Origin of the sequence: Microbispora sp. GKU 823 (assembly GCF_002027145.1) — a bacterium.
GTDB classification, from domain to species: domain Bacteria; phylum Actinomycetota; class Actinomycetes; order Streptosporangiales; family Streptosporangiaceae; genus Microbispora; species Microbispora siamensis.
In genome coordinates, this window is the sequence record NZ_MWJN01000017.1 from 1 (window position 1) to 57,671 (window position 57,671).

General features: G+C 72.3%; 41 protein-coding genes and 11 pseudogenes (1 of these 52 running past the window's edge). 23 read left to right on the plus strand and 29 right to left on the minus strand.

Going from position 1 to position 57,671, the window contains the following annotated elements; all coding sequences use genetic code 11:
* Positions 1-772: 772 nt before the first annotated feature.
* The 4 genes and pseudogenes from B1L11_RS53875 to B1L11_RS11715 all read right to left on the minus strand — a co-directional run bounded on the left by B1L11_RS53875 (position 773) and on the right by B1L11_RS11715 (position 4,343).
* Positions 773-1,278 (minus strand): annotated as a pseudogene (locus tag B1L11_RS53875) (ATP-binding cassette domain-containing protein).
* Between the two features lie 360 nt (positions 1,279-1,638).
* Positions 1,639-2,490, minus strand: a pseudogene (locus tag B1L11_RS11705) (ABC transporter transmembrane domain-containing protein); the annotation flags it as partial.
* The gene (locus B1L11_RS11710; RefSeq protein WP_079314500.1) at positions 2,396-3,142 is read right to left on the minus strand and encodes a cytochrome d ubiquinol oxidase subunit II; all 747 of its coding nucleotides are present in this window, start codon (positions 3,140-3,142) and stop codon (positions 2,396-2,398) included. The gene B1L11_RS11710 and the pseudogene B1L11_RS11705, both read right to left, overlap by 95 nt.
* A gap of 13 nt (positions 3,143-3,155) precedes the next feature.
* Positions 3,156-4,343 (minus strand): cytochrome ubiquinol oxidase subunit I, encoded by a 1,188-nt coding sequence (locus tag B1L11_RS11715; RefSeq protein WP_079314501.1) that lies wholly within the window; start codon positions 4,341-4,343, stop codon positions 3,156-3,158.
* A gap of 84 nt (positions 4,344-4,427) precedes the next feature.
* On the opposite strand from B1L11_RS11715, the gene B1L11_RS11720 reads away from it, so the two are divergent.
* Positions 4,428-4,751: a helix-turn-helix transcriptional regulator gene (locus B1L11_RS11720; protein ID WP_076436494.1), complete on the plus strand. Its 324-nt coding sequence runs from the start codon at positions 4,428-4,430 to the stop codon at positions 4,749-4,751.
* On the opposite strand, the gene B1L11_RS11725 is transcribed toward B1L11_RS11720, so the two are convergent.
* Positions 4,711-5,442: a permease prefix domain 1-containing protein gene (locus B1L11_RS11725; RefSeq protein WP_079314502.1), complete on the minus strand. Its 732-nt coding sequence runs from the start codon at positions 5,440-5,442 to the stop codon at positions 4,711-4,713. The genes B1L11_RS11720 and B1L11_RS11725 overlap by 41 nt on opposite strands.
* A gap of 358 nt (positions 5,443-5,800) precedes the next feature.
* On the opposite strand from B1L11_RS11725, the gene B1L11_RS11730 reads away from it, so the two are divergent.
* From B1L11_RS11730 to B1L11_RS11740, 3 genes are all read left to right on the plus strand, one after another.
* Complete coding sequence (locus B1L11_RS11730) at positions 5,801-6,271, plus strand: universal stress protein (protein ID WP_079314503.1); 471 nt, start codon at positions 5,801-5,803, stop codon at positions 6,269-6,271.
* An 80-nt stretch (positions 6,272-6,351) separates the two neighbouring features.
* Complete coding sequence (locus B1L11_RS11735) at positions 6,352-7,233, plus strand: universal stress protein (RefSeq protein ID WP_079314504.1); 882 nt, start codon at positions 6,352-6,354, stop codon at positions 7,231-7,233.
* A gap of 339 nt (positions 7,234-7,572) precedes the next feature.
* Complete coding sequence (locus B1L11_RS11740) at positions 7,573-9,876, plus strand: ExeM/NucH family extracellular endonuclease (RefSeq protein ID WP_143737197.1); 2,304 nt, start codon at positions 7,573-7,575, stop codon at positions 9,874-9,876.
* A 48-nt stretch (positions 9,877-9,924) separates the two neighbouring features.
* On the opposite strand, the gene ctaD is transcribed toward B1L11_RS11740, so the two are convergent.
* Positions 9,925-11,610, minus strand: coding sequence for a cytochrome c oxidase subunit I (gene ctaD, locus B1L11_RS11745; protein ID WP_079314505.1), 1,686 nt, complete (start codon positions 11,608-11,610; stop codon positions 9,925-9,927).
* A 121-nt stretch (positions 11,611-11,731) separates the two neighbouring features.
* Here ctaD and B1L11_RS11750 point away from each other — a divergent pair, with 121 nt between their 5' ends.
* The gene (locus B1L11_RS11750) at positions 11,732-12,097 is read left to right on the plus strand and encodes a co-chaperone YbbN (protein ID WP_079314506.1); all 366 of its coding nucleotides are present in this window, start codon (positions 11,732-11,734) and stop codon (positions 12,095-12,097) included.
* A 97-nt stretch (positions 12,098-12,194) separates the two neighbouring features.
* Here B1L11_RS11750 and B1L11_RS11755 read toward each other — a convergent pair whose 3' ends face one another.
* Positions 12,195-13,532 (minus strand): class II 3-deoxy-7-phosphoheptulonate synthase, encoded by a 1,338-nt coding sequence (locus tag B1L11_RS11755; protein ID WP_372974666.1) that lies wholly within the window; start codon positions 13,530-13,532, stop codon positions 12,195-12,197.
* Between the two features lie 44 nt (positions 13,533-13,576).
* Entirely contained in the window at positions 13,577-14,824 is a 1,248-nt protein-coding gene (locus tag B1L11_RS11760) for an FAD-dependent oxidoreductase (protein WP_079314507.1), read from the minus strand.
* Positions 14,825-14,943: 119 nt separating this feature from the next.
* Between B1L11_RS11760 and B1L11_RS46720 the strand changes: the two genes are divergently transcribed.
* Positions 14,944-15,111, plus strand: coding sequence for a hypothetical protein (locus tag B1L11_RS46720; RefSeq protein WP_161627906.1), 168 nt, complete (start codon positions 14,944-14,946; stop codon positions 15,109-15,111).
* Between the two features lie 34 nt (positions 15,112-15,145).
* Here B1L11_RS46720 and B1L11_RS11765 read toward each other — a convergent pair whose 3' ends face one another.
* The 6 genes from B1L11_RS11765 to B1L11_RS11795 all read right to left on the minus strand — a co-directional run bounded on the left by B1L11_RS11765 (position 15,146) and on the right by B1L11_RS11795 (position 22,210).
* Positions 15,146-16,174, minus strand: coding sequence for a phosphotransferase family protein (locus tag B1L11_RS11765; RefSeq protein WP_079314508.1), 1,029 nt, complete (start codon positions 16,172-16,174; stop codon positions 15,146-15,148).
* Positions 16,175-17,071: an aldose 1-epimerase family protein gene (locus B1L11_RS11770; RefSeq protein WP_256862437.1), complete on the minus strand. Its 897-nt coding sequence runs from the start codon at positions 17,069-17,071 to the stop codon at positions 16,175-16,177.
* Positions 17,072-17,675: 604 nt separating this feature from the next.
* Positions 17,676-18,998 (minus strand): GH1 family beta-glucosidase, encoded by a 1,323-nt coding sequence (locus tag B1L11_RS11775; RefSeq protein ID WP_218671053.1) that lies wholly within the window; start codon positions 18,996-18,998, stop codon positions 17,676-17,678.
* A gap of 4 nt (positions 18,999-19,002) precedes the next feature.
* Complete coding sequence (locus tag B1L11_RS45095) at positions 19,003-19,680, minus strand: 2-oxo acid dehydrogenase subunit E2 (protein ID WP_143737203.1); 678 nt, start codon at positions 19,678-19,680, stop codon at positions 19,003-19,005.
* Positions 19,596-21,215 (minus strand): biotin/lipoyl-containing protein, encoded by a 1,620-nt coding sequence (locus B1L11_RS50395; RefSeq protein WP_256862438.1) that lies wholly within the window; start codon positions 21,213-21,215, stop codon positions 19,596-19,598. Before B1L11_RS50395 ends, B1L11_RS45095 begins: the two co-directional genes overlap by 85 nt.
* Positions 21,212-22,210 carry a thiamine pyrophosphate-dependent dehydrogenase E1 component subunit alpha gene (locus tag B1L11_RS11795; RefSeq protein WP_256862439.1) on the minus strand — a complete coding sequence of 333 codons (999 nt, stop codon included), beginning with the start codon at positions 22,208-22,210 and terminating at the stop codon, positions 21,212-21,214. The genes B1L11_RS50395 and B1L11_RS11795 overlap by 4 nt, the downstream gene beginning before the upstream one ends.
* 496 nt (positions 22,211-22,706) lie before the next feature.
* Between B1L11_RS11795 and B1L11_RS50400 the strand changes: the two genes are divergently transcribed.
* The 14 genes and pseudogenes from B1L11_RS50400 (at position 22,707) to B1L11_RS11840 (ending at position 40,200) form a co-directional block, all read left to right on the plus strand.
* Positions 22,707-23,102 carry a condensation domain-containing protein gene (locus tag B1L11_RS50400; protein WP_256862440.1) on the plus strand — a complete coding sequence of 132 codons (396 nt, stop codon included), beginning with the start codon at positions 22,707-22,709 and terminating at the stop codon, positions 23,100-23,102.
* Positions 23,087-25,780, plus strand: a pseudogene (locus B1L11_RS50405) (amino acid adenylation domain-containing protein); the annotation flags it as partial. The gene B1L11_RS50400 and the pseudogene B1L11_RS50405, both read left to right, overlap by 16 nt.
* 205 nt (positions 25,781-25,985) lie before the next feature.
* Positions 25,986-26,600, plus strand: a pseudogene (locus tag B1L11_RS50410) (thioesterase domain-containing protein); the annotation flags it as partial.
* Positions 26,601-26,609: 9 nt separating this feature from the next.
* The gene (locus B1L11_RS50415; protein WP_256862454.1) at positions 26,610-28,280 is read left to right on the plus strand and encodes an MFS transporter; all 1,671 of its coding nucleotides are present in this window, start codon (positions 26,610-26,612) and stop codon (positions 28,278-28,280) included.
* Positions 28,281-28,475: 195 nt separating this feature from the next.
* A pseudogene (locus B1L11_RS50420) lies at positions 28,476-28,583 on the plus strand (hypothetical protein); the annotation flags it as partial.
* Positions 28,584-28,702: 119 nt separating this feature from the next.
* Complete coding sequence (locus B1L11_RS11805) at positions 28,703-29,860, plus strand: class I adenylate-forming enzyme family protein (protein WP_256862441.1); 1,158 nt, start codon at positions 28,703-28,705, stop codon at positions 29,858-29,860.
* A 1-nt stretch (position 29,861) separates the two neighbouring features.
* Positions 29,862-31,118 (plus strand): annotated as a pseudogene (locus B1L11_RS11810) (condensation domain-containing protein); the annotation flags it as partial.
* A 157-nt stretch (positions 31,119-31,275) separates the two neighbouring features.
* A complete protein-coding gene (locus tag B1L11_RS54735) occupies positions 31,276-31,458 on the plus strand; it encodes a phosphopantetheine-binding protein (RefSeq protein WP_372974667.1) in 183 nt (60 codons plus the stop codon).
* 232 nt (positions 31,459-31,690) lie between these two features.
* Positions 31,691-33,472: a condensation domain-containing protein gene (locus B1L11_RS11815; protein WP_179155093.1), complete on the plus strand. Its 1,782-nt coding sequence runs from the start codon at positions 31,691-31,693 to the stop codon at positions 33,470-33,472.
* A 16-nt stretch (positions 33,473-33,488) separates the two neighbouring features.
* Positions 33,489-33,704, plus strand: coding sequence for an MbtH family protein (locus B1L11_RS11820; protein WP_372974668.1), 216 nt, complete (start codon positions 33,489-33,491; stop codon positions 33,702-33,704).
* Positions 33,701-35,152 carry a condensation domain-containing protein gene (locus tag B1L11_RS11825; RefSeq protein ID WP_179155094.1) on the plus strand — a complete coding sequence of 484 codons (1,452 nt, stop codon included), beginning with the start codon at positions 33,701-33,703 and terminating at the stop codon, positions 35,150-35,152. The genes B1L11_RS11820 and B1L11_RS11825 overlap by 4 nt, the downstream gene beginning before the upstream one ends.
* A gap of 2 nt (positions 35,153-35,154) precedes the next feature.
* Positions 35,155-37,086 (plus strand): non-ribosomal peptide synthetase, encoded by a 1,932-nt coding sequence (locus B1L11_RS11830; RefSeq protein WP_179155095.1) that lies wholly within the window; start codon positions 35,155-35,157, stop codon positions 37,084-37,086.
* A pseudogene (locus B1L11_RS50425) lies at positions 37,083-38,360 on the plus strand (condensation domain-containing protein); the annotation flags it as partial. The gene B1L11_RS11830 and the pseudogene B1L11_RS50425, both read left to right, overlap by 4 nt.
* A gap of 28 nt (positions 38,361-38,388) precedes the next feature.
* Positions 38,389-40,200 carry a non-ribosomal peptide synthetase gene (locus B1L11_RS11840; protein ID WP_143737199.1) on the plus strand — a complete coding sequence of 604 codons (1,812 nt, stop codon included), beginning with the start codon at positions 38,389-38,391 and terminating at the stop codon, positions 40,198-40,200.
* Positions 40,201-40,268: 68 nt separating this feature from the next.
* Here B1L11_RS11840 and B1L11_RS11845 read toward each other — a convergent pair whose 3' ends face one another.
* The gene (locus tag B1L11_RS11845) at positions 40,269-41,180 is read right to left on the minus strand and encodes an SDR family oxidoreductase (RefSeq protein ID WP_079314520.1); all 912 of its coding nucleotides are present in this window, start codon (positions 41,178-41,180) and stop codon (positions 40,269-40,271) included.
* Positions 41,181-41,302: 122 nt separating this feature from the next.
* On the opposite strand from B1L11_RS11845, the gene B1L11_RS11850 reads away from it, so the two are divergent.
* Positions 41,303-41,893 (plus strand): TetR family transcriptional regulator, encoded by a 591-nt coding sequence (locus tag B1L11_RS11850; RefSeq protein ID WP_079314521.1) that lies wholly within the window; start codon positions 41,303-41,305, stop codon positions 41,891-41,893.
* A 91-nt stretch (positions 41,894-41,984) separates the two neighbouring features.
* Here B1L11_RS11850 and B1L11_RS11855 read toward each other — a convergent pair.
* The 8 genes and pseudogenes from B1L11_RS11855 to B1L11_RS11885 all read right to left on the minus strand — a co-directional run bounded on the left by B1L11_RS11855 (position 41,985) and on the right by B1L11_RS11885 (position 50,629).
* Positions 41,985-43,003: pseudogene (locus tag B1L11_RS11855) on the minus strand (LacI family DNA-binding transcriptional regulator).
* Positions 43,004-43,031: 28 nt separating this feature from the next.
* Positions 43,032-44,424: pseudogene (locus B1L11_RS11860) on the minus strand (GH1 family beta-glucosidase).
* Between the two features lie 41 nt (positions 44,425-44,465).
* A complete protein-coding gene (locus tag B1L11_RS11865; protein WP_256862442.1) occupies positions 44,466-45,359 on the minus strand; it encodes a carbohydrate ABC transporter permease in 894 nt (297 codons plus the stop codon).
* Complete coding sequence (locus B1L11_RS11870; protein ID WP_079314522.1) at positions 45,356-46,330, minus strand: carbohydrate ABC transporter permease; 975 nt, start codon at positions 46,328-46,330, stop codon at positions 45,356-45,358. Before B1L11_RS11870 ends, B1L11_RS11865 begins: the two co-directional genes overlap by 4 nt.
* A gap of 84 nt (positions 46,331-46,414) precedes the next feature.
* Positions 46,415-47,761, minus strand: a complete 1,347-nt coding sequence (locus B1L11_RS11875; protein WP_079314523.1) for an ABC transporter substrate-binding protein — start codon at positions 47,759-47,761, stop codon at positions 46,415-46,417.
* A 365-nt stretch (positions 47,762-48,126) separates the two neighbouring features.
* Positions 48,127-48,909 carry a sulfatase-like hydrolase/transferase gene (locus B1L11_RS50430; protein WP_306291637.1) on the minus strand — a complete coding sequence of 261 codons (783 nt, stop codon included), beginning with the start codon at positions 48,907-48,909 and terminating at the stop codon, positions 48,127-48,129.
* Positions 48,807-49,718 (minus strand): sulfatase-like hydrolase/transferase, encoded by a 912-nt coding sequence (locus B1L11_RS50435; protein WP_256862443.1) that lies wholly within the window; start codon positions 49,716-49,718, stop codon positions 48,807-48,809. Before B1L11_RS50435 ends, B1L11_RS50430 begins: the two co-directional genes overlap by 103 nt.
* Before the next feature lie 92 nt (positions 49,719-49,810).
* Positions 49,811-50,629, minus strand: a complete 819-nt coding sequence (locus tag B1L11_RS11885; protein ID WP_143737200.1) for an aldo/keto reductase — start codon at positions 50,627-50,629, stop codon at positions 49,811-49,813.
* 99 nt (positions 50,630-50,728) lie between these two features.
* Here B1L11_RS11885 and B1L11_RS11890 point away from each other — a divergent pair, with 99 nt between their 5' ends.
* Entirely contained in the window at positions 50,729-51,760 is a 1,032-nt protein-coding gene (locus B1L11_RS11890) for a hypothetical protein (RefSeq protein WP_256862444.1), read from the plus strand.
* Complete coding sequence (locus B1L11_RS11895) at positions 51,757-53,046, plus strand: DUF6716 putative glycosyltransferase (RefSeq protein WP_079314526.1); 1,290 nt, start codon at positions 51,757-51,759, stop codon at positions 53,044-53,046. Before B1L11_RS11890 ends, B1L11_RS11895 begins: the two co-directional genes overlap by 4 nt.
* Before the next feature lie 93 nt (positions 53,047-53,139).
* On the opposite strand, the gene B1L11_RS50440 is transcribed toward B1L11_RS11895, so the two are convergent.
* The 6 genes and pseudogenes from B1L11_RS50440 to B1L11_RS11920 form a co-directional block, all read right to left on the minus strand.
* Positions 53,140-53,655 (minus strand): polysialyltransferase family glycosyltransferase, encoded by a 516-nt coding sequence (locus B1L11_RS50440; protein ID WP_306291638.1) that lies wholly within the window; start codon positions 53,653-53,655, stop codon positions 53,140-53,142.
* A gap of 160 nt (positions 53,656-53,815) precedes the next feature.
* Positions 53,816-54,235: pseudogene (locus B1L11_RS54740) on the minus strand (hypothetical protein); the annotation flags it as partial.
* Positions 54,236-54,272: 37 nt separating this feature from the next.
* Positions 54,273-55,223 (minus strand): glycosyltransferase, encoded by a 951-nt coding sequence (locus tag B1L11_RS11905; protein ID WP_079314527.1) that lies wholly within the window; start codon positions 55,221-55,223, stop codon positions 54,273-54,275.
* Positions 55,220-56,188: an N-acetylneuraminate synthase family protein gene (locus B1L11_RS50450; protein WP_256862457.1), complete on the minus strand. Its 969-nt coding sequence runs from the start codon at positions 56,186-56,188 to the stop codon at positions 55,220-55,222. The genes B1L11_RS11905 and B1L11_RS50450 overlap by 4 nt, the downstream gene beginning before the upstream one ends.
* Positions 56,189-56,273: 85 nt before the next feature.
* A pseudogene (locus B1L11_RS50455) lies at positions 56,274-57,305 on the minus strand (cytidylyltransferase domain-containing protein); the annotation flags it as partial.
* 91 nt (positions 57,306-57,396) lie between these two features.
* Positions 57,397-57,671, minus strand: the final stretch of a protein-coding gene (locus B1L11_RS11920; protein ID WP_079314528.1) for a cell wall metabolism sensor histidine kinase WalK. The gene runs 1,144 nt beyond the window's last position; 275 of the gene's 1,419 nt are visible here — the last part of the coding sequence; its start codon lies beyond the right edge, outside the window; its stop codon occupies positions 57,397-57,399.

Below are 57,671 nucleotides of genomic sequence, written 5' to 3' on the forward strand. Positions count from 1 at the left end.
GCGCGCCGTACGCCGCGAGGTCGGCCGCGCCGTGGACCAGGTCGGCCACCCGGGCGGCCAGGTCGGCGCGGGCCGGGGCGATCCGCGCCGACCAGCGCCGGGCGGCGGCGGCTCCCCGCGGGCAGCAGCACCCCGGCGACGAGCAGGCCGGCGGCGAGCACGAACGCGGCGGCGGGCAGCAGGAAGCCCGCGATGACGACGGCGGCGACGCCGGTGATCAGCGCGGCGGCGGCCGGCAGCAGGCAGCGGACGAGCAGGTCCTGCACGGCGTCGGTGTCGTCCACCATGCGGCTGAGCAGGTCGGCGCCGCGCTGGGGCAGCGGCCCTGCCGGGATCAGCGCCCGGTAGAGACGCTCGCGGGTGCCCGCCTGGGCGCGCAGCGCGACGTCGTGCCCGGCCAGGCGCTCGCCGTACCGGAACACGCCGCGGGTGGTGGCGAACGCCCGCACGGCCACGATCGCGACCGACAGCGCCGCCAGGGGCGGCTGCTCGGCGGCCCGCGTGATCAGCCAGGCGGCCGACGCGATGAGCGCGACCCCCGCGAGGTCGGCCGCCGCCCCGGCGAGCGCGGCGAGCACGAGCCGCCGTCCCATGCCGGTGCCGGTGACCACCGACAGCGGCGAGGCCACTGTGGCCGTCTCCGTGGCCGTCTTCGTGGTCGCCTCCGCGCGGCTCATCGGGCCTCCCCGCCCTGTATGGAGATCGGGGGGGCGGGAACCGGGGGGGACGAGGGCGCCGCCGTCGAGGCGGACGACCCGGTCGGCCAGGTCGATCATCGCCGGGCGGTGCGCGACGATGATCGCCGTACGGCCCTCCGCCAGCCTGCGCGTGGCCGCCACGATCGCCGCCTCGCTCCTGCCGTCGAGCCGCGCCGTGGGCTCGTCCAGCAGCAGCACCCGGGCGGCGGGGCGGCAGAAGGCCCTGGCCAGGCGACCCGCTGACGCTGGCCCGCCGACAGGTTCGCGCCGCGCTCGCCGAGCGGGGTGTCGTACCCCTGCGGCAGGGCGGCGGCGAACTCCGCCACCTGCGCCGCCTCCGCGGCGGCCCTGACCTCCTCAGGACCGGCCGCCGAACCGAGCGCGATGTTGTCGGCCACCGACGTCGCGAACAGGTGCGGGCGTTGTGGCACGAAGGCGAGCCGCCGCCGCCACTCGTCGAGGTCGAGGCCGGCCAGATCGGTCCCGTCCACCAGCACCCGCCCCTCCGACGGGTCACGAACCCGAGCAGCAGGTGCAGCAGCGTGCTCTTGCCCGCGCCGCTCGGGCCGACGATCGCCAGCCGCTCGCCCGGCTCGATGACCAGCGAGACGCGGTCGAGCGCGGTCTCCTCGCGGCCCGGGTAGCGCACGGTGACGTCCTCCAGCCGGATCTCCGGCGGTCCGCCGGCCGGCGCGGGCCGCCCCGCGCCGGCTGCCTTTCCCGTGCCCGTGGCGGCTCCGGCCGGTGCGGTCGCCTGCCCGGCCTCCTGCGGCGGGTTGATGACCGCGAACGCCTCGTCGGCGGCGGCGACGCCCTCCATGGCGGCGTGGAAGCGGGTGCCCATCGCGCGCAGCGGCAGGTACGCCTCCGGGGCGAGCAGCAGCACGAGCAGCGCCGTACGCAGGTCGAGCGAGCCCGACAGCAGCCGCAGCCCCACGGGCACCGCCACCAGCGCCAGCGACAGCGACGCCACGAGTTCGAGCACCAGCGACGACAGGAACGCCACCCGCAGCGTGCGCATCGTCGCGGCGCGGTGGGCCTCGGCGACCTCGCGGATCACCGACGCCTGGTAGCGGGCCCGGCCGAAGGCCCGCAGCGTGGGCAGGCCGCGCACGACGTCGAGGAAGTGGCCGCCGAGGCGGGCCAGCGCGCGCCACTGCCGTTCCGTCACGGTCTTGGTGGTCCACCCGACCAGCGCCCCGAAGATCGGGATCAGCGGCAGCGTGAGCACCACGATCACGGCGGTGGCCAGGTCGGCCACGAAGAGCCGGACCACGACCGCGACCGGCACGATCCCGGCCACGGCGACCGACGGCAGGTAGCCCGTCAGGTAGGGGTCGAGCGCGTCCAGCCCCCGGCCCGCGAGCGTCACCAGCTCACCCGACCGGTACGCCGGCCCGAGACCCTCCACCCGGCCGAGGAGCAGCCGCCGCAGCGCCGACTTGAGCGCGGTGGCCGCGCGGCCCGCGAGCACTCCCTGCGCCCATCCGAGCAGCCCGCGGCAGGCGACGACGAGCGCCAGGGGGAGCAGCGCGGCGATCGCGAACCGGCCGGACAGCACCCCGGCCAGCAGTTCCGCCTGCACGAGCACGAGCAGCCCGGCCACCACCGCCGCCGCCAGGGAGCAGGCGAGATGGATGCGGACGCTCCGCTCCGCGCGGGCCAGCCGGAGGAGATCCTTGTGCAACGGTCCCCAATCAGAAGAACGTCGGCAGCGCGCCCCTGGAGAAGGTGCGCCACACCCATACTTGCGCGCCCACGAGGATCGGGGCGACCGGGACCACCATGACACTGAGCACAGTCAGTGTCTGATCCGGGGCGGCGTTGCCGAGCATGTGGGCAGCCGCGGCCGCCATGACCAGGACCGCGGGCGCGGCGGCGGCGCAGGCCGACAGCAGCAGCGCCCGCCCGCTCCTGCCCGGGCCGTCCTGCAGGCGCCACGCTCCGAACGTGCGGCCGTGCCAGGCGAGCAGCGCGAGCAGCGCCACACCTCCCGCGATGCCCGCCGCGTCGAGGGGCGAGGCGGGCAGGCCGCGCGCGACGGCCACGAGGATCGCGCCCCAGGAGAGCGCCAGCCCCGCAGAACCCGCGCAGAGCGCGCCGTCCCACACCAGACGCCAGGCGGCGCCGCCGGACCTGCGGCGGAACCACAGCCCCGCGTCGCGCACGATCCACGCCAGCAGCAGGGCGACGACGAGGGGGTACAGGCGGCTCAGCGCCTGGCCCTCCAGCACGGGGAACGCGCCGAACAGCACGCCGGCGAGCGCGACCAGCCACACCTCGTTGGCGAGCACGAACGGGGCCATCGCGCCGACGAGGCGGTCGCGGGCGGCGGGGGAGCGGCCGAGCACGGGCAGCAGCACGCCGAGGCCGATGTCGAAGCCCTCCAGGGCGAAGTAGCCGGCCAGCAGGACGGCGAACGTGAGGAACCAGAAGATGTCCATGGGAGCGTGTCCTCTAGAGCGAGTGGGCGGGGACGGGCTCGGCGGTGACGGGAAGGTCCGCGGCGCCGAGCGCGACCTGTCCCGGGCCACGCCGTACGGCACGGGCGATGAGGACGTAGTCGACGAGGGCGAGCAGCCCGAGCACGCCCGCGAAACCCGCGAAGGAGGCGGTGATGTCCGCGCGGGTCAGCCCGGGGGTGAGGGCGTCGGCCACGGAGAGCTTGCCGTACACCAGCCAGGGCTGGCGGCCGACCTCGCGGACGATCCAGCCGGCGATCGCCGCGACGAACGGCAGCGGGGTCATGACCATGAGGAGGGGGTGCAGCCAGCGCCAGCGGGCCAGCAGGTCGCGGATGAGCAGCGGCGCCAGCACGAACATCACGGCGAACTGGACGAGCTGCCCGATCGTGATCATGAGTCCGAGCGCGGTGCCGGGGATCACGCCGTGGAACTTGTCCGGCTGGACGGAGCCGACCGGCCCGAACTGGGCGTAGCCGAACCCGACGGTGAACAGCGACCCGATGAAGGCGGTCAGCACGCCGATGCGCAGGGAGCGGGTGAAGAACTCCCGCTCGGGGGTGCGCCGGAACAGGTGGTAGGCGCTGGCGCCCATCACGACGAACCCGCCGGTCCACAGCCCGGCGCTCAGCACGTGGGGGAGCGCGAAGACGAGGGTCGGATTGGTGAACAGCGCGCCGAAGTCGCGCAGCACGAGCCGCCCGCCCATCTCGGCCGAGCCCGCCGGGTTCTGCAGGAAGGAGTTGGCGACCATGATGAACAGCGCCGAGGCGTACGCCGTCAGCGTCACCAGCCAGATGCACGCCACGTGGAGCCCGCGCGGCAGCCGGTGCCAGCCGAAGATCCACAGGCCCAGGAACGTGGACTCCAGGAAGAAGGCCAGCAGCGTCTCCATGGCCAGCGGCGCGCCGAACACGTCGCCCGCGTAGTGCGAAAGGCCGCTCCAGCTCAGCCCGAACTGGAACTCCATCACGAGCCCGGTGACGATGCCGAGCGCGTAGTTGATCACGTAGATCTGCCCCCAGAAGCGGGTCATCCGCTCGTGCAGGGGGTTCCCGCCGATGGCGTACCGGGTGTGCATGATCGCCACCAGCGGGGCCAGCCCGAGCGTGAGCACGACGAACAGGAAGTGGAGGCTTCCGGTCACGGCGAACTGCAGCCGGGCGAGGCCGACGATGTCCATTGATTTCTCCATGCGTAGGCTGTCTACATATAGACAGCCTACATATAGACTTGGCCGTGTGAAGAACCGGGATAGGCTGCGGGCGTGAACGCCGATGCGCTCCGGGGCCATATGGACGCCCTGCTGCTCTCCGTGCTGGAGCGCGAGCCGCTGCACGGCTACGCGATCATCGAGGCGCTGCGCGAGCGCAGCGGCGGCGCACTCGACGTGCCGACGGGCACGGTCTACCCCGCGCTGCGCAGGCTGGAGCGGGCCGGGCTGCTCGCCGGCGAGTGGGCCTCCGACGGGGGGCGCAAACGGCGGACCTACCGCCTCACCGACGCCGGGCGCAAGGCGCTGGCGGGGGAGCGGTCGGCCTGGCGGTCGTTCACGACCGCCATAGGGAGCGTTCTCGACCCGCTGCGCTGAGATCCGCTGTACTGAGCGCGGAGACCGCCCTGGTGCAACGCAGGCAGTGCGCGGCGCTGTACAGCTGCCACACGCTGAGCGCGTAGCTGACCGCGGACACGGCCAGCCCGGGGAGGTAGGCGCTGAACCCCACAGGGCCGTGGGCGGCCGCCGCCAGCGTCAGCCCCATCGCCCCGATCAGCGGCGTCTGGATCCAGACGAACAACCCCAGCCACCGGGTGAGCCGCGCGGGCCGGCGGACGCGCCGCGCCCCTCGGCCGAACGCGAGCAGCGCGACGCCGCCCATCACGCCCACGCTGAGCTGGAGCAGATCCACAGTCCTGGCCAACAGCCCGAACCACACCGGTTTGATCTCGTCGACATGCGGGCTCTCGGGGAAGATTCGCCAGATCACCGCCCACATGAACGCGATGAGCGGCACGCTGAGGAACAGCAGCGCGGCCGTGCGGCGACCCTGGCTCACCGTCAGCTCCCCCTGGAAGCCCGGCGCGACCTCGGGCACCGTCCCGAAGTCGGCGACCGCCAGCCGCTCGGCCTCGGCCCGGGGGACCCCCTCGCTCTCGTACGCCTCGGCCGCGTCGAGCAGGCTGTCGCGCGCCTCGGCCAGCAGGTCGCGCTTGGCGCCGCCCGGGCCCCGCAGCGCATGGCGCATCGACGCGACGTACTCGTCGATCGGACCCGCGTTCCCCATCGTCCCTCCCCGGTCTGCGGCAAGCGTACGGCCGGGGCACCCGGAGGCGCATCAGGGTGATCCCTGACCTGGGCCCAAGGTCCCCGTGTGGCCCGAGCCGTGGAGCGGGCAACGAGACGGTCAGCGGGCGCCTCCGGATCGGCAAAGGGGGGGAGCGGCACCGCTCCGGTTCGCAGATACCCTGTCCTCAGATGAGGCCCGGCCCCCAAAACATGGCCCTGTCCCTTTTGGGGCGCGAGGGACCAGGGGTTTTTCTGGGTACAGGGATGCTCATGGGCGGTGTCTTCTGACCGTTTCGCCGCGGCAACACCCTGTTAACCCTGGTCGGCGAGACTGAGAGCGGAGAGCGAGGCGGAACGTGAACCAGCCGAAGATCGTGGTGGGCATCAACGGGTCGATGGCGTCGCAGGCCGCACTGCGGTGGGCCGCCGCCGAGGGTTCGCTGCGCGGTGCGCGGGTCGAGGCGGTGTACGCCTGGGAGTGGACGGGCGGGCTGCACGCCCACTACGCGCCGATCGCGAGCCGCACCTCACGTGAGGACGAGCACAGGACCGCTCTCGACGTCGCCGCCCAGGCCGTCGCCGAACTCGGCGAGCGCCACGTCGAGCCGGTTGTCGTCGAGGGTCCGCCGGCCCAGGTGCTGCTGCGCGCGACCGATGGCGCGGACCTGCTGGTGCTGGGCGCGCACGAGGCCGAGTCCGAGCCGTACCCCGTGCTCAACCCGGTCGTCTCCGCCTGCCTGCTGCGGGCCAGGTGCCCGGTCGTCGTCGTGCTGCCGGGCATGGAGCACGACCGCCGTCCCGGAGTGCTCGCCGGCAGCCGGGCCTGATCCCGCCGGGGCCGGATGTCCCTCCGGTCTCGGGACTTTCCGCCCTGCCGGACCGTGCGGCCCGGGCGGAGCATGAGGGCATGGAACCCAACAGCCCGGCCGGTGGCCCAGCCACCAACCCGGGCATCGTCGTCGGGTACGACGGGTCCGACTTCGCCATGCAGGCGCTCGACTGGGCGATGGACGAGGCCGAGTTCCGGGACTCGCCCATCACCGTCTGCCACGCCTGGCAGTCGCCGTACGGCGCGGGCGAGGAGGAGGCGCGCAAGTCCCTGCACCACGCGGCCGAGCACGTGCTGTGGCACGGCGCCGAGTGCGCCCGGCAGTGCACCAGCGGCGTCCGGGTGCGGGAGGACCTGTTCGAGGGGCCGGCCTCCGACCGGCTCGTCGCGCTGTCGGAGACGGCCGACCTGGTCGTCGTGGGATCGCGCGGCCTGAGCGGGGCGGCCCGCCGGGTGATGGGTTCGGTCGCGGGGCACGTCGCGACGCACGCGCTCTGCCCGGTGATCGTGGTCCGCGGCACGGGGTCGCTGCCGCACCGCAGGCACCCCGGCCCCATCGTCGTGGGCGTCGGCGGCGGCGACGACCACGTCCTCGCCTTCGCCTTCCGCGAGGCCGCCCTGCGCGCGCTGCCGCTGATCGCGGTGCACGCCTGGCGCTACCCGGCCGCCGCCTGGAGCGCGGGCATGGCGCCCATGGTGATGTCCGACGTCCCAGGCAGGGAGGCCGTCGAGGCCCTGGAAGCCGCCGTGAGGCCCTGGCGTGCGCGATACCCCGACGTGCACACCCTGCTCCAGTCCGGCGAGGGGCCAGTGCTCGACGTGCTGGCCGACGCCTCTCCCGGTGCGACCATGCTGGTCGTCGGCGCGACCCGCGCCAGGGGGATGCTCGGCAGGCTCGGCTCTGTCACCCGGCCGCTGATCGACGCGGTCACCTGTCCGGTGGCAGTCGTCCACTGCTGACCGGGGGATCCGGAGAGGACCGTCCGGATGGGACCGATCCATCCCGAACCGCGACGCGCAAGGGCAGCACGCCTACGGATACGACGTCAGGCAATCGGCAAATCCATACAAGCTTGTGTTAAAGACACTTATTGGTCCTGGTGTCGCGGTGGTCTACCCCTAAAGTCCGGGACATGCGTGCTCTATCCCGGGCCTTTCCCGATGACCACCACGGTGGCCGCGACACGAGACGTGGCGCGAGACGCGGCGCCCGCGCGGTCGCCGCGCTCGCGGCCGCCGGTCTCCTGACCGCCGGCGTCACGGTCGCGTCGCCGCGCCGCCTCGGCCGAGCCGGGCGCCGTGGTGATCAGCCAGGTGTACGGAGGCGGCGGCAACTCCGGCGCCCCCTACACCAACGACTACGTCGAGCTGTTCAACCGCGGCACCGCCGCGATCTCGCTGGACGGCTGGTCCCTCCAGTACACCAGTGCCACCGGGACCGGCCAGTTCGGCTCCCAGAAGCAGAACCTGTCGGGCTCGCTCGCCCCCGGCCAGTATCACCTCGTCCAGCTTTCCGCCGGATCGACGCCGAGCGGTACGCTGCCGTCCGCCGACACCGTCGGCAACCTCAGCCTGAGCGCCACGGCCGGCAAGGTCGTCCTGGTCCGCTCGACCGAGGGCCTCGCCTGCAACGGCGGCTCCTCGCCCTGCACGCCCGAGCAGACCGCGCAGATCGCCGACCTCGTCGGGTACGGCACGGCCAACTACTTCGAGGGCTCGGCGGCGGCCCCGGGCCTGAGCAACTCCACCGCCGCGGTGCGCGCGGGCGGCGGCTGCGCGGACACCGACGACAACGCCGCGGACTTCGCCGCGGGCACGCCCGCGCCGCGCAACACCGCGACGCCCCCGGCTCCCTGCGGCGTCGCCTCGCCGTCGCCGTCCACCTCGCCATCCGCCTCGCCGAGCGCCTCACCGTCCGCGTCGCCCTCGGTGTCGCCCTCCGCCTCGCCGTCGCCCACGCCCAGCACGGTCCCGTGCGACGTGCCGCCGAACCGGCAGATCGCCGAGGTCCAGGGCAGCGGCGCCGCCTCCCCGCTCGTGGGGCAGACCGTCCGGGTCGAGGGAATCGTGACCGGCGACTTCCAGGAGACCGGCCAGCAGAGCGGCTTCTACTTCCAGGACCCGACGCCCGACGCCGACCCGGCCACCTCCGACGGCCTGTTCGCGTTCGCCCGGGCGTCGTTCAAGGACGTCAAGGTCGGTGACCGGGTGCTCGTCACCGGCCGGGTCACCGAGTTCAACGGGCTCACCGAGCTGTCCCCGGTCACGGCCGTGGACGTCTGCGGCACCGGGACGATCACGCCGAAGGCCTACGACCTGCCGCGGGCCGACGGCGCCACCTTCGAGCCGTACGAGAACGTGCTCGTGACCTTCCCCGAGCCGCTGACCGTGACCGACCACTACAACCTCGGCCGGTTCGGCGAGGTGACGGTCGCCGCCGGCGGCCGGCTGTTCCAGCCGACCGACCGTGACGGTGTGAGCCCCGCGCTGGACGCCCGCAGGTCGCTGCTCGTCGACGACGGCTCCAACACCGAGAACCCGGCCACCATCCCGTACACGACGCCGCAGGTCGTCCGCCTCGGCGACACCGCCGTGGGCGTCACCGGCGTGCTGAGCTACGGCTTCGGGGCCTACCGGCTGGAGCCGACCAAGCAGATCACCTTCCTGCGGACCAACCCCCGGCTGCCGGCGCCTCTGCCGGTCGGCGGGAACGTCCGCGTCGCGAGCCTCAACACGCTCAACTGGTTCACGACGCTCGACTCGCGCGGCGCCGACACCGCGGAGGAGCAGCAGCGGCAGCTCAAGAAGATCGTCGCCACGCTCAAGGGCCTCGACGCCGACGTCGTCGGGCTCATGGAGGTCGAGAACAACGGCCAGACCGCCGTCAACGCGCTGGTCGACGCCCTGAACGCGGAGGTGGGCGCGGGCACGTACGCCGCCCTGACCCACCCCTACCCGGGCAGCGACGCCATCCACGTCGCCGCGATCTACAAGCCGGCGAAGCTGACCCCCGTCGGGGAGACGCGGTCCTCGACCGATCCCGTCTTCCGCCGGCCGCCGCTGATCCAGACCTTCCGCCGGGTGGGCGGCGGTCAGCCGTTCACGCTGCTCGTCAACCACTTCAAGTCGAAGGGCTGTGACGAGGAGGCCACCGGCGGCGACGCCGACCAGGGCGACGGGCAGAGCTGCTACAACGCCGAGCGCGTACGGCAGGCCAAGGCCGTGCTGGGCCTCATCGACTCGATGGACCTGCCGAACCCGCTGGTGATCGGCGACCTCAACGCGTACGGCGAGGAGGATCCGATCCACACCCTGGAGGCCGGCGGCCTGACCAGCCTGTCCAAGCGGTTCGTCCCCGCGGCGCAGCGCTACAGCTACCTGTTCAACGGGCTGTCGGGCGAGCTCGACCACGCGATGGCCGGCAAGCAGCTCGTCAAGCGGGTGACCGGGGCGACCATCTGGCACGTCAACGCCGACGAGCCGCGCATCCTCGACTACAACCTGGAGTTCAACCCGCCGAGCCTGTACCGGCCCGACGCGTTCCGCTCCTCCGACCACGACCCGCTGCTGATCGGGCTGAACCTGCCCGGCGGCAAGGGCTGACGATCCGCACGCGAAGGGGCCCCCGGCGACGGGGGCCCCTATCGCAGGTCAGGCGTTGGGATCGACGAAGTCCCGCTTGGTCTCCGGCGGCTCGCCCGGCTTGCCGCCGAGACGCGGGTAGCGCAGGTCGAAGGCGGGCCGCTCGGACCGGATCGGCGGGATCGACACGAAGTTGTGGCGCGGCGGCGGGCAGGACGTCGCCCACTCCAGCGAGTTGGAGTGCCCCCACGGGTCGTTCACCGTCACCTTCTCCCCGTGCCGTACGGTCCACCAGATGTTGTAGAGGAACGGCAGGGTGGACAGCCCGAGCAGGAACGCGCCGATGCTCGACATCTGGTGCATCCAGGTGAAGCCGTCGCTGGCCGCGTAGTCGCCGTACCGCCGCGGCATGCCCTGCGCGCCGAGCCAGTGCTGGATGAGGAACGTCATGTGGAACCCGATGAACAGCATCCAGAAGTGGATCTTTCCGAGCGGCTCGTTCAGCATCCTCCCGGTCAGCTTGGGCCACCAGAAGTAGAAGCCCGCGAACATGGCGAAGACCACCGTGCCGAACACCACGTAGTGGAAGTGGGCGACCACGAAGTAGGTGTCGGTCACGTGGAAGTCCAGCGGCGGCGACGCCAGGATCACCCCGGTCAGGCCGCCGAGCAGGAACGTCACGAGGAATCCCACGGACCACAGCATCGGCGTCTCGAACGTGAGATGGCCCCGCCACATCGTGCCGGTCCAGTTGAAGAACTTCACCCCCGTGGGCACGGCGATCAGGAACGTCATCAGCGAGAAGAACGGCAGCAGCACGTTCCCGGTGGCGAACATGTGGTGCGCCCACACGGTGACCGACAGCGCGGTGATCGCGATCGTCGCGCCGACCATCCCGACGTACCCGAACAGCGGCTTGCGGCTGAAGACCGGGATCACCTCGGTGACGATGCCGAAGAACGGCAGCGCGATGATGTAGACCTCCGGATGGCCGAAGAACCAGAACAGGTGCTGCCAGAGGAGCGGCCCGCCGGTCTGGGGGTCGTAGATGTGGGCGCCCAGCTTGCGGTCGATCTCCAGTGCCAGCAGCGCGGCGGCGAGCACCGGGAAGGCGATCAGCACGAGGATCGAGGTGAAGAACACGTTCCACGTGAAGATCGGCATCCGGAACATCGTCATGCCCGGGGCGCGCATGCACATGATCGTCGTGATGAAGTTGACCGAGCCGAGGATGGTCCCGAGGCCGGACAGGGCCAGGCCCATGATCCACAGATCCCCGCCGAGCTGCGGGGTGAACGGCGCGGCCGACAGCGGAGTGTAGCCCGTCCAGCCGAACGTCGGCGCCCCGCCCGCGAAGTACGACCCGACGACCATCAGGCCGCCGAAGAGGAACAGCCAGTAGCTCGCCATGTTCAGCCTGGGGAACGCCACGTCCGGAGCGCCGATCTGCAGCGGCATGATCGCGTTGGCGAACCCGGCGAACAACGGCGTCGCGAAGAACAGCAGCATGATGGTGCCGTGCAGCGTGAACAGCTGGTTGTACTGCTGCAACGTGACGAACTGCATGCCGGGCTCGAAGAGCTCCGCCCGGATGACCATCGCCTGCAGGCCGCCGACCAGGAAGAAGAAGAACGTGGCGACGAAGTAGAGGTTGCCGATCACCTTGTGGTCCGTGCTCGACAGCCATGAGGCGATCCGGGCGCCCGGGCCCTTCGGGGCCGCCAAGTCGGTTGGCCGTACGGCATGAGTCGTCATCCGGGGCTCCTTCTAGGTCAAGGAGGTCTCCTGCCCAATCACACGAGGCTCATCACGAAATGGAATGCTGGGATTGTCCGGCTGGTTATGCCCGCTGAAGACCGAGCGAAAGGAGTCGCCCGTGGCGACCATCGAGGTAACCGAGAAGAACTTCAACGACATCGCCGACAACGGCATCGTACTGCTCGATTTCTGGGCCTCCTGGTGCGGCCCCTGCCGGTCCTTCGCGCCGATTTTCGAGAAGGCGTCCGAGGAGCACAAGGACATCACCTTCGGCAAGATCGACACCGAGGCGCAGCCCGCCCTGTCGGAGGGCTTCGAGATCACCGCGATCCCGACGATCATGGCGATCCGCGACGGCATCGTGGTGTTCGCCCAGCCGGGCGCCCTTCCCGCGCCCGCGCTCGACGACCTGATCCGGCAGTTGCGCGCGCTCGACATGGACGCCATCCGCGCCCAGATCGAGGCGGAGGCCAAGAACAGCTGAGGCGTCGGGCTGTGCCCGCAAACGGAAACCGCCGTCACCCCGTCCGAGTGATCGGAGGGCGACGGCGGATTCAGACGGCCCGATCAGGCGATGCAGATCAGCTCGACCGGTACAGCTCCGCGACGCGGAAGGCGAGGTCGAGCGACTGACCGCGGTTGAGGCGGGGGTCGCACGCGGTCTCGTACCGCAGCGCCAGGTCCTCCTCCACGATCGCGTGCCCGCCGCCCACGCACTCGGTCACGTCGTCGCCGGTGAACTCGATGTGGATGCCGCCGGGGTGGGTGCCGAGCGCGTGGTGCACCTCGAAGAACCCCGCGACCTCGTCCAGCACGTCGTCGAGGCGGCGGGTCTTGTGGCCGCTCGGCGCCTCGAAGGTGTTGCCGTGCATCGGGTCGCACACCCAGGCCACCGTGGCGCCGCTCGCGTTGACCTTGTCCACCAGCGTCGGCAGCGCGTCGCGAACCTTGCCCGCGCCCATCCGCGTGATGAAGGTGAGCCGCCCGGGCTCGTTGTCCGGGTTGAGCTTGTCGATCAGCGCGATGGCCTCTTCCGGCGTGGTCGTCGGGCCGAGCTTCACGCCGATCGGGTTGCGGATGCGGCTGAAGAACTCGACGTGCGCCCCGTCGAGCTGCCGGGTGCGCTCGCCGATCCACACCATGTGCGCCGACACGTCGTACGGCAGGCCCGTGCGCGAGTCGATCCGGGTGAGCGCCCGGTCGTAGTCGAGGATCAGGGCCTCGTGGGAGGAGTAGAACTCCACGGTGTGGAACTCCTCGGGCTCGGCGCCGCAGGCCCGCATGAACGAGAGCGCCTGGTCGATCTCCCGCGCGAGCTGCTCGTAGCGCCGGCCCGCCGGGGACTCAGCGACGAAGTCCTGGTTCCAGGCGTGGACCTGACGCAGGTCGGCGTAGCCGCCCTTGGTGAAGGCCCGCGTGAGGTTCAGCGTGACCGCCGCCGAGTGGTAGGCGCGCAGCAGCCGGTTCGGGTCGGGTCGGCGGGACTCGGCGGTGAAGTCGAAGCCGTTGACCATGTCGCCCCGGTAGGCCGGAAGCTCCACGCCGTCGCGGATCTCCATGGGCTTGGACCGCGGCTTGGCGAACTGCCCCGCGAGCCGCCCGATCTTCACGACCGGGACGCGGCCGGCGTAGGTCAGCACGATCGCCATCTGCAGCAGCGTCTTGAGCTTGTTGCGCACGTTCTCGGCCGTCGCGCCCGCGAAGGTCTCGGCGCAGTCGCCGCCCTGCAGGACGAACGCCTCCCCGCGCGCCACGGCGGCCATGCTGTCCTTGAGCTGGTCGCACTCGCCGGCGAACACCAGCGGGGGCAGGGACGCCAGCTCCGCGACGACCTTGTCCAGCTCGCCGCGGTCGGGCCAGTCCGGCTGCTGGGCCGCGGGGAGATCACGCCAGGTGTCCAGGGCGCTCGAGGTGTCCAGGGCACTCAAGGTGTCGGGGTTCGTTGCGCTCACGGGAACCAAGGTTATTGCACCACGTCCCGTGTGGGCCCCTTCCTGTCCATTTGCTGAGATCTTTTTTCTCGCGGCGGAAGACGTACGTGCTCGGGCAGCACGCCGAGCCCGATGAACCGGGGCAGCAGCGAGCGCACCACCGGCACACGGGTGAGGTCGGGGATCGGCCCCACGGGACCGGCGAGCGCGGGCCGGATGAGGCGTTCCTGCACCACCCGCTGCGCGGTCTGCACGACGACCGTGGGCACCTTCCTGCGGCGCTCCACCCGGGCGAGCAGCGCGTCGGGGGCCCGGCCGCGCAGCAGGGCCGGGCCGACGATGTTGGCGGCCGCGACCGCGTCCTGCACCGCGAGGTTGATCCCGACGCCGAACACCGGCGACATCGCGTGGGCCGCGTCGCCGATCAGCAGCAGCCCGGGCAGGTGCCAGCGCGTGAGCCGGTTCAGTTCGACGCTGAGCACGCCGGCCTCGTCGAAGCCGTGCAGCTCGGAGGTCCTGCCGCCGAGGAAGGGCAGCAGCCGTTCCACCTCGCGGCGCAGCCCGTCGACGCCCTTCGCCTCGAGTGCGGCGAAGCCGCCCTTCGGGATGACGTAGGCGAGCTGCCAGTACGTCTCCCTGTTGATGGCGACCATGAGCCGTCCGGCCGACGCCCGCAGGAACGGCTGCTCGGGGTCGTCCTCCGCCCGCGGCAGGCGGAACCAGACGACGTCCATCGGGGCGCCGAACCGTCTCGGCGCCAGGCCCGCCGCCCGCCGTACGTCGGAGTGCCGGCCGTCGGCGGCGACCGTGAGCACGGCCCGTATCTCGTGCTCCTCGCCCCGCTCGTCGCGGTAGCGCACCCCGCGGATCGCGCCGTCGTGCCGTACGAGATCGACGACCTTGGCGTTCATCAGGAGGTGGAAGTTGGGATACGCGGCCGCCTCGCGGGTGAGGAGGTCGAGGAAGTCCCACTGCGGGACGAAGGCGATGTACTGGTACTTGCCCGGCAGGCGCCGCAGGTCGGCGACGGGCACCTGACCGTCGTCGGTCCGCATGGACATCTCGTACGCCTTGCGGTGCGGCAGCCGGTGGAACGCCTCGGCCAGGCCGATCTCGTCCAGGACCTGGAGGGTCGAGGGATGGATGGTGTCACCGCGGAAGTCACGCAGGAAGTCCGCGTGCTTCTCCAGCAATGTGACGTCGACGCCCGCGCGGGCCAGGAGCAGCGCGAGCATGGCCCCCGCGGGCCCGCCGCCCGCGATCACACATGTCGTCTCCATAATTCATCACCCGCTGAAATTATCTCATGCGGGGGACCGGTCCGCCAGATGTGGGCCTACCGGAGCGCGTGCGGGACCGCTATTTTGTGATCAATGGAGTCGGCCGTCTGGAGTCCGCTGTGAGTGCTCGTGTCAGTCACCTGCCCCGCGTCGCGGCCGGGGCGATGGTCCTGTCCCTGGTGGCGTCGCTGACCGTCGGAGCGCCCGCGGCCCTCGCCGCGACCGGCGACTCCGAGCCGCACACCGGCAACGGGTGCGGCTCGCAGTCCCTCACGCTGGAGGCGTGACTCCCGTTCTCTTTCTCTTTCCGGTCCCGGGCGCTCAGACGCGGGCGTGGGGGGCGGCCTGGCGCTGCCCGCCCTCCCGGTGTCCCGCACGCAGCACGTCCAGGCAGGCGACCAGTGACCGCGTGGTGATGTCCCTGGTGGGGGCGTAGGACTCCTCCGGATACTGCCTCGGGCCGTCCTCCACCAGCATGATCAGATAGAGGTAGACCCGGTAGAGGGCGATCCGGAGGCGGGCGGCGTGGTCCAGCGTCAGCGGGCCGCCCTCCTGCCGGTAGCCGGCGAGCATCGGATCGTCCTCGCGCAGCTCGCCGAAGATGGTGGGGGTGACGAAGTCGGCCAGCGGATCGCCCCAGAACGCCCTCTCGTGGTCGATGAGCGCCTGGACGCGCTTGTCGCCGCTCAGGAACACGTTGCCCGGCCACATGTCGAAGTGCACCAGCGACGGGGTGGTGACCTGGTCGAGGACGTGCGCGTTCATGTGGACGAGCCCGACGATCTCCACGATCGTCGCGGGGAGCGGGGTGTTGTAGTAGACCGCGTCGTCGAGCAGCGCGCCGATCATGACGAGGAACGCCTCCCGCCAGGTCCGGCCGGTCAGCCCCGCGTACGGGTAGCCGAAGACGCCCGTGCCCGGGATGGCGTGGAGGCGGGCGAGGTGGCGGCCCAGCTCGAACCGCAGCGCGCTCTCCTCCGCGGGGCTGAGCGACGTCCGGTTCCACGGCACCCCGTCGAGCGCGGACAGGATGAGGTAGTCGCCGCCGAGCAGCGGGTCGTCGAACGACGCCTTGAGCAGGTCGGGCATCGGCAGCCCCACGGGCTGGGCGAGGTGGTAGACCATCGCCTCGGTGCGCAGCAGGTGCCGCTCGTAGGCCAGCAACCTCAGGTCGGGCGGCGGCCCGAGCTTCAGCACCACCTGACGTCCGTCGTCGAGGCCGAGCCGCCAGACGGCGTTGGCGAAGCCGTCGGTGAGCTCCTCCGACGAGGTCACCCCGCAGCCCAGCGCGTCACGGGTGATCTCGTCGAGCTGCGCGGGGGACAACCGCCTTTTCGTCCTGCTGTCCATTCAGCCTTCCAATGACGGAGTGGTGACCGCGATGGTCCACGTGGCCTCGTGCTTGTCCCCCGGCTGCAAAACGATCAGATCCGTGCCCGAGTTGAACGCGTCGGGCGGGCAGGTCATCGGCTCCACGGCCAGCCCCCGGTGGCCGAGCCACGTGCCGGTGCAGATCTGGACCCACGGCATCACCGCCGGGTCCCAGGTGAGCTCCACCCCGCCCTCGGGCCCGAGCACACGCACGCGCCCCTCCGTCACGCCCGTGAAGGCGTGGTCGACGGCGGTGTCCCCGATCACGCGCGGCGTCCTGAAGTCGTACGGCGTTCCCGCGACCTCCACCAGATCGGTGGGGGCGAGCAGGTCGTCGGTGAGCAGCACCCGCCCGGCCGGCAGGCCGAGCTCGTAGGCGGTGACGTCGGGGCCGGCCAGCAGCCACGGGTGCGGCCCGCAGCCGTACGGCGCCGCCGTCTCGCCCACGTTCTGCGCCGTCAGCGTGGTCGACAGGCCCTCCTCGGACACCGAGTGCCGCACCTCCAGGGCGATCCTGTGCGGGTAGCCTTCGGTGGGCTCCACGACGTGCGTCAGCCGTACGTGGCCGTGGTGGTCCTCGACCGACAGCAGCTCCGCGCACTTCCAGTCGAGCTCGGCCACGAGGCCGTGCAGGGCGTGGCCGCGGTCGGGCTCGTTCACCGGCAGGTGGCGGCGCTGCCCCTCGAAGACGTACGTGCCGCCGACCACGCGGTTCGGCCACGGAGCCAGGATGGTGCCGCTGTAGTAGGGGACCGGCCCGCCTTCCGGCCAGCTCGTCACCAGTTCGCGGCCCTCGTGGAGCAGCGCCCGGAGCGCGCCGCCCCGCTCGCTGATCGTGGCCTGGTATCCGCCGCCGGCAATCGTGTAATCGGGCACGGGGGAGTCCTCTCGCTGACGCGACGTCAAGAAGCGGGTCATCTGACGGTATGCAGGGACTTTATCCCAGCTCATCGCCCTTGATCCAAGCGGGGTGGGAGAATGGTGGGAGCGCTCCCATAGCGGGTAAAGCTAAGTCTTTTCGGCGGGCGCGTCAACTTATTCTCGGGATTATCGCTTAGATCGGTATAACGGCACCGATTTGCCGCAGACCGGTTCTCATATGCACGTGCATGGGCGATCGCCCACCACTCCGTGCTGAAAGTTTCAGCTGCTCCGGACGGCCGTCATCGCGCCGCCGTACAACGTCCCCCGGGCGCGCGAATACACGCGGCCGGGTGTGCGCCATGCCGCGGGAAATGGCCGGGGGAATGGCCGGTGGAATCGCGCCGCGACGCCCCGGCGCGGACCGGCCACCGCACCGGACGGGACCGGATTCCGCATGGCGGGTCGCCGGCGCGGCGGCGGCGCTGCGCGCCGGGAGAAGACCGGGACGGCGGCGGGAAGTCCGCCGCCCGATAACAGGCACGGCGCGTCGCGCACCCAGCCTGTCACCGGGCCTGTCACCGGGCCTGTTATCGGGCCGCGCGGGCCCGGACGGGTCTCAGCGCAGCTCGCCGCTCTTCACGACGTCGCGGTACCAGAGCGCGCTGTCCTTCGGGGTGCGCTTCTGCGTCGTGTAGTCCACGTACACGATGCCGAACCGCTGGCTGTATCCCTCGGCCCACTCGAAGTTGTCCAGCAGCGACCACACGTGGTAGCCCTCGACCTGGGCCCCGGCCTCCATCGCGCGGTGCATCGCGCTCAGGTGGTCGCGCAGGTAGGCGATCCGCCGCTCGTCGCGGACGCGGCCGTCGGCGTCGACCCCGTCCACGACGGCCAGGCCGTTCTCGGTGATGACCATCGGCACGCCCGGGTAGTCGCGCTGCACCCGGACGAGGATGTCGTGCAGGCCCTCGGGGTAGATCTCCAGCCACTCGGCCTGGGCCCGCTCGTGCAGGAAGACCCGCTCGCCCTTGCCGTCCACGAAGACCGGCGTGTAGTACTGCACGCCGAGCACGTCGATGGGCTCGCTGATGATGCCGAGGTCCCCGTCGAGGATGTGGTCGGCCATCGGGCCGCGCTCGGAGATCCAGCGCAGCGTGTCCTCGGGGTAGCGGCCCTTGAAGATGGGGTCGAGGTAGAGCCGGTTCTCCAGCCCGTCCTGGTGGTGGGCGGCCTCGCGCGCCTCCGGTGTGTCGTCGGCCGGGTAGGTGGGGTGCAGGTTGAGCGCCGGCCCGATGCGGCGTCCGGGGTGCCGCTCGTGCAGCACCCGCGAGGCGAGGCCGTGGGCGAGCAGCAGGTGGTGGCAGGCGACGAACGCGCGCGCGTCGTCCTTGAACCCCGGCGCGTGGCTGCCGAAGCGGTATCCGCAGTCGACCACGGTCTTGGGCTCGTTGATCGTCAGCCAGTCCCTGATCTCCAGGGCGTCGAAGCAGATCTCGGCGTACTCGGCGAAGCGTTCGGCCGTGTCCCGGTTCTCCCAGCCCCCTCGGTCCTGCAGCTCCTGCGGCAGGTCCCAGTGGAAGAGCGTGGCCATCGGCCGGACGCCGCGTTCTGCCAGCCCGTCCACGAGCCGGCGGTAGAAGTCGAGGCCCTTCTGGTTGGGCTTGCCCGAGCCGGTCGGCTGGATCCGCGGCCAGGCGATGGAGAAGCGGTAGCTGCCCAGGCCCAGATCGGCGATGAGGTCCAGGTCCTCGTTGTAGCGGTGGTAGTGGTCGGCGGCGTGCTCCCCGCTGTCACCGTCGCGTACGTTGCCGGGGACCGCGCAGAACGTGTCCCACACCGAGGGCCCGCGGCCGTCCTCCGTGGTCGCGCCCTCGATCTGGTACGCCGCGGTGGACGCGCCCCAGACGAAGTCGGCCGGAAACCGTGCGGGTGAGTTCATGGCTTCATCCATTCTCGGTGAGGAATCGCGCGGGTGATTCGAGCGCCGTGCGGAGTTCGCCGAGGAACTCCGCGGCATCGCGACCGTTGATGAAACGGTGGTCGTATGCGAGGCCTATTGTGGCGGTCTTGCGTACGGCGAAGCCCGATCCGTCCGGGACGACCTCCGAGCGCGGCGCGGTCAGCGCCAGCGCGCACGTCTGGCCGGGAAAGACGATCGGGACGGCGAACACGATGCCGTCGTGCGTGTGCAGGGTGAGCGTGATGGCGCCTCCCTGGAGGTCGCGTTCCCGGAACGACCCGGTGAGCGCCGTCTTGCGGAAGCCGACCAGGTCGCCGGCGATGTCCGCGAGCGGCCGGTTGCCCGCGTCGCGGACGACCGGGATGAACAGCCCGCGGCCCACGTCGACGGTGACGCCCACGTCGGCGGTGGCGGCCCTTCTCGCCCGCGGGCCGGGGCCGGGCTCGGCGAAGAACATCGGGAAGCGGTCGAGCAGCCCGCCGACCGCCTTCACCACCATCTCGGGCAGGCCGACCAGGGTGCGCAGCCGGCGGGTGAGGTCGCGGGCGAGCGACAGGACCTCGGTCACGTCGGCGTTCATCGCCGTGAAGGCCGCGGGGATCTCGCGCCGGGACCGCTCGACGACCTCGGCCGTCCGCTGCTGCGCCCGCGACAGCGTGATCCACTGTGCGTCGTCGTCCCCGCCCTCGTCGCCCCGCCCTCGTCGTTCGTGGCCGGGGCGTCGTCCGCGACGGCGGCGGGTGAGGACGCCTGGCCGCCGAGAAGTTCCTCGACGTCGGTCCGCCTGATCACCTTCCGGCCGAGGGCGTACACCCTCTCCATGGCGATGCCGTGCGCCTCGATCAGTTCGCGCGCGGGCGCCGTGACGACGACGCCGGAGGCGTCGCCGGACGGCGCCGGGGTCTGCGGCCCGCCCGGGTGCTCGTCCGCGGCCTTCCCCGCGGCCTCCTGAGCGGGCCCGTCCGCGGTCTCCCCGGGGGCCTCGTCCGCGGACCCGAGCAGGCGGGCGATCACCTGCCCGGGCTCGCATTCGGCCCCCTCGGCGAGCAGTCGCCGCAGGACGCCGTCCGCCGGCGCCTCGACCTCCTCGGTCGCCTTGGACGTCTCAAGCAGCACGATCGGATCGCCGTCCCGCACCGCCTGCCCGTCCTCGGCCAGCCACTCGACCAGGACGTACGCCGTGTCGTTGTTGTTGAGCTTGGGCACCCGGAAGTCGGTCACGACAGGCCCTCCCTGACCGCGGCCCTGATGCTGTCGGCCTGCACGAGCACCTCGCGTTCCAGATGGGGGGGCGGCGGGGATCACCCCGTCCGCCGAGTTGACCAGTGTGATCGGGCGGCGCAGGCGGCCCCACAGGCGCGGGTAGAGCGCCGTGGCCACCTCGGCCGCCCAGCTGCCGCCCTCGGTCCCGTCGTCGACGACGCACACGTGCCGCGCGTCCTCCAGCCCCGGCAGACGGGGCACGGGGTAGAGCTGGGCGGGCACCAGCAGCTCGCAGACCAGGTCGTCTTCGAGGAGCAGCGCCCGCATGGCGTCGAGCGCCCGGTGGACGAGCCCGCCATGGGTGATCAGAGTGCAGTCGGGCCGGCCCGCGCCGTCGAGGTACACCCGCGCCACGTCGTCGACCAGCTCGAACCGGAACAGGTCGTCGGTGCGGTACATCTGCCGCGTGTACAGGACCTTGTCCTCGAAGAACAGGCAGGGCCGCGCCAGGCCGAACATCCGGGCGAACAGCTCGCCCGCGTCGTGGAACGGCGTCATCTCGAACAGGGACAGCCCCGGCACGCCGATGAAGTGCTTCTGCGGATTCTGGCTGTGGGTCGGGCCGTAGCCGCGGTTTCCGCCCGTGGGGCAGCGCACCACGAGCGGCAGAGGCACGGGCCTGCCGTACATGGAGGTGGACTTGGCGGCGAAGTTCGTGATCTGGTCGAACGCCAGCGCCACGAAGTCGGAGAACATGATCTCGACGATGGCCTTGTCGCCGGCCAGGGCCAGCCCGGCCCCGACCCCGGCGATCGCGCCCTCGCTCAGCGGCGTGGACCTCACCCGGGAGCCGAAGCGGTCGGACAGTCCCTGGGTGACCTTGAACGCGCCGCCGTAGGGGTCGCTGACGTCCTCGCCGAGCAGGTGGACCGAGGGGTCGGACTCCATGAGATCGTGCAGCGCCTGGTTGAGGTGCTCGGAGACCCTGGTCACGCCGATCCTCCCGGCCGGGAGTGGGGGCGGGCGGAGACCTCGGCGACCACCCGTTCGACGAGCTCTCGCTGCTCCCGGTCGATCCGGGCGAACCGCTCGGGATCGGCCTCGGCGTACCGGTCGTACCAGTCGGACTCCCGGGCCCGGCGGATCTCCTCGGGCGGGCGGGTGTCGTCGCCCTTGCTGTGCGGTCCGAGGCGGTGCGTGGCGAACTCGACGACCAGCGGGGACGGCTCGGCCCGCACGGTGTCGACCAGCGGGGCGAGGGCCTCCCTGATCTCGCCCACGTCGGTGGACGTGACGTGGTGGTGGCGGACGCCGAAGGCCGCCGCCCGGGCGGCGATGGTGCCGGCCATCTGCGTGGACGTCGGGGTCGACTGGGCGATGCCGTTGTGCTCGACCACGACCAGCAGCGGCACCCGCCACAGGGACGCCATGTTCAGCGCTTCGTAGACGGCGCCCTCACCCCAGGTGCCGTCTCCGATGTACGCGCAGGCCAGCGCTCCCGAGCCGGCCAGCTTCAGGGCCACCCCGGTCGCCACGGGCAGGCTCTCGCCCTGCACCCCGGTGGACAGGAAACGCCGGTGGTAGATGTGCTGGCTGCCGCCGACGCCCCCGCACAGCGCGCCCTCCCGCCCCATGATCTCTGCGAGCAGTCCGTGCGGGTCGGGATGGCGGGCGAGGAAGTGACCGTGCCCCCGGTGGTTGCTGAACACGAAGTCGTCGTCGCGGAGCAGGGCCGACAGCGCGACCGGGATGTACTCCTGCCCGAGACAGGTGTGGGTGGTGCCGCTCAGCACGCCCTGCTCGAACAGGCGGAGCAGGGCGCGTTCGAAGTGCCTGATGAGGAGGAGTGAGCGGAGATCCCCGTCGTTGAGGGCATGCCGCGGGCTCCGGGCCGGTGCAGCGGTGACGATCACAGGTGGTCCGCTCCTGGTGCGTCTCTGGTCGAGGGCGCGCTCGACGCCGGGCCCCGCTGCCAGGGACAGGAGCACCACAGCATCCATTGACAGGAGCGCCAGCGTCCATTCACAGGAGCGCCGGCATCATTGAAGGAGCACCTGGTCTGGGAGCGCTCCCACGGAGCGTAGGTGGGGTAAGGGGCGCTGTCAATCCCTGGTCATGCGGCGAATTTGGGAGATTACGACCACATTGTCCGTGATCTGCGCTAATAACCTCACATTCCCCGCCTTGGGGCTAATAACGGACAGAAACTTCCATGACACTTGACGAACGAAAGCCGTGATCCCTAGCCTCCACTGCCGTGGGAGCGTTCCCACTACCGCGTCCGAAATGGGGGTTACCGGCGCGAGCGGCGGTGGATCCCGCGCCGTGCCAGGCACCAGGCAGGAAGCTCACCGGCGGTGATTCAACCACCGCCGGATCGTTTGGCCGCCCGCGACTTCGTATCAATCGCCGGCGTACCGGGGCGCAGAGCGCACAGAGGAATGCCATGTTCTTAATGCAAATTTCAACCGAGGTGCCGGCGTCGTGACCCGGACCGGCCTCTCACCGGCCAAGCAGGCGTTGCTGGCGCAGCGGCTCAAAGCCGGGAAAGCCGCGAGGGTCACCGTGCCGCCGCGGCCGGCCGGCACCCACCCGCCGCTTTCGCACGCCCAGGAGCGCCTGTGGTTCCTGGAGCAGTACGCCCCGGGCACCACCGCCTACACCGTCGCCTTCGCCGTACGGCTGGACGGCGGTGAGATCGACGGCGCGGCCCTGGAGCGCGCCCTCACCGAGGTGGCCCGGCGACACGAGAGCCTGCGCACCCGGTTCGTCACCACGACGACGGCACGCCGGAGATCGTGCTGGACGACGAGCCCGTCGTCGAGCTGCGGCTGTCGGACGACCCCGCCACCGTGCGGGAGGCCGTGCAGGAGGAGCTGAGCCGGCCCTTCGATCTGGCGAGCGGCCCGCTGCTGCGGCTGCTCCTGGTCCGGCTCGGCGCCCGCGAGCACGTGCTGCTCCTGACGATGCACCACGCCGTCACCGACGGCTGGTCCTGCGACATCGTGATGGAGGAGTTGCTCGCCCTGCACGAGGCGTACCGGACCGGGACCGACGCCGGGCTCGCCGCCCCGCCCGTGCAGTACGGCGACTACGCGCTGTGGGAGCGCGGCCGGACCCACGAGGACGACATCCGTTACTGGCGGGAGCGGCTGGCCGGGCTGCCGCCGCTGGAGCTGCCGACCGACCTGCCGCGCCCGCCGGAGCAGGGGTCGGCGGGCGCCGCCCACGGCGTGGCGCTGGACCGCGAGCTGGTGGACGCGCTGACCGCACTGGGCGGGGAGAACGGCGCGACGCTGTACATGACGCTGCTCGCCGCCTTCCAGGTGCTCCTCGCGCGCTACTCCGGTCAGGACGATTTCGCGGTGGGGTCGCCCGTGTCGGGGCGCGACCTGCCGGAGCTGGAGCGGGTGGTCGGCCTCTTCATCAACTCGCTGCCGATGCGGGCCGACCTGTCCGGCGACCCGACCTTCACCGAGCTGCTCGGCCGCGTGCGCGAGACGGCGCTGGACGCCTACACCCACCAGGAACTGCCCTTCGACCGGCTGGTCGGCGAGCTCGGCGTCGAGCGCGACGTGAGCAGGTCGCCGGTGTTCCAGGTGATGTTCGCGCTGCAGAACTACCGGTCGGCCCCGCTGGCCACCCAGGGCCTGACCATGTCGGCGTACCCGTTCGAGGTGACCGCCAGCCGGTTCGACCTCGCGCTCTACCTGATGGACCAGGGCGACGGCCTGCGCGGCAACTTCACCTACCGCACCGAGCTGTTCCGGCCGGCCACGATCGAGCGCCTGGCGGAGTGCTTCGAGAACCTGCTCAGGTCGATCGTCGCCGACCCGCACGCGCGGGTGTCCGACCTGGAGCTGCTCCCGGCGGCGGAGCGCGACCGCGTGCTCGGGTTCGCGGGCGCCGCTCCCGAGGCCGAGACGCCCGCGGCGGACGCGTTCGGCGGGGCGACGAGGCTGCATGAGGTGATCGCGGCGCAGGCGGCCCGCACCCCGTCCGCGACCGCCGTCGTCTGCGGCGGCGACGCCCTCACGTACGCGGAGCTGGACGCCGCGGCCGACCGGCTCGCCCGGCGGCTGCGCGGGCTCGGCGTGCGGCGCGACGACCGTGTGGCGATCTGCCTGGAGCAGTCCACCGGGCTCGCGGTCGCGGTGCTCGGCGTGCTCAAGGCGGGCGCGGCCTACCTGCCGCTCGACCCGGAGCACCCGCGCGGACGGCTCGAGTACGTCCTGGCCGACGCCGCGGCGTCGATCGTCGTGACCACTCCGGACCTGCGCGACCGGCTCCCCGATGACATCACCGCCGTGCACCTCGACGACCAGACGGAGCTCCCCGCCGAGGCGGAGGGGGCGGCGCCGGGCGACCTCGCGTACGTGATCTACACCTCCGGCACCACCGGGCGGCCCAAGGGCGTCGCGGTGCAGCACCACGAGGTCATGGTCTACCTCGCCGGGGTGCGCGAGCGGCTGGGCGTGGAGCCCGGCTCGTCCTTCGCCCTGCTCCAGTCCCTCGCCTTCGACTTCGGCGTCACGGTCTTCTACCTGTGCCTGATGACCGGCGGCACCCTGCACCTGGTGCCCTCGCGCACCGCCGGTCCCGAGCTGGCGGGGATCTTCCGGCGGACCGGGATCGACTACCTCAAGATCACTCCTTCGCACCTCGCCGCGCTGCTCGCCGACGCCGGGCCGGATGACCTGCTGCCCAGGAAGCTGCTGCTGCTGGGCGGAGAGGCGGCCCCGAGCGGCTGGGCGGCCGAGCTCGCGGCGATGGGCCGCTGCCGGGTCGTCAACCACTACGGGCCGACCGAGGCCACCGTCGGCGTGACCACCTACGACGTCGCCCGGCTGCCCGCTCCCGACGGCCCGGCCGAGGCGAGCGTGAGCCTGCCGATCGGTTCGCCGCTGCCCGGGGCACGGGCGTACGTGCTGGACGAGCGGCTGCGGCCGGTGCCGGCCGGAGTGCCGGGGGAGATCTACCTCGGCGGCGACCGGCTGGCCCGCGGCTACCTGAACCGTCCCGGCCTGACCGCCGACCGGTTCCTCCCCGACCCGTACGGCCCGCCCGGGTCGCGCATGTACCGCACCGGGGACCTCGGCCGGTGGTCCGACTCGGGCGACCTGGAGTTCCTGGGCCGCCGCGACCTGCAGGTGAAGATTCGCGGCTACCGGGTCGAGCTCGGCGAGGTCGAGTCGGTGCTCGCCGACCATCCGGACGTCGCCCAGGCCGTGGTCGAGCCGCGCGGCGAGCAGCTCGTCGCCTACCTCGTCCCCGCCGCCGAACACGCCGTGGACGGCGCACGACCGGACACCGCGGCGGTGCGCGCGTGGCTGGCCGACCGGCTGCCCGCGTACATGATCCCCTCCCGGTACGCCTGGCTGGACGAGCTGCCGCTCAAGTCGCACGGCAAGGTGGACCGCTCACGGCTGCCCGAGCCGGAGGCCGACGTGGCGGCGGCCGAATACGTCGCCCCGGAGGCCGGCGCCGAGGAGGACGTGGCACGCGTCTGGGCGGAGGTGCTGGACGTCGAGCGCGTGGGGGCGCTCGACGACTTCTTCGCGCTGGGCGGCCACTCGCTGCTGGCGATGCGGGTCATCGCCCGGCTGCGCAAGGCACACCCGGACGCCGGTCACGGTGCTCGACGTGTTCAAGCACCGCACCGTCCGGGAGCTGGCCCGGCTGCTCACGGCCGAGGGGGACGTGCCGCGCTCCCTGCTGCACCGGCTCACCCCCGCCAGGGCCGTCACCACCACCCTGGTGTGCGTGCCGTACGGCGGGGGCAGCGCGGCGGTCTACCAGCCGCTCGCGGACGCGCTGCCGGCCGACTGGGCGCTCTACTCGGTCGCCGTGCCCGGCAACGAACTGGGCGAGGAGGCGCGGCCGTTCGACGAGGTGGTCCGCGACTGCGTGACCGAGATCACCGAGATCATGGACGGCTCGCCGGGCCGGCTGGTGATCTACGGGCACTGCGGGCCGGGCGGGGTGCTCGCCACCGCCGTCGCCCGGGAGCTGGAGGCGGCCGGGCAGGAGCTGACCGCGCTCTACCTCGGCGGCGTCTTCCCGTTCGCCCGGCCGGGCCGCGGCATGAACTGGCTCGGCACCTTCTTCGACAGGCTGACCAGCGACCAGGCCAGGATCAACGCCCTGACCGCCGCCGGGCTGGACGTCGAGGAGCTGGGCCGGGACCAGGTCAGGCTGATCGTCACCAACCAGCGGCTCGGCGCCCGGCACGCGGAGTGCTACTACACCCGCCTGTTCGAGGAGGCGGACGGTGGTCGGCTGCGCGCCCCGGTCATCTCCGTCGTCGGCGAGCGCGACCCGGCGACCGAGTTCTATCAGGAACGTTACAAAGAGTGGCATGCCCTGTCAGACGAGGCCGCGTGCGTCGTGCTCGACGAGGCCGGGCACTTCTTCACCCGCTACCGCGCGGCCGAACTGGCCGACATCGTCACCGGCACCCATGACGCGCTCGCCTCCGGGCGTACGGAGGGGATGGAACGGGGCGAGGGGCGGACCTGGTGGCTGCAGGGCGTCTCGCGCCGGTCCGCCGAAGCCGGAACCGAGGGCGAAACCGAGGCCGGGACCGCCGCGAAGCGGGACGAGCCGTCAGGCGCGGCGGGCACGCGGGCGCACGGCGGCCCGCCGCCCAGCATGCGGCGCTTCCTCGTGGTCGCGGCAGGCCAGCTCGTCTCGATCACCGGTTCCGCGCTGACCGAGTTCGCCATCCCGCTGTGGATCTACCTCACCACCGGCTCGCTCGCCCGGTTCGCGCTGTTCTCCGTGCTCGGCCTGCTCCCCGGCATGCTCGTCGCCCCGCTGGCCGGCACGATCGTCGACCGGTTCGACCGGCGGAAGGTCATGATCGCCGGGGACGCGGCCGCGGGCGGCACCCAGCTCATGCTCGGCCTGCTGCTGTGGACCGGCAACCTGCAGATCTGGCACATCTACCCGCTGCTGGTCTGCCTGTCCGTCGCGCTCACCTTCCAACGGCTCGCGTACGGCTCGGCGATCCCGCAGCTCGTGCCGAAACGGTTCCTCGGGCACGCCAACGGCGTGGTCCAGATGGCCACCGGCACCGCGCAGCTCATCGTGCCGCTGATCGCGGTCGGGCTGATGGCGGCGATCGGGCTGGAGGGCATCCTCGTCATCGACGTGGCCAGCTACGTCGTCGCCACGCTCACCGTCGCGCTCATCCGCTTCCCCGCGACGATGGCCTGGAAGCGGCGAGAGAGCGTGCTCGCCGAGATGATGGGCGGCATCCGCCACTCCTGGGGTCACCGGGGCTTCCGCGCGATGCTGTTCTACTTCGCGGTGCTGAACGTCTTCCTGTCCCCGCTGTTCCTGATGATCTCGCCGCTCGTGCTGTCGTTCGCATCGCTGGCCGAGGTCGGCCGGGTGTCGTTCGCGGGTGGGCTCGGCGCCTTCCTCGGCGGCCTGGCCATGGCCGCCTGGGGCGGCCCGCGCCGCCGGCGGTTGCACGGCGTGCTGCTGTCCACGCTCGCCCTGTCGGTGTTCTGCCTGCTGACCGGGCTGCGCGCGGACCTGTTCCTGATCGCGGTCGGCGCGTTCGGCATGTCGCTGTGCCTCACCCTGCTGAACGGCGTCTACGCCACGATCATCCAGGTCAAGGTGCCGCAGCGGTTCCACGGCCGGGTCATCGCGCTGAACACGCTGATCGCCTGGTCCACCCTGCCGATCGGGTTCGGCCTGGTCGCGCCGTACGGCGCGCAGGTCTTCGAGCCGCTGCTCGCCCCGGACGGGCCGCTCGCCGGCACGGCGGGCGCGGTGCTCGGCACCGGTCCCGGCCGCGGGATCGGCTTCATGTACGCCTGCTTCGCGGTGGCGATCGCCGTCATCGCGCTGGTCGCGCTGCGGGTCCGGGTGCTGCGCCGGTTCGACACCGACGTGCCCGACGCCCTGCCGGACGACGTCGTCGGCTACCAGGCCCTGACCGAACGCATCGCGGCCGCCCGGACGGCGGACGCCGGCCCCGGCGACCGTACGGACGCACCCGCGGACACACGGGCGGCCCGCGAACCCGAGAAGGAGCTCGCATGACGGGGACGAGGACGCGGGGGACGCCCGCGCTCACCGTGCCGGAGCTGCTGCGGCTGCGCGCGGGGCAGGAGCCGGACGGCGTCGCGATGATCGGTGGAGGGACAGGGGGAGCTCACCTTCGGCCGAGGTGGGACCGCAGGTCGGCGGCGCTCGCCGGCCGGGCTGGCGGACCGGGGCGTGGCGCCGGGCGACCGGGTGGCGCTGCACTTCGGCAGCCGCGACTGGATCGACTTCGCCGTGGCGTTCTTCGGCGTGCTCAGGGCGGGCGCGGTGGCCGTGCCGATGTCGGACCGGCTGGCGCCGGCCGAGCTGCGCTACATGATCGGGCACTGTGCGGCGTCGGCGGTGCTGCTCGGCCGGGACCTCGCGGCCCCGACGGGGCCGGGATCGGCGTCCGTGCCCGGGGAGAGGGCCGTGGAGCCGTGGACCGCGACCCCGGCGGAGCTGGAGGCCGGCTTCGCGGCGGAGCCGGCGCGGGAAGGCCGCGGGTGCGGCCCGGCGACCTGGCGCAGATCCTCTACACCTCCGGCACGACAGGGCGGCCCAAGGGGGTCGGCGCGAGCCACGCCAACCTGGCCTACGGGTGCGTCACGCAGCCCAAGCACCGCAGGTTCGCCCACTCGCGGCACCTGCTGCACGCCTTCCCGATCGGCACCAACGCCGGCCAGACCATGCTGATCAACGCGCTGGACGCCCGGCCGACCGTGCTGACCCCGGCGAGGTTCACCCCCGGCCGGTTCGCCCGGCTCATCGAGACCTACCGCCCCGGCACCGTGTTCCTGGTGCCGTCCATGGCGATCGAGCTGCTCGACGCCGGGCTGCACGAGCGGCACGACATGTCCAGCGTGGTGCTGCTGGGGTCGGCGGCGGCCGCGCTTCCCCCCGCCCTGTCGGAGCGCCTGGCGACGGCCTTCCCGAACGCGACCGTGACGAACTACTACACGTCCACCGAGGCCGCCCCCGCCCAGACGATCATGATCTACGACCGGACGCGGCCCGCCGCGCTGGGGCGGCCCGCGTTCGGCGGCTCGCTGCGCATCACCGACGAGGAGGGCAACCCGCTCCCGCCCGGGGAGACCGGCGAGGTGTGGATGCGGTCGCCCACCGCCACCCGGTCCTACTACGGCGACGCGGAGGCCAGCGCCCGGTCGTTCCGCGACGGCTGGGTGCGCATGGGCGACGTCGGATACGTGGACGCCGACGGCTACCTCTACCTCGTCGACCGGGAGAGCGACGTGGTCAAGACCGGCGCGTTCAAGGTGTCCACGCTCCAGGTGGAGGCCGCGCTTCACGAGCATCCGGGGGTCGCCGAGGCGGCCGTGTTCGGGCTCCCGCATCCGGTGCTCGGCTCCGTGCTGGGCGCCGCGATCGTGCCCAGGTCATCCGGGCTGCCGGAAGGCCCCGGGCTGTCCGAGAGCGAGGTGCGTGCCTTTCTGATGGACCGGCTGGCCTGGCACGAGCTGCCCGAACGGGTCCTCGTGGTCGACAGCCTGCCCAGGAACCAGTCAGGCAAGGTCATCAAGAAGGAGCTGCTCGCGCTGCTGGGCGACTCCGTGATCAGCACGACGGAAGGCAAGTGAGATGTCACCGACACTCATCGGCGAGGGGGAGCAGGCGTCCCTCGCACAGCACGGCATGTGGATAACGGAGCAGATGGGCTGCGGTGGCCGGGTGTACCACATGCCGCTGGCCATCCGGTTCGACGGCCCCCTCGACGTGGACCGGCTGCTGGCCGCCTGCCACGACGTGGTCCGCGGGCATCCCCAGCTGGCTGCGGCCCTCGCGGAGCGGAACGGCGTGGTGCGCCTGGTGCCTGCCGCCGTGCCGCCGCCGATCGTGTTCGAGGACGCCACCGGGTTCGAGGACGCAGGGCGTGAGCCCGGCGAGCTGGTCGACCGCGAGGCGTCACTCGCCCTGGACCTGGGGACCGGGCCGACGGCCCGGTTCACGGTGTTCCGGCTCGCGCCGGAGCGGCACCTGCTCGTCTTCGTCGCCCACCACGCCGTCTTCGACGGCATGTCGAAGGACATCCTGGTGCGCGGCCTGGCCGACGCCTACGCCGGGCTGCCGTCGCCGGCCCTTCCGCTGACGTACGGCGAGGCCGTCGAGCGGGAGAACACCCGGGTGGCCGAGCTGCTCGGTGACGCCGCCGAGTTCTGGCGCGACCGCTGGCGGGACCGGCAGGACCTGCGGCTCCCCGGACTTTCCGGGGTCTCGACCCGCGCCGCGGCCGGCGACGCCGTCGACTTCGCGCTTCCCGCGGATCTCGCCGTCGCCGCGGACAAGCTGGGCGTCACCCGGTTCGAGCTGGTGCTCGCCGCCGTGCACACCCTGCTCGCGGCGTACGGCAACGAGGACGCGGCGGTGGCCGTCGACCTGTCGACCAGGACCGAGGAGACGCGGGGCCACATCGGCCTGTTCGTGAACGAGCTGCCGGTGCCTGCCCCCGCCCCGGCCGGGAGGTTCGCCGAGTTCGCCCACGCCGTACGCGAGGAGCTGCGGGCCGCCTACCGGTTCCGGCAGGTGCCGCTCGCGCGCGCGGTCGGCGGAGTGAGCCCGCGCACCGCGCTGACGCCGGTCTCGGTCAGCTACCGCAGGCGTGACGCGAGCGCGCCGGAGTTCCCCGGCGTGGAGGCGTCGGTGGACTGGATGTCGTTCAACCAGGCGGTGCGCGGCACGCTGCACCTGCAGGTGGTGGACGCGCCGGACGGCATCGCGGCCCGGCTGCAGTTCAACCCGCTCGCCTTGAGCCGCTCCGGCTGCGAGACCGTCGCCGAGCACCTGCTCGCCCTGCTGCGCGCGGTGGCCGCGGCCCCGGACGCCGACGTGGCCGACCTGCCGCTGCCGTCCCCGCTGCCGTCCCCGGTGGTCGGCGGCGTGGCCGAGCCGTCCTTCGCCCGGGCCGGGGGAGCCGGCCCCGGCCAGGGCGGGCGTCGAGGCGGACGCCGTGCCGTACCTCGCGGAGGTGGGCGAGATCTGGCGCGAGGTGCTCGGCATGCCGGAGATCGGCCCGGACGAGGACCTGTTCGACCTCGGCGGGCACTCGCTGTCGATCACCCAGATCATCGCGAAGGTGCGCGAGCGGATGGACGTGGAGCTGTCCTTCGACGTGTTCTTCGACGACCCGACGATCAACGGGATCGCGGCGGAGGTCGCCCGCCTGCGGGAGGAGGCGTGATGAGGGAGCGCGTGGCCGAGCTGGTGTCGAAGGCGAGCGGCGGCGACCTGGCCGTCGCCGACATCCTGGCGGCGGACTGCAGCCTGCCCGCGCTCGGCCTCACCTCGATCGCCTACCTCCGGCTGATCGACCTGCTGGAGACCGAGTTCGACTGCGACGTCGACCTGGACGGCGGCCACCTCGACACGCTCGACGGCCTGGTCGAGCACATCGCGGGGCAGCGGACGTGACCGTGAGCGCGCCGGCGCGGGTCACCGGTCTCACGGCGCTGCCGCCGCGCACCGTGGAGTTCCGCGGCGCGCGGGGCGGGCAGGCCGCGCTGACCTGGGGCCAGCAGGGAATCTGGCGCTCCACGCAGTGGCTGGACGACGGCGACCCCTACTTCAACCTGGCCTGGACCCTGCCGGTGACCGGCGCGGCCGGCCTGGACGCCGTGCTGCGCGCCGTGGGCCGTCTCGTCGAGCGGCACGAGACGCTGCGCACGGCGTTCGTCCGGGACGGGGAGGGCACCGAGGGCAGCACGGTCCAGCGGGTGAGCCGCGAGGGCCGGCTCACGGTCGGCGTGTACGAGGCGGCGGCCAAGCCGATGAGCGCGGCCAAGGCGCTGGCCGCCGAGCTGGCCGCGACCGGGTTCGACTACGCGGCCGAGCTGCCGATCCGGTGCGCGGTGGTCTGCCAGAGGGGCCGGCCGCGCGCGCTGGCGCTCGCGTTGTCCCACCTCGCGCTCGACGGCTGGTCGCTGAACATGGTGGCCGCGGAGTGGCCGCGGCTGGTGGCCGGGGAGGACCTGCCCGGCCCGGACTGGCAGCCGCTCGACCAGGCGGCCTTCGAGCGGTCGGATCCGCCGCCCGGCGGACAGGCGCTGCGGCACTGGCGGACCGGTCTGGCGTCCGCTCCGCGTTCGATGTTCGACTTCCCGGCGAGGGAACCCGAGGAGCCGCGCTTCGTCCGTCACGGGATGGACTCCCCGGCGGCGGCCGTGGCCGCCGAGGCGCTCGCCGCCCGGCACGGCGTGACGACCTCCAGCGTGCTCACGGTGGCGAGCGCCGCGCTGCTGGCCGCCGTCACCGGGCACCCCACGGCGGCGCTGCAGCTCATCGTGTCGAACCGGCACCACCCGGGCATGGAGGCGATGGCCGGCCCCGCCGCCCAGGACGGGCTGTGCGTCATCGACCTGGAGGCCGGCACGTTCGCCGACGCGCTGCGGCGCGGACACCGCAGGACGATGGCGACGTACCGGAACGGGCACTACGACCCCGCGCTCGTGCTGGCCGCCTGGGAGGCGGAGGCGTGGGACCGCGGCGCCGACATCGACCTGGACGCGTTCTTCAACGACGTCAGGCAGGCGGGCCGCTGGCAGGGCCTGCCGCCGGTCGATCCCGGGGACGCCGCGGCGCTCGCCGCGCTGCGGGGCCGGACCAGAACGTTCTTCGTCGGCGCCTACTCGAAGGTCAAGGCGAGGATCTTCTTCGCCACCGGCCCGGCCCCGTCCACCTGCGAGTTCTACGTCCTGGTGGACACGGCCTTCCTGCCCGGGGACGTCGCCGAGCGGATGCTCACCGGCCTGGAGGAGCTGCTGGTCCGGGCGCTCTCGGAGGAGGTGCCGCTGGACCAGGTCGCGAAGGTCGCGGGGCTGGACCCGGTGCGGCGCCCCGCCGGGTGGACCGTGATCGGCCACGACTGGGTGGACCTGCCGGAGAGCGAGGCCCTGCTGCGCCGGGTGTGCGGGACCGACCTGGCCGCGGTCGTGGTGGAGGACACCGGAGACGACCCGGGAGACGGGGCGGCCCGGCTGACCGGGTATCTCGTCGCGCGTCCCGGGCTGGACACGCCCGAGGCCGTCCACGCCGCCGTGATGCGCGCCGCGGCCGGCCGGACCGACGTGCTCGCCCCCCACCACTACGTCCTGTGCGCGGCGCCGCCGGCCGACCCCACCGGCTGGCCCGCCTGTCCTCGGCTGATCGAGGGCGGCGGGCGGGCCCCGTCTACCGCAATGACCGTTTTGGGAAGGTGACATGACCGACTCCCCGATGCTCGTGGTCGTCAACGACGAGGAGCAGTACTCCGTATGGTGGAGCGACCGCGAGCCGCCCGCCGGGTGGCGGGCCACCGGCTTCGCGGGCACGCGGCAGGAATGCCTGGACCACATCGAGACGGTGTGGACCGACATGCGCCCGCTGAGCTCCCGCGACCCGGAAACGCTGAGCGCACGCGACCCGGCGACGCTGAGCTCCCGGGACAGATGACCACCGCGGAGCGCCGCGCCGCGCTGATCGAGAAGCTGGCCGGGCTGCCCCCCGAGCGCCGGGCGGCGCTGCTGCGCTCCCTCGGGGGCGCGCCGCGGGACCCCGGCGGCGAGGAGTGGCCGCTGTCGCCGGGGCAGGAGCGCCTGTGGTTCCTCAGCCGCTTCGACCCCGGCGACACCAGTTACAACACGCCCTGGTGCATGCGGCTGCGCGGGCCGCTCGACGTGGACGCGCTGACCGCGGCGTTCACCCGGATCGTGGCGCGGCACGAGGTGCTGCGGACCCGCTTCCGGCTGCGCGGGGACGCCCCGGTGCAGGTCGTGCTGCCGCCCGGACCGGTGCCGCTGGAGAGGATCGCGCTCTCGGGGGAGGCGGACCTCGACCGGGCGCTGAAGGAGTTCGTCGAGCGGCCGTTCGACCTGGAGAACGAGCCTCCCCTGCGGACCGGCCTGGCCGAGCCGGGCAGGGACGACGCGGTCGTGTGCATCGTCCTGCACCACATCGTGATGGACGGCTGGTCGCTCGACGTGCTCATGCGTGAGCTCACGGAGTGCTACGCCGCCGGGCGCGAGGGGCGTGAGCCCGAGCTGCCGGAGCTGCCCACGCAGTATCCCCGCTTCGCCGTGCAGGAGAGGCAGCGGGACCACACGGAGGGCCTGGAGTACTGGACGCGCCGCCTGGCCGGCGCCCCCGCGCTGGACCTTCCGGCCGACCACCCCCGGCCGCCCCGGTGGTCCGGGCGTGGCGGACGCGAGCACCTGCTGCTGCCGCCGGAGGAGATCACGCCGCTGGAGAAGGTGGCCAGGAAGCGGCGCTGCACGTCCTTCATGGCCCTGGCCGCCGCCTACCAGGCGACCCTCGCCCTGGCGTCGGGCCAGTCCGACTTCTGCGTCGGCGTGCCGGTGGCCGGCCGGTCCCGAAGCGAGCTGGCGCCGCTGATCGGCTACTTCGGCAACACGATGGTGCTGCGCGCCGACCTGTCCGGCGACCCGTCGTTCCACGAGCTGCTGGACCGCGTGCGGGAGACGACCCTGGCCGGGATGCGGCACGCGGAGGTGCCGTTCGAGCACGTCCTGGCCGCGCTGCGCGTTCCCCGCGACATCAGCAGGCCGCCGCTGTGCCAGGCCATGTTCAACCTGCACAACCTGCCCAAGGACGACCTGCTGGGGACCCGGATGGCCGACCTCGGCCGGGAGGTCTACACGGTCCCGCCCAGTCACACAAAGTCGGAGGTCTCGATGGACCTGTGGCGGGGGCCGGAGGGGCTGGGCGGCGTCCTCGACTACAGCAGCGATCTGTTCGCGCCCGCGACCGCGCGCCGCCTCGTCGGCGGCTTCGCCGAGATCGTACGGCGGGCCGGGGCCGACCCGGACATCCCGCTGTCCGCGCTGAGCGGCGTGTTCTCGGGCGCGTTCTCGAGCGTGTTCTCGGAAGTGAAAGGTGCGTGAAAGTGAGTGACGCGGTGAGCGGCGTGACCACCCCTGATACGGCGCTCGCGCTGATCCGCCGGTGGCGTGACGCGAGCCCCGACGCGGTCGCGGTGAGCGGCGCCGGTGGCGTGCTGACATACCGGGAGCTGCACGACAGGGTCGACCGGCTGGCGGCGCTGCTGCGCGCCCGCGGAGTCGGCCCGGAGGTCCCGGTGGGCCTGTGCCTGGAGCGCTGCCCCGGCATGGTCGTCGCCCTGCTCGCCGTGTGGCGGGCCGGCGGCGCCTACGTGCCGCTCGACCCGGGCTTCCCCGAGGACCGGCTCCGGTTCATGCGGGAGGACGCGGGCATCCGGCTGGTGCTGGCCGGCCAGGGGATCGAATCCCGGCTGCTCGACGGCGTCCCCGACGTCGTCGAGCTTTCGCAGGACGGCGTTCCCGTCGCGGGCGGGGCCTCCGGCGACGGCGACGTGCCGGCCGGCGGCGAGGTGTTGGCCGGCGGCGAGGTGTTGGTCGACGGCGCCGTGGGCGACCTGGCCTACCTCATGTACACCTCCGGTTCCACCGGCAGGCCCAAGGGGGTCGCCGTGCCGCACGGCGCGGTGGTCAACCTGCTGGAGTCCTTCGCCTCCCTGCTGGAGCTCACCCCGCGCGACGCCTGGCTGGCGGTCACCACCTTGTCGTTCGACATCTCGGTGCTCGAGCTCCTCCTGCCGCTGGCCTGCGGCGCCCGGGTGGTGGTCGCGTCCGGGCACGAGACGGCGGACGGCCGGGCCCTGCGGTCGCGTGCCGTGAGCGAGGCCGTCACGATCATGCAGGCGACCCCGGCGAGCTGGCGCATCCTGCTCGAATCCGGCGGGGTCCCCGAGAACGTCGCGACCCGGCTGTGCGGGGGCGAGGCGCTGCCCCGCGACCTCGCCGACGCCCTCCTCGACGGCGGGGCCCGGCTCTGGAACGTGTACGGCCCGACGGAGACGACGGTCTGGTCGACGGCCGGGCGGGTGGCCCCGTCCCCGGCCCCCGTCGACCTGGGCGAGCCCATCGGCAACACGACGGTGCACATCCTCGGCCCCGACGGACGTCCCGTGCCGCCCGGCGAGGCCGGTGAGCTGCACATCGGCGGCGCCGGCCTGGCGAGGGGATACCGCGGCATGCCGGGCCAGACGGCGGCCAGGTTCCTGCCCGACCCGTTCTCCGGAGTGCCGGGGGCCCGCCTGTACGCCACGGGCGACCTCGCCAGGATCGACGACGGCAGGCTTCACTACCTGGGCCGGGCCGACCAGCAGGTGAAGGTGCGCGGGTTCCGGATCGAGCTCGGCGAGATCGAGAGCGTGCTGCGGGCCGCGCCCGAGGTGGCCGACGCCGCCGTCGGCGTCTGCGACGGTCCCGACGGGCTGCCGCGTCTGGTCGCCTACGTCGTGCGCGCGGCCGGGGAGCCCGAGGGGGCCGACCTGTGGCCGTCGCTGCGTGACCGGCTGCGCCGCGACGTGCCCGAGTACATGGTGCCCGCACATCTCGTGGTGCTGGACGCCCTGCCGCTCACCCCGAACGGCAAGCTCGACCGCAAGGCCCTGCCCGTGCCCGAGTGGACCCGGGCGCGCAGCCGGCCGTACCGGCCCGCGTCCACGCAGTTGGAGGAGGACCTCGCGGCGATGTGGGGGGAGGTGCTCGGCATCGCGGAGCCGGTCGGCGTGGACGACGACTTCTTCGAGCTGGGCGGGCACTCGCTGACCGCCACCCAGATCATCGCCAGGATCCAGGCGCGCTTCGCGATCAACGTGCCGATCGTGGTGCTGTTCGAGAACCCCACGGTGGCCGACCTGGCGGCGGCGATGGACCGGCTCGACGACGACGACCTGGACCTCGCCGAGATCGCCGCGCTCCGCGACGAACTCGACGGCCTCAGCGCCGAGGACCTGGCGGCCGTGCTCGACGAGATGGCGTCGGACGCATGAGGGCGCCCCTGTCGCCGGGCCAGGAACGGCTCTGGCTCCTGCAGAGGCTGAATCCCCGCGACGCCTCGTACACCATGTACACCGTCCGCCGGCTGCGCGGGCCCCTCGACACCGGCACCCTCGAACAGGCCCTCGCCGACGTCGTGGCCCGGCACGAGGGCCTGCGCACCCGGTTCGACGAGGAGGACGGCGTCCCCTGGGCGATCGCCGAGCCGCCGGGGGCGGCGGGGTCACTCCCGCCGGTCGAGCGGATCCAGGCCGCCGACGAGGAGCATGCCCGGCGGCTCGTCGCCGAGCGGGTGAACGCGCCGTTCGACCTCGCCGAGGGCGTGCCGCTGCGCGTCGCGGTCATCGCGATCGGCGCGCTGGACCACGTCCTGTGCGTCACGATGCACCACATCATCGGCGACGGCTGGTCGCTGGGGATCCTCTTCGACGACCTGGCGGAGTGCTACACCGCGCGCCTGCACGGGCGCGCGCCGAGTCTGCCGCCGCTGCCGGTCCAGCCGTCCGACTACGCCCGCTGGCAGCGCCGCCGCGCCGAGCGCGCGGTGCCGTACTGGCAGGAGCGGCTGGCCGATCCGCCGCCGCCCGACCTGCCCTGCGCCATCGGGGCCGGGGACCTCCGCGACGAGGATCGCGCGGGCTTCCAGATCGTCCGGATGGGCCGGGAGGTCGCGGGCGAGCTCGACCGGCTCGCCCGCGAGCACAGGACCACGCCGTTCACCGTGCTCATGACGGCCTACCAGGTGCTGCTGCACCGGCACACCGGCCACACCGACGTCCTCGTCGGCACGGCCGTGGCCGGCCGCGACCGGGTCGAGCTGGAACCGATGATCGGCTACCTCTCGCAGACCGTCGTGCTGCGCGGCGACCTCGACGGCGATCCGTCGTTCATCGAGCTGCTGGGGCGCATGAGGCAGGAGGCGCTGACGGCGCTGAGCCGGCCATCGGTCCCGTTCGAGCGGATCGGGCACCCCGCCGAGGCGCTGATGCCGACCATGTTCATCCTGCACAGCCAGGACCTGGGACCCACCCGGCCGTTCGGCGACCTGTCCGTCGGCTACTTCCCGGACGGCTACCGGCAGGTCAAGCTCGGCCTGTACACCGAGGCGTGGTTCGAGGACGGCGAGATCGTCCTGTCGTTCGGCCACGACGGGTCCAGCGGGTCTCCGCACGAGGCGGAGGCCGTCCGCCGGCTCGCCGAGCGTTTCCTGCTCCTGCTCGAGTCGGCCGTGGCGGAACCGCATCGCCGGGTCTCCGAGCTGCGCGTCTGGACCGGCGACGACGAGGCCGACATCCGTGCCATGGCCGGCGAGGGCGCCGACACCCCCGGACCGGCCGGTCCCCGAGATGATCGCGGAGACCGTCCGGCGCACGCCCGGCGCCGTCGCGGTGGTCTGCGGGGAGACCGAGGTCACCTACGGCGAACTGGACCGGCGGGCGGCACGGCTGGCCGCCGCGCTGCGGGCCCGGGGTGTGCGCCCCGGCGACGTGGTCGGCGTCTGCCTGCCCCGTTCGGTCGAGGCGATCACCGCGCTGCTCGCCGTCTGGCGGGCCGGCGCGGCCTACCTGCCGTTCGAGCCGGACGAGCCGGAGGAGCGGTTGACCTTCTCGCTCGCGGACGCCGGGGCGACGCACGTGATCACGAACCGGGCGCTGCCCGCCGGGCTCACCGCCGTCGATCCGCTGGCCGGCGAGGACGAGGCGGCCGCCGGCGACCCCGACGATCAGGGCGAACCGGCCGGGACGCGCCCGGGTGACGTGGCCTACGTGATCTCCACCTCCGGCTCCACCGGCAGGCCCAAGGGCGTCGCCGTCGAGCACCGGGCCATCGCGGCCCGGATCCGGTGGATGCGCGAGGAGTACGGCCTGGCGCCCGGCGACCGCGTCGTCCAGTTCGCGTCGCTGAGCTTCGACACCCACCTCGAAGAGGTCTTCCCCACGCTCGCCGCGGGAGCGACCCTGGTGCTGCTGCCCGGCGGGGCGGCGACGCTGCCCGACCTGCTGGCCGCCCCGGGCGGGGAGCGGATCACGGTGCTCGACCTGCCCACCGCCTACTGGCATCACCTGGTCGAGGAGATCGACCAGATCGCCTGGCCGCCCGCGCTCCGGCTGGTCGTCATCGGCGGCGAGCAGGCGTCCGGCGGCGCGGTGACGCGCTGGCGCGGCCGGTTCGGCGACGGCGTCCGCTTGGTGAACACCTACGGGCCGACCGAGGCCGCGGTCATCGCGACCGCGACCGACCTCGGCGCGACGTACGGCAGGCCGCCGATCGGCCGGCCCGTCGGCGCGACGACGGTCCACCTGCTCGACTCCGCCGGAGCGCCGGTCCCGAAGGGCGTGATCGGCGAGCTGGTCATCGGCGGTGCCGGGGTGGCACGCGGCTACCTGCGCCGCCCGGCGCTCACGGCCGCCGCCTTCGTCCCCGACCCGTTCGGACCGCCGGGATCGCGGAGGTACCGCACCGGCGACCGGGCGCGCTGGAACCAGGACGGCACGCTGGAGTTCCTCGGACGGCTCGACGGGCAGCTCAAAGTGCGCGGCTTCCGGATCGAGCCGGGCGAGGTCGAGGCACGGCTGCTCGACCATCCGGGCGTCGGTCAGGCGTTCGTGACGGTCCACGCCGAGGAACTGGTGGCGTACGTGACCGGGACCGCGACGGGGGAGGAGCTCGCCGCGCACCTCGCGCGGACCCTGCCCCGCCATCTCGTCCCGACCGCCTGGGTCGTTCTCGACGCGCTGCCGCTCACCAGCCGCGGCAAGGTGGACCGGGCGGCGCTGCCCGCGCCGGTCCGGGCGCCGTCGGCCGGGCACGTCCCGCCGGGCACGGACGCCGAGCTGCTGGTGGCCGAGATCTGGGCGGAACTGCTGGGCGTCGGCTCCATCGGCGTGAACGACGATTTCTTCACCCTGGGCGGGCACTCGCTGCTCGCGACGAGGATCGCGGCCAGGCTGCGCCGGGCGACCGGGGTGGAGGTCCCGGTCCGGACGATCTTCGAGCGGCGCACCGTGGCCGAGCTGGCGGTCGCGCTGGAGGATCTGCTGGTGGCCGAGCTGGAGGACCTGTCGGAGGAGGAGGCCGAACGCCTGCTCTCGTCCACCGGCGGCTGACCGCGAGGCGGGCGCCCTGTGTTTTCTGGGCGTCCGCCTCGTGTCTTCTGGGCGTCCGCCTCATGTCGTCAGGAGGCCGGCGTGACCAAGTAGTCGCCGTGCTCCAGGTCCTCGAGCAGTGTCGGGTGGATGGGCGACCAGCCGAGCAGTTCCTGCGTGTACGAGCTGGAGACGGGCCCGTCGAAGCCGTAGGCGGTGGCCATGAACGGGCTGACGAAGTGCGTGGCAGCCTCGTCGGGGGTCAGCGAGACCGCGGGCACATCCAGACCGCGGGCGATCGTCTCCGCGATGCTCTTCAGGGTGACGCCGCTTTCGGCCACTCCGTGCAGCACGCTGCCCGCGGGTGCCTTCTCCAGTGCCAGGCGGAACAGGACGGCAGCGTCGAGCCGGTGCACCGCGGGCCACCGGTTGGTGCCGTCTCCGACGTACGCCGAGACGCCGGTCTTTCGCGCGGTGGCGATGAGCATGGGGATGAAACCGTGGTCTTCGGGACCGTGGACGGTGGGAGCGAGGCGGACCACGCTCGCGCGCACTCCCCGGGCGGCGAAGCCCAGACACGCCCGCTCACCCGCGATGCGGAAGGCGGCGATCCCGGCCGCGTCGGGCTCGTCCTTCTCGGTGGCCTCCCGGCCTGCGGGCATGACCAGGGTGCCCGAGGTGACGACGAGCGGCTTGCCCGAGTGTTCCAACGGCCGGCCGAGCGTCTCGATCGCGGTCCGGTCGCGCCTCATCATGTCGTCGAGGTCGGAGAAGTCGCCGCCGTAGGCCATGTGCAGGACTGCGTCGGCGGCTTCGGCGCCCCTGCGCAGACTGTCGAGGTCGTCCAGGGAGCCGCGGTGTGGTGTGGCCCCCAGCGACTCCAGCCGGGCGGCGGCGGCATCCGAGCGCGCGAGACCGGTGACGGTGTGACCGGCCGCGATGAGTTCGGCGACGACTGCGGGGCCGGTCTGGCCGGAACCACCGGTGACGAAGACATGCATGTGACACTCTCCCGCGTTACGTCAGTGACTGGCACTAAGTGGTGCCAGTCACTGACCCTATGTAGCGCCAGTAACTGGCGTCAAGTAGCGCCAGTGACTGACATGTGCGGTATTCTCTGAGGGTGCCACGAAGCGGAGCGGAAGCGCGCCGCCGCCTTCAGCAGGCGGCCCTGGAGCTGTATCGGGAACGCGGGTTCGACCAGACCACCACGGCCGAGATCGCCGCCCGGGCCGGCGTCAACGAACGCACGTTCTTCCGGCACTTCCCCGACAAGCGCGAGGTGCTCTTCGAGGGCGAATCCGACCTGCGCGCCGCGCTGACGCGGGCGGTGGCCGAAGCGCCTGATGATCTCCAGCCGCTCGAAATACTGCTCTGCGCCTTCCGGAAGGTCGAACGGATCCTCGAGGACAATCGCTCGTTCGTCGAACCACGGCTACACGTCATCGCGGTGACACCGGCACTCCGCGAACGCGACCTGGCCAAGACCGCCTCGATCACCGAAGCCGTAGCGGAGGCACTGCGGCGGCGCGGTGTCACCGACCGGCTGGCCGGCCTGGCTGCTCACACCGGCTGGGCCGCCTTTCACCAAGCGGTCCAAGCCTGGATCGACGATTCCTCGCAGAGCTTGGACGCACATCTCCTCCAAGCCTTCGACGACCTGCGCGCCCTTTCCGCGACTGCCCCACCGGCACAGGTGCGGCCCGGAGACTGACACCACGGATGTTCCCGGCCCTCCCCGGCATGCCGACGAGACCGCCGCGCACCCTCGGGTGCGCGGCGGTCTCGTCGTTCGTGCGGCCGTGTCAGGCGGAGGCGCGGATCACCAGGTGGGTGTCGAGGATGACGACCGGCTGCTCCAGCGGCTCGCCGTTGATCCGGGCGATCAGAAGCTGGACCATCTGCCGGCCCATCGCCTCGGTCGGCTGGTGCACGCTCGTGAGCTGCGGATCGGTGTGCAGCGCCACCTTGGAGTCCTCGAAACCGATCAGCGCGACGTCGGTGGGCACGACCAGGCCCTGCTCCTTCAGCACCCGCAGGGCGCGACCGCCATCGGGTCGGAGGCCGTGAACACGGCGTCCAGGTCGGGGTGACGGGCGAGCAGGTCGCGCATGCCCGCCTCCCCGCTCTCCTCGGAGAAGTCGCCGTACGCGACGCGCTCGGTCATACCGGTGGCCAGCAGCGCGTCGCGGTATCCCGCGAGACGGTCGACGCCCACGCCCATGTCCTGCGGACCGGCGATGGTGGCGATCTTGGTCCGGCCCTTGGAGAGCAGGTACTTGACCGCCTGCCGGGCGCCGGCCCGGTTGTCCATGTCGACGAAGCTGTACGGGTTGAGCCCGACCGGGCGGCCACCGAGCACGGTCGGCACGCCCATCTCCTCCAGCCGTCCCGGCAGCGGGTCGGCGCCGTGCACCGAGGTGAGCAGCACGCCGTCGACGTGCTGCCCGGTCAGGTAGTGCTCCAGCCGGTCGTGCTCGGCACGGTTCTGCGCCATCGTGAGGATGAGCTGGAGGCCGGTCTCCGACAGCGCGGAACCGATGCCGCGGATCAGCCCGGCGAAGTACGGCTCGTCGAAGACGCGCTGCTCCGACTCCGACACCACCAGCGCGATGGTGTCGGTCCGATTGGTCACGAGGGTGCGCGCCGCCCGGTTGGGCACGTAGCCGAGCTCTTGGATCGCCAGTAACACCGCGTCGCGGGCCCGGTCGCTCACCTTGGGCGAGCCGTTGATGACCCGCGACACGGTGCCGCGGCCGACCCCGGCGCGTGCGGCGACCGCTTCCAGAGTCGGCCGGCCTCCGGAACGGCGGTCCCCGTTCATCTATACTGCCCCCTTATCGTGTCTGCGCTTATTGTGCCCGACCCAGCAGGCCGCCGTGTCTGATGGTGTCGGCATACCACAAAGCGCTCGATTTCATGGTCCTCGCCTGGGTCTCGTAGTCCACGTACACGAGACCGAAGCGCTTGCCGTAGCCCCAGGCCCACTCGAAGTTGTCCATCAGGGACCAGGCGAAGTAGCCCTGGAGCGGGATGCCCGACTCGATGGCCGCGTGGCAGATCCGCAGGTGGGCCTCGATGTAGGCGACCCGGTCGGGGTCGTGCACGGCGCCGTCCTCGCCGATCACGTCGTCGTAGGCCGCGCCGTTCTCGGAGATGTAGAGCGGGATCCGCGGGTACTCGTCCGCGATCCGCCGCAGCATCTCGTACAGGCCGCTGTCGTCGACCTCCCAGCCCATGGAGGTGACCGGGCGGCCGCCGTTGACGAAGCCCACGTGCTCGCTGCCGATCCATGGCGAGCCGGAGTCCGTCGGCGCGGCGGCCGCGGACGCGGCGCCGCCGGGCGCGCCGGAGACGGTGAAGCGGCTGTAGTAGTTGATCAGCAGCATGTCGAGCGGGGCGGCGATCGTGGCCAGGTCGCCGTCCTGGATGAACTCCATGTCGGACAGGTGGCTCAGGTCGGCCAGCACGTCCTCGGGGTAGGAGCCCTTGAGCAGCGCGTCCAGGAAGAACCGGTTCTGCAGCCCGTCGATGCGGCGCGCGGCGTCCTGGTCGGCCTCGCTGCCGGTGGCGGGCGTGACCGGGTACACGTTGACGCACCCGCCGATCAGCGAGTCGGGGTTCTGCGCCCGCATCGCCTGGACGGCCAGGCCGTGCGCGAGGTTGAGGTGGTGCGCGGCGCGCAGCGCGGCGGCCGGCTCGCGCCGACCGGGGGGCGTGCTCGCCGGAGGCGTAGCCGAGGAACGCGGCGCACCAGGGCTCGTTGACCGTGCTCCAGTTCCTGACCCGGTCGCCGAGTTCGGCGTGCACGGTCGCGGCGAAGTCGGCGAAGCGCTTCGACGTGTCGCGCGACGGCCACCCGCCGGCGTCTTCGAGCGCCTGGGGGAGGTCCCAGTGGTACAGCGTCAGCCACGGGTCGATGCCGTAGCTGAGCAGCTCGTCGACGAGCCTCTTGTAGAAGTCGAGGCCCTTGGCGCTGTACGCGCCGGAGCCGTCGGGCTGGATCCGCGGCCAGGAGACGGAGAACCGGTAGGCGGTGAGGCCGAGGTCCGCCATGAGCTTGACGTCCTCGCGATACCGGTTGTAGTGGTCGATCGCGATCTCGGCGGTGTCACCGCCCACGATCCGCCCGTCCTGGCTGCAGAAGGTGTCCCAGATGGAGCGGCCCCGCCCGTCCGCGGTGAGCGCGCCCTCGATCTGGTAGGCGGAGGTGGCGGCGCCCCAGACGAACCCGGTGGGGAACATCAGGCCGGCCGTCTCCGCTTCGGGTCGTGTGTCTTGCGTTGTCACGCCTTGACCGCACCTTCCATGAGTCCGCCGATGATCTGTCGGCCGAACAGGATGAAAACGACGATGAGCGGGAGGATCGACAAGAGCGTGCCGCTGAAGATCAGCACGTAGTCCGTCCCGTACTTCGCGTTGAGCGAGTTGATCGCGACCTGGACCGTCGGGTTGTCCGGGTTCAGCACGATCAGCGGCCACATGAACTCGTTCCAGTTCAGCATGAACGTGTTGATGCCCAGCACTCCCATGCCCGGCCGTACGGCGGGCAGGATGACGTTCCACCAGATCCGCAGCGTGGAGGCGCCGTCGACGCGGGCGGCCTCGACCAGCTCGTTGGGCACGGCCTGCTCGGTGTACTGCGTCATGAGGAAGACGCCGAAGCCGTTGAGCAGGAAGGGCAGGATCACCGCCTTGATCGAGCCCACCCACTCGAGGTTGACCATGAGCCGGTAGAGGGGGACCTGGCCCATCTGCTGCAGCGGGACCATCATGGTCAGCAGCACCAGCAGCAGCAGGATCTTGCCGCCCTTGAACTGCAGCCGGGCGAACGCGAAGCCGGCGAACGTCGAGATCAGCACCACCGAGACCGTCACCGTGGCGGCGATGATCAGCGAGTTGGTGAGACCGGTCATGTAGTGCGCGTCGGGGTTGGACAGCACGCGCTGGACGTTCTCCCCGAGCTTGCCGCCCGGCAGGAACGGCGGCGGCATGTCGGTCGCCTCGGTGTTGGTGCGCGAGGCGATGACGATCATGTAGTACAGCGGGAACGCCGAGATGATGATCGTGACCGCGAGGACGAGCCTCGTCATCGGCGTGGCGGTCCAGAGGCCGGCGGCGCCTCCCGGCGCCTTGGCGCGGCGCCGCCGCGTGGTGGCGGGTGCGGAGAGCGTGGTCACTTGTTGCCCCCGATCCGGCGGATGAGCAGGAAGTTGATGGCCGATCCGATGAGGATGAGCAGGAACAGCAGCCAGGCGGCCGCGGAGGCGTAGCCGTAGTCGAACTCGCGGAAGCCCTGCTCGAAGATGAACATCGAGACGGTCTGGAACTGGCTGTTGGTGCCGCCGTGGACGTTGCCGTTGTAGAACGTCGTCGGCTCGGAGAACAGCGTGAGACCGCCGATGGTGGAGTTCAGCACCACGAAGATCATCGTGGGCCGCAGCATCGGGACCGTGATCTGCCAGAACTGGCGCCGCCGGGACGCGCCGTCGATCGAGGCCGCCTCGTAGAGGTCCTTGGGGATCGTCTGCATGCCGGCCAGGAAGATGATCGCGTTGTAGCCGGTCCAGCGCCAGTCGATCATGGTCGCGATGGCGAGCCAGGAGGGGAGGCGCTCGGCCTTCCAGTCGATGGGGTCGGCCCCGAACCAGCCGAGCACCCAGTTGACCACGCCCCAGTCACGGCCGTACAGCTGGGTGAAGACGACCGCCACCGCGACGACCGAGGTGACGAGGGGGAGCAGGACGCCCAGCCGGACGAACAGCTGTGCCTTCATCCGCTTGTTGAGCGCGTTGGCCAGCAGCAGGGCCAGCAGAATCTGCGGGACCGTCGCGATGACGAACATCGCGAGCGTGTTGACGACCGCCCTCCAGAAAGCGGAGTCGTCGAGCAGTGCGGCGAAGTTGCCGAGGCCCGTCCACTCGACCGTGCCGGTGAGGTCGTAGTCGAAGAACGAGTAGTAGAGGGTGAAGCCGAGCGGGAAGAGCCCGAAGACCAGGAAGAGCAGGTAGTAAGGAGAGACCAGGAGGTACGGCGCGGCCTTGAGGTCCAGCCAGGTGAGGAAGGACCGGCCCGGTCTCGGCCGGACGTGCCTCCGGCTGGGCGGCATCGGTGCCCGGGTGGGTTGCCCGGCGTCGACGTGCAGGCTCATAAGTTACCTTTCGGGTGAAAGCAGGCGACCGGCCCGCCGGCGGGGTGCCGCTGCGGCGGGCCGGTGCTCACCTGGCGGGCGTGATCAGCCCGCGGCCTTCACGGCGTCGTCGACGAGCTTCTTCCAGCCGTTCGCGTACGGCACGGAGCCGTCGTCGATGGCGGAGACGACCGACTCGATGGCGTTCTTGACCTGGGCGTGCTTGACGCCGAGGAAGACCGGCTGGAGTGCGGCGGCCGACTTGGCGAAGATCTCACCGACGGGGGCGTCGTTGAAGTACTCGTTCTTCGCGCCCTGGACGGCCGGGTCCTGCTGCGCCTGGACGTTGCTCGGCATGTTGCCGGCATAGTTGAAGACGCTGACCTCGGCGTCCTTACCGGTCAGGTAGTCGAGGACCTGCGCCGCCTCCTTGGGGTGCTTCGACTGCTTCGGCACGGCGAGCCAGGAGCCGCCCCAGTTGCCGCCGCCGCCGGGCACCGCCGCGACGTCCCACTTGCCCTTGAAGTCCGGTCCCGCGCCGCCGTCGCCGCTGACCGCGCCGAGCATCCACGACGGGCAGCCGAGGGTGGCGAACTGCGACTTCTTCATGCCGGTGTTCCACTCGGGCGTGAAGTTGCGCAGCTTGGCCGTGAGGCCCTCCTGGCTGATCTTCTGGGCGAAGTCGTAGGCCGTCTTGACCGCCGGGTTCTTGTCGACGATCAGGTTGTTGTCCTTGTCGAAGTAGGAGACGTTGCCGTTCTTGGCGGCCTCCTGCACCAGGACCACGTTGTAGAGCGTGTTGGTGCCGTCGACGAACTTGGTGTCCTTGATCTTGTCCTGGAACTTGTGGGCGACCTTGATGAAGTCGTCCCAGGTCGGCCAGAGCTTGCTGACCTCGTCGCGGTCGGAGGGCAGACCGGCCTTCTCGAACAGGTCACGGCGGTAGCACAGGCTCATGCCGCCGACGTCGGTGCCGAGGCCGAACAGCTTGCCGTCGGCGGTGACGCCGTTCTCCCACTTCCAGGCGGCGAAGTCGCTCTTGCGGTTCTGCAGGCCGAACTCGCCGAGGTCGGCCCACCACTCGGGGTGCGCCTTGGCGAGGCCCATGCCGCCCTCGTCGATGCCGACGACGTCGCCGGCGCCCGCGCCGGACTGCAGCCACTGGATCATCTGCGGCCAGTAGACCTGCTCGAACTGGTCGGTCAGGTTGTCATACTTGATCTGGATGTCCTTGTGCTCCGCGTTCCACTTGTCGACGGCCTCCTTGTAGCCGAAGTTCTTGCCGCCGCCGAACGTCTGGAGCGTGATGGTGACGGGGCCGGCCGCCGCCGAGGACCCGCCGCCCGACGCGGTGTCGGTCTTGTCGTCGGACTGGCAGGCGGTGGCGCCGAGAGCCAGCGCCGCCACCGCGGCGACCGCGAGCAGCCTGCCGCGGCGCGAGTTTGCAATCATTCCGGACCCCTCTCAGGTGGTATCCCGAATCGTTCGTGGGAGGTGCATCCCAGGCCGGTCCCCGATCTCACGGCCCGCGATCGAAGGTTGTGCTCGGTACTCCCGCACCGTGTGCTTCGCACGGTTTCCCACCGTGTGCTTCGCACTGTTTGGGAGCGCTCCCACGAAGGGTCCTCTATGAGCAACGCGGGCGTCAATATGCCGAAACCTAACTGTTACTCCCTGGGTGGTTAGAGCCGGTCAATGGGACATAGTAGGACATACCACGCTTGGGAGCGCTCCCATATCCATATGGGCAGAAATGAATAGCGGACGCCCCCAACCTGCCGGGGCGCCCGCCCTTATCCGCTCCGTCACCTCACCCGTCAGCCGCCGGGGGCCGTCCCGACGGACACTCCGCCCTCCAGCGAGACCCCCGTGCCTGGGATCACTGTGCCTGGGATCACTGTGCCTGGGATCCCTGTGCCTGGGATCCCTGTGCCTGGGATCACTGTGCCGGCGGCGTCCGCCAGCCGGCAGGCCGGTCCGGAGCAGGCCCGCAGCAGCGCCAGCCGGGCCGAGAGCGCGGCCCTCAGGCCCGGGTCGGCCGTCGCTGCGATGTTGTGCAGTTCGGCCGGGTCGTCCCGTAGGTCGTAGAGCTGCCGCTCCCCGGTCTCGTACTCCACGTACGCGTACCGCCCGGTCCGCACCATCGCGTATGTGGGCGGCGAGGACGGGGAGTAAGAGGGGTGGTAGAACTCCGCGAGGACGGCGTCGCGCCACGGGACGTCGCGCCCGCGCAGGAGCGGGACGAGCGAGCGGCCCTCGGCCGTGGGCGGCACCGTGGCCCCGCCCAGCTCGGCGAACGTGGGCGCGAGGTCGACCGTCGACGCGAGCGCGTCGATCACGCCCCCGGCCGGCACGCCCGGCCCGCGCACCACCATCGGCACCCGGATGTCCTCCTCGAAGGGCGTCGTCTTGCCCGGCCGCAGCCGATGCTGGCCGAGGTGGAAGCCGTTGTCGGAGGTGAAGAAGATGTAGGTGTCGTCGAGCCGGCCCGCCCGGCTCAGCGCGTCCACCAGGGCGCCCACCATGTCGTCCACCCCGAGCATGGCGCGCAGCCGGTCGCGGTGGACGCGGTCGATCCGGCGCGTGTCCGCGGCCGACAGCGGCGTGCGCTCGCTGAGCCAGCGGGGCTCGGCGGACAGGTCGGCCTGGTCGAACGACGCGGTCGCGGCGCGCTCTCGCCGGCGAAGGCGGCCGCGTGGCGCGGCGCGTAGTGCGCGGGCAGGTGCGGCGCGACCGGGGCGAGGTAGAGGAAGAACGGAGCGTCTCCTCCGGCGGAATCGGTCGCGAACCTGGCGGCCTTGGCGCTCAGCACGTCCTCCAGGTAGTCCTCGGGGGCGTCGCCGTACCGCCTGATCACGCCGTTCTCATTGAGCGCGTAGCCGTACTCCTGGTAGAGGCGGGTGACGGGGACGTCCCACTCGTCCCAGCCGGGCGGCACGTACGTGCGCGGCGCGCCCTCGGGGTAGTTGTTGAGATATTTGCCCATGAGCGCGGTGCGGTAGCCCGCGTCGTGCATCCACGTCCCGAGGGTGGAGGCCTCCAGCGGCCGGAACTTCGGGAACCCGCCGGTCGGCGACCGGTTGCTCTCCACCTGGTGGCTGTGCATGTACTGCGAGCGGAGGATGGACGAGCGAGACGGGCAGCACCAGGGATTGGTGACGAAGAAGCGGGACAGCGTGGTGCCCTGGCGCGCCAGGAGGTTGCTGATGTTGGGGAACCGGCTCAGATGCGCCGCGTCCAGGTCGTCGGTGAGGATCAGCACGATATTGGGCCGTTGGGCCGCGAGCGTGGGGGCGGGCTCGGCGCGGGAGGCGCCGGTGAGCCCGAGGCACAGCAGGAGCGCCGCGGCGAGCCCGGCCCACAGGTTTCTCGATCGTCGTGGTTGGGGCACGGCAGCAATCATTGCCATGCGTTCGCCAGGGGAAACGTACGCAGCGTGACCGCGTGACCGCACCGTGTCCGTTATGCGGGAGGCTCTGATGGATCCTCCGCCGGGGGCCGTCAGCCGAAGGTGGCGGGGTCGGGGCCGAGACGGCGGCCCTCGTCGAGACCGTTGATCGTGGCCATGTCCTCCGGGCTCAGCGCGAAGTCGAAGACCTCGATGTTCTCCTTGATGCGCGACGGCGTCACCGACTTCGGGATCACCACGTTGCCGAGCTGGATGTGCCAGCGCAGCACCACCTGCGCGGCCGTCTTGCCGTACTTCGCGCCGATCTCGGCCAGGACGGGCAGGTCGAGCAGGCCCTTGCCCTGCCCGAGCGGGCTCCACGCCTCGGTGGCGATGCCGTGCTCCGCGTGGAAGCCGCGCAGCTCCCGCTGGGCGAGCTGCGGGTGCAGCTCGATCTGGTTCAGCGCGGGGATCACACCGGCCTCGGCGAGCAGGCGCTCCAACGTGCTCACGGTGAAGTTGGACACGCCGATCGCCCGCACCCGCCCGTCGGCGTACAGCTTCTCCAGGGCCTTCCACGTCTCGACATACCTGTCCTGCTTGGGGGCCGGCCAGTGGATCAGGTACAGGTCGAGGGTCTCCAGGCCGAGCCGCCGCATGCTGGCGTCGAAGGCGCGCAGCGCCTCGTCGTAGCCGTGCTGGTCGTTCCAGAGCTTGGTGGTGACGAACAGCTCCTCGCGGGGGATGCCCGAGGCGCGCAGGGCGCGGCCGACGCCCTCCTCGTTGTGGTAGAGCCTCGCGGTGTCGATGCTGCGGTAGCCGTACTCCAGGGCCGTCGCCACGGCCTTCTCGGCCTCGTCGTCGGCCACCTGCCACACACCGAAGCCGAGCTGGGGCATCCGGACGTTGTTGTTCAAAGTGATGACGTTCATGCCTTCCATGCTGCCGTAATGCCCCGAGAAGATCCCTTCGGGGTCTGTTCACCGGGTGTTCCCGTCGTCGTCGTGTCGGGCGGCTAGGGTGAGCGCGTCGTGAACGTTTCTTTACGGCGCGTGGAGAACGAGGGACGGCGCCACGCCGCCGAGCAGGGGCAGGCCGTCGCGTGGGTGGAGTCCCCTCTGCAGCTGCTGTGCGTCGTCGAGGCGCACCACGCGGGGCTCCTCGGGGCCGGCACCACAGTGGTGCCCAGGGCCGGGTTGCCCGCGCTGCGGCTGACCCGCCGCGAGCTCGAGCGGCTCGGGCTGCCCGAGGGGCTGGAGTTCGCCGAGCCGGCCGAGCGGGTTCCCCGGCCTGGCCGCACGTGGGCGGTGGGCGACGCCTTCTCCGGGCGCGTCCAGCTCGCCCTCGTCACGGCCCTCCCCGGCCGTACGGTGCTGGTGGACGACGGGCTGGCCACGATCCGCCTGCTCGAACTGCTGGTCGCGCGGCGCCCGCTGCTGCGCGCCCGCGGGACCCCGGGCCTCGGCCGCAGGGTGCTCGCCGCGGCCGCCGGGTTCCGCCTGCGCACCCGCAGGCCCACGGTGTTCACCGCGCTCCCGGTGCCCGCCGGCCTCGCCGAGGCCGTGGAGGGCACGGGCGCGCGGCTCGTCCGGCACGACTTCGCCTGGCTGCGCGCCCAGCCCGCCGACCGGCCGCCGCCGGAGCGCACGGTCGTGCTCGGCACCTCGCTCGTACGCAACGGGCTCATCCACCGCGACCGCTACCTGCGCTGGCTGGAGCGGATCGACGAGCCCGTCGCGTACTTCCCCCACCGGCGGGAGGACCCCGGGGACCTCGACCGGGTGCGCAGGATCGCCGGGCTGACCGTCTACGACGCGGGAGCGCCCGCCGAGATGACGCTGCGCGACCTGCGGCCGGACCAGCGGGTGCTGAGCCTGCCGTCCACCGCGGTGACCTCGCTGCGCGTCCTGCTGTCGGCCCGGGGCGTGCCGGTGGAGACCGTGGACGTGCCGGAGGACTGGTGGACGGCCTCGGCCGCCCCGTCGCTGCGCTCCCACCTCCAGCTCTTCGCGCACGAACCCCATCAGCCCCACAAGCACGATCCCGGAAAGGTCGCTCCTTGACCCGTCTGCTCGCCGTGGCCGACTCCGACTCGTATCTCAAGTGGGCCGCGGGCCTGCTCGACGCGACTCCGGAGGACTGGGTCACGGATCTGGCCGTCGTCCGCACTCCCATCGCCCCCTCGGCGGCGCAGATCGCCGCCGCGGTGAGCGGCACCCGCGCGCACGGCGACGCTCTTCCCCCGGTGCTGCCGGCGCGGCAACTGCGCCGGGCCGCCGAGAGGTTCCGGCCCGACGTCGTGCTGCTGGCCTGCACCGGGCCGGTGGTGGACGCGCTGGCGGCGGAGACGCTGGCCGGGCTGCGGCCCCGGCCGGTGCTGGTGTCGGGGCTGCCCGGCATCTCGGTGCCCGCGACGGAGAAGGCCTGGCTGTTCCGCAGCGGCTGCGACCTGTTCGTGGTGCACAGCGGCCGGGAGGTCGCGGAGTTCTCCGAGATCGGCGCGCGGCTCGGCGGGGGCGGGACGGTGGCGCTGGCCCGCCTGCCCTACCTGGACCTGCTGCCCCGCGAACCGGGCGCGCACGACGCCGGTGGCGTACGCGACCGCGTCGTGTTCGCCACCCAGGCCAAGGTGCCGCGCCGCAGGGAGGAGCGGGAGCGGATCCTGCTCGCCCTGGCCGAGCTCGGGCGGGCCCGGCCCGACCTGGACGTGGTGGTCAAGCTGCGGGCCCGCGACGACGAGCGGCAGACGCACAACGAACGTCACCACTACGAGCGGCTGTGGACCGAGATGGAGTCCGAGGGCCGGGTGCCCGCGGGCGCCGTGCGCTTCGCCGCCGGCCCGATGCACGAGCACCTGAGCCGCGCCGCCGGGTTCGTCACGGTCAGCTCGACGGCCGCGCTCGAGGCGATCGCCGGGAACGTGCCGCTGCTCGTGCTGTCCGACTTCGGGGTCAGCGCGGAGATGATCAACCTGGTGTTCGAGGGCAGCGGCTGCCTGGGCACACTCGACGACCTCGCCAAGGCGGACTTCCGGGTCCCGGCGGAGGAGTGGTGCCGGGCCAACTACTTCCACGACTCCTCGGCCAGCGACTGGACCGGCCGCGTCGCCGAGCTGGTCGCCGCGGCCGCGCGGGGACGCTGGAGCCGGCGCGCTCGCTCCTCGACGGCCCCGAGCACGCCGCCGCCCGCCGCCGCGCCCGGCTGCGCCTCGACGTGCCGCCCAAGGTCCTGCGGTACGGCTACCGCGCCAAGCGCCGGATGCGCCGCTACCTCAAGGCGTTCTGACGCGGCGGTCACGTCGCCGCCCCGCAAGCGCGGCTCAGCGGGACAGCAGGCGGCGCAGGCGTGACTCGGGGCGGGCCGGCGCGGCGGCCGGGCGTTCGATCAGGCCGAGCGTCTGCCAGCCTGCGCTTCTTGAAGTAGCGCGCCGGTCCGTGGGCGCTCACGTAGGCCGCCGCGGTCTCGCGCAGGCCCGGGTGGGCCGCGCTCTGCATGCAGTAGCCCACGGCCCCACCAGGGCGGCGAGGTCGGCGGCGGGCGGCTCCGTGATCGTGCCGTCGGCCTCGATCCGGGGCAGCGTGGCGTCCGCGATCGTCGCCGGGATCCGGTTGCTGTTCTCGTACGGCGTGAGCCGTTCGAGCACGAGATCGGTGCCGACGGCCGCGACCGGCAGGCCGAACAGCCGCCGCGCGGTCACCAGCGCGGTGGAGAAGCACCCGGCGACCAGTTCGGGGCGGTGCGCGGCGAAGCACGCCTCGGCGGGCGTCGTCTCGGGGGCCACGAGGAGGTCGACGCCCAGCTCCGCGGCGACCGGCCGCAGCTCGCGTGCGTGCCGCCGCCCGGCGGCGGGGTGCGGCTTGAACAGCACGGTCCGGTGGCCGCGCGCCGCCAGGCCGCGCAGCATGCGCTCGTGCAGCGCGGCCTCCTCGGCGGCCGTGACCAGGCCGAGCGCGGACAGGTACTGGCCGACGGACGACCGCCTCGGCGCGGGGAGCCGCCTCGGCCGCCTCCGCCACCCGGCCCACCACGCGCGTGAACGACGCGTCCGCCAGGGCCTCGGCCGGCACCCCGTGCTCGGCCAGGAGCAGGGGCGCCAGGCCCGGGACGAGGTCGAGGTGGAGCAGCCGGGTGATCCGCCCGGCGATCTCCTGCGGGAGCGGGTCGCGGGTCGGCCCGTAGCTCATGAGGCCGTCGGAGTAGACGGTGATCGGGCAGTCCTTGATCAGGCCCGCGAGCGTACGCGACGGGGGCACCGCGATCGACTCGAGGACCAGCTCGCCCGGCTCGCCGGTCAGGTCGCGCAGCAGGCGGCCGAGCATGGGCGTCTCGATCGAGCGGGGCTTCCAGTCCGACGGGTGCAACGGCGCGATGATCTTGTTCCAGGACAGGACGCGGTCGAACCTGTCGCGCAGCGCGGCGAACCCCGGCGCCTCGTCCAGCGCCGGGGTGACCTCCGGGATCGCCGCGTTGTTCGACACGAGGAGGACCCGGCCGCCGTCGCGGAACCGCCCCTCGTCGATCGCCGCCGCGAGCGTCATCGCGCCGAACAGCGTGGAGGCGTAGAACAGCGTGGAGTCAGGCACGCGGCCCTCCCGGTAGGTAGGAGCTGAGCAGGGCGGCCCGCTCGGGCTCCAGGCCGCCGACGGCCTCGGCGAGCGTCTCGCGGGGCAGCCGGGCGAGCGCCGCCCGCGCCCGCTCGTCGAACCGGGCGCGTACGGCCGGGGTGAACCGGCCGGCCAGCTCCACGTGGTGGGCGAGCAGCGCGCACAGGTTGCGGGCCGCCTTGGGCAGGTAGCGCGGCTCGGTCTCGTCCAGCACGATGTCGTAGGCGTCGAAGAAGTGGAGCTGACGCTCGTCGCCGATCTGGGTGAGCGAGGCCGTCAGCCCCCGCCGGTAGAACAGCCCGGCGAGGGAGACCACGGCGTACGACCGGGCCAGGCGGTGCAGCCGCCAGATCCACGGGCGGTCCTCGGCGGTGTGCAGCCCGGCGGGGAAGGTCAGCAGGTCGTCCAGCTCGCGCCGGTAGATCCCGGCCCAGGCGTAGGGGTAGTCGACCATCGTCTTGAAGTCGGCCGGCAGGATGCCGTCGCGCGGGTCGAGCACGACGCCGCGGCGCGGCTGCGGCGCCCGATGCGTCTCCCGTCTGCGGCCCTCGACCTGGACGTGGTCCACGCGCACGAAGTCGCACCCGAGCCCGTCGATGGCGGCGACGAGACGGGGCAGGTAGCCGGGCGCGAGCCAGTCGTCGGCGTCGAGGAAGGTGACGTAGCGGCCGGCGGCCAGCTTCAGCCCGGCGTTGCGGGCGCCGGCCAGCCCCAGCGGCACCGGGTTGCGGACCACCGTGAGCCCCGGCAGGTCGCGCCGGAAGTCCTCGACGACCTCCGGCGTCGCGTCCGCCGAGCCGTCGTCCACGACGACGACCTCGGTCTCGAACTCGCGCGTCCGGTTGCGCACCAGCGACGTGAGCGCGTCCCCGAGGTACGCCTCGCCGTCCCGGACCGGCACGATCACGGAGAGAGTGATCATGCGGTGACCCGGCGCAGGCGGGCCCGGGGGGCCTCCTCGCCCGGGTAGACGCGCTTCACGCCGTCGCCGAGTGCGGTCTCGATGATGCGGATGTCGCGGACCAGGTGCTCCAGGCCGGTGGGCTCCAGCGAGGCGGCGTGGTCGGAGCCCCACATCGCGCGGTCGAGGGTGATGTGCCGCTCGACGGTCACCGCGCCCAGCGTCACGGCGGCGAGCGAGATCTGCAGCCCGCGCTCGTGCCCCGAGTAGCCGACCGGCACGCCGTACCGCTGCTGGAGCGTGGTGATCATGCGGAGGTTGGCCTCCTCCGGCGGGAGCGGGTAGGTCGAGGTGGCGTGCATCATCACCAGGCGCTCGGTGCCGAGGATCTCCACCGCCGCGTCGATCTCCTCGATCGTGGACATGCCGGTGGACAGGATGACCGGCTTGCGGGTGGCGGCCAGCGCGCGCAGCAGCTCGTGGTCGGTCACCGAGGCCGAGGCCACCTTGTGCGCGACGACGTCCATGTCCTCGAGGAACTCCACCGACGGCACGTCCCAGGGCGAGGCGAACCAGTCGACGCCGCGCTCCTCGCAGTACTTGGCGATGTGGGCGTACTCGTCCGCGCCGAACTCGGTCCGGATCTTGTACTCCATGTAGGTCATCTCGCCCCACGGCGTCTGCCGGATCTGGTCGCGCTGCTCGAGCGGCACGCAGATCTCCGGCGTACGCTTCTGGAACTTGACGGCCTGGCACCCGGCGTCGGCGGCCACGTCGATCAGCTTGCGGGCGATGTCGACGTCGCCGTTGTGGTTGATGCCGATCTCGCCGATCACGTACACGGGCTGGCCCGGGCCGACCAGCGACCTGCCGATCCGCACCGGCCGCGGCTGCCCGAGGTGGCGGGGCGCGGCGACGGGGGCGGGGACGGTCTCCAGCGCGGTGGCCGGGCGGGCCGCGAGCACCCGGTCGGACAGCTCGCGCACGGCGTCCGGCGCCTCCGGGGGCCGACAGCACGACGCGGGCGGCGGCGCGCACCCGGGGGTGGGCGTCGGGCACCGCGACCGGCCAGCCGACGATCGCCATGCAGGACAGGTCGTTGACGTCGTTGCCCACGTACGCCACCCGCTCGGGGGCCAGGCCCTCGGCGGCCAGCCACTCGCGCAGCGCGACGTCCTTGGCGCCGAGGCCCTGCACCACCGGCACGCCGAGCTTGGCGGCGCGGGCGGCGACGACCGGGTTGCGCTCGGTGGACAGCACGAGCACCTTCACACCGGCCCGGCGCAGCAGCGCGATCCCCATCCCGTCGGAGCGGCTGACCGCGACCATCTCCCGGCCGTCGGAGTCGACGAACGCGCGGTCGTCGGTGTGCACGCCGTCGAAGTCGGTGACGACCGCGTCCACGTCGATCGGCAGCGGCTCGTCCACGAACGGCGCGAGCGCCCGGGCGATCTCCAGGTCCTCGGGGGTGTCGATCTCGACCGCGTGCCGGACGGGCACCGGCTGGACCGCGACCCTGCCGAAGAAGCGGTGGCCGCGCTCGCGCAGGCCCTCCGTACGCATGACGTAGAACGCGCCGGTCTCGCGGAAGTGGGGCTCGCGGTCCTGGCGGCGCGGGCGCACGGCCGGGTCGTGGTTCACCCCGTGACCGGCGCCGGTCCAGACGAACTCGTAGGTCTCGGTGCCGGAGAAGACCGAGTCGGCCTCGCCGTCCAGGACCTTCCCGACGGCGGCGTCGAGATCGCGGGGATCGAGGAACGCGCTGGTGCACTGGACGAGCACGACGACCTCGGGCGCCTCGCCGGTGATCTCGGACAGGGCGTGCAGCACGGCCGACTCGCTGGAGGCGGTCGAGCCGCTGAGCTCGGCGGGGCGGCGCACGACCCGGGCGCCCGCGCCCTCCGCCACTTCGGCGATGCGGTCATGGTCGGTGCTGACGACCACCTCGTCCACCAGTTCGGCGCGCAGACAGGCGTCCACCGCCCGGGCGACGAGCGGGACGCCGCCCACCTTCTCGAGGTTCTTCAGCGGGACGCCCACCGACCCTCCACGGGCGGGGACGACGGCCAGCACTCGCACGAGTGACTCCTCTACCTGCGACATCGGGAACCCCAGGGGGCCGGGGTGTCCCGAAAACTAGCCAGCAGGTTCTCCAGTTGGGGGTTACTGGGCTGAACGACCAGGGGCGCGGTCCTTAACTTTGGGTGTCGCCGGACGGGTCGCCGCACGGGTCGGCGCCGTCGGCGGCGGGATCGTCCGCGGCGCTCGGGGCCAGCGGCAGCGAGATCACGAACCGCACGCCGGGTTCGCCGTCCGTGACGTCCTCGACCCGGATGGAGCCGCCGTGGGCCTCCACGACCTCCCGGGCGATGGCCAGGCCGAGGCCCGTGCCGCCCCGGTCGCGGCTGCGCGCCGCGTCGGTGCGGTAGAACCGCTCGAAGATCCGCTCGCGGTCCGCCTCGGGGATCG

Excerpts from the sequence above, each read along its gene's own strand:
- B1L11_RS11710 (WP_079314500.1), bottom strand. The coding sequence starts at position 3,142 with ATGGACATCTTCTGGTTCCTCACGTTCGCCGTCCTGCTGGCCGGCTAC.
- B1L11_RS11715 (WP_079314501.1), bottom strand. The coding sequence starts at position 4,343 with ATGGACATCGTCGGCCTCGCCCGGCTGCAGTTCGCCGTGACCGGAAGC.
- B1L11_RS11725 (WP_079314502.1), bottom strand. The coding sequence starts at position 5,442 with ATGGGGAACGCGGGTCCGATCGACGAGTACGTCGCGTCGATGCGCCAT.
- B1L11_RS11735 (WP_079314504.1), top strand. The coding sequence starts at position 6,352 with ATGGAACCCAACAGCCCGGCCGGTGGCCCAGCCACCAACCCGGGCATC.
- ctaD (WP_079314505.1), bottom strand. The coding sequence starts at position 11,610 with ATGACGACTCATGCCGTACGGCCAACCGACTTGGCGGCCCCGAAGGGC.
- B1L11_RS11760 (WP_079314507.1), bottom strand. The coding sequence starts at position 14,824 with ATGGAGACGACATGTGTGATCGCGGGCGGCGGGCCCGCGGGGGCCATG.
- B1L11_RS11765 (WP_079314508.1), bottom strand. The coding sequence starts at position 16,174 with ATGGACAGCAGGACGAAAAGGCGGTTGTCCCCCGCGCAGCTCGACGAG.
- B1L11_RS11775 (WP_218671053.1), bottom strand. The coding sequence starts at position 18,998 with ATGAACTCACCCGCACGGTTTCCGGCCGACTTCGTCTGGGGCGCGTCC.
- B1L11_RS54735 (WP_372974667.1), top strand. The coding sequence starts at position 31,276 with ATGCCGGAGATCGGCCCGGACGAGGACCTGTTCGACCTCGGCGGGCAC.
- B1L11_RS11820 (WP_372974668.1), top strand. The coding sequence starts at position 33,489 with ATGCTCGTGGTCGTCAACGACGAGGAGCAGTACTCCGTATGGTGGAGC.
- B1L11_RS11825 (WP_179155094.1), top strand. The coding sequence starts at position 33,701 with ATGACCACCGCGGAGCGCCGCGCCGCGCTGATCGAGAAGCTGGCCGGG.
- B1L11_RS11845 (WP_079314520.1), bottom strand. The coding sequence starts at position 41,180 with ATGCATGTCTTCGTCACCGGTGGTTCCGGCCAGACCGGCCCCGCAGTC.
- B1L11_RS11870 (WP_079314522.1), bottom strand. The coding sequence starts at position 46,330 with ATGAGCCTGCACGTCGACGCCGGGCAACCCACCCGGGCACCGATGCCG.
- B1L11_RS11875 (WP_079314523.1), bottom strand. The coding sequence starts at position 47,761 with ATGATTGCAAACTCGCGCCGCGGCAGGCTGCTCGCGGTCGCCGCGGTG.
- B1L11_RS50435 (WP_256862443.1), bottom strand. The coding sequence starts at position 49,718 with ATGGCAATGATTGCTGCCGTGCCCCAACCACGACGATCGAGAAACCTG.
- B1L11_RS11885 (WP_143737200.1), bottom strand. The coding sequence starts at position 50,629 with ATGAACGTCATCACTTTGAACAACAACGTCCGGATGCCCCAGCTCGGC.
- B1L11_RS11905 (WP_079314527.1), bottom strand. The coding sequence starts at position 55,223 with ATGATCACTCTCTCCGTGATCGTGCCGGTCCGGGACGGCGAGGCGTAC.